The following is a 57,671-nucleotide window of genomic DNA, read 5'->3' as shown; positions in this document are numbered from 1 at the left end:
AACAAAATAAGTATTGTAATACACTCTACTCTTATATGCGAACAGAAAAGCTAATTTATTTTGAAATTTTTAAAAAAAGAATTCTCGAGTACCGTATATATAAAGTACAACAGGTAATTACTAAAATAAGATAGTAATTCTTATGCAGTAATTTCAACAGTAATTATGGTGGATTAGTCTATCGTAATTGTTTAGTAATTTTTTAGTTGGATGGATCCCCGGCAGTAATGCCGGGGTTCTTGCATTATATAGGTTCCTGTTTTATTACTCATTAAGCTTTTGCTGTAGTAAATCAAAGAATAAACCCACATGGTAGCCATCCATTAACCCATGGTGTACGTGTACCGAAACAGGCATTATTTTACATCCATTCTCTTCTATTACCTTACCTACCGATATTTTAGGACAACTATCCGGAAAAGTATAACTGCGCGCATGAGATAGCGATGTAAAGTGTACCCATGGCACTGCTGAAAAATGAATAAGGTTATCAATATCAAAACTTCTGGTAAAAAGCCCTGTAGTATTGCGCACTCTTTCCATTTCGGCTTTAGCACCTTCTGTAAACTCGGTAAAGCCTTCCTTATACTCTATTAAAGAAAAACCGAATGTATTATCTTCTCTGGTTAATGTAGCTGAAATATCTACCCTATCGTAAACAATTATATCATCATTTTTAATGCGGTAACGAAACTCTTCTATACTATTTACAACAGCTGCTATTTTATGTACATAATATAAAAAGAATGAACCGTTATTAGTTTTTGATGCAGCATAAGCTTTTGTAACATCTACATTTACTGTCATCCCGAAAAACGGCTCTTCAAACTTGCTGAAAAACTCAAAATGTTCTTTTCTTGACCAATTATTTATGTCTAGCTTTTTATACATAATTTTCATGTATGTTTTAAACAAAACAATCACACTAAAACTATAGTGTGATTGTTTCTAAAAATATATTTTATTAAGATTTAGCTTAGCTAATTACCTCACCATTACCCACACCATCAGTATCAGGATTCACAAAAACAAGTTTCCCTGTTTTATCCTCCGTCATTAATATCATACCTTGGCTTTCTATACCTCTTAGCTTTCTAGGCGCCAAGTTTACCAATACGGTAACTTGTTTACCAATCACATCTTCCGGTTTAAAGCTCTGTGCAATTCCACTCACTATAGTACGCACATCAATACCCGTATCAACTTTAAGTACTAATAACTTATTAGCCTTTGGCATTTTCTCTGCCTCTATAATAGTACCCGTACGAATGTCCAGCTTCGTGAAGTCATCAAAAGTAACAAGTTCTTTTTGAGGTTCTACTGCTTTATTTTCAGCTTCATTAGCTGTTTTTGTAGCTTCCAGCTTATCTATTTGTTGTTGAATAGCCTCATCCTCTATTTTAGTAAATAAAAGCTCAGCAGCCCCTATATGGTGTCCCGGAGATAATAAATCGGTTCTCTTGGTTACATCATCCCAACCTAAGTTTTGCGGAGATACACGAGCGTCATTATAACTCAGTGTTTCATCTACAATACCCATATCAATTAAAGAATCAGGTCTTGTATCCAGTTTTAGTATTCCTTTCAGCTTATTAGCTGTAAATGGCAGGAATGGTTCACTTAGTATTGCAAGAGCAGCCGCAATTTGCAATGCTACATACATTTGTGTTTGTACTCTTTCCGGGTTTTCCTTTACAACCTTCCAAGGCTCTTCATCTGCTAAATATTTATTACCTAATCGCGCTAAGTTCATTAACTCGCCTAACGCTTCTCTAAAGCGGTAACGTTCTACGGAGCTACCGATAACAGCAGGATATGCCTGCATTTCTGCCAGTGTAGCATTATCAACTTCAGTGAATTCAGTTGGTTCCGGTATCACACCATCATAATACTTATTAGTAAGCACTACAACACGGTTTATAAAGTTACCGAATATAGCTACCAGCTCGTTATTATTACGTGCCTGGAAATCTTTCCATGTAAAGTCATTATCCTTCGTTTCAGGCGCATTTGATGTTAACACATAACGCAATACATCCTGCTTTTCAGGGAAATCTTCTAAATATTCATGCAACCATACTGCCCAATTTTTAGAAGTAGAAAGTTTATTACCCTCTAAATTTAAAAACTCATTAGCTGGTACGTTATCCGGTAATATATAAGAACCTTCTGCTTTTAGCATAGCAGGGAATATTACACAGTGGAAAACAATATTATCTTTACCAATAAAGTGTACTAATTTTGTATCATCACTCTTCCAATAAGGCTCCCAGTCTTTTTCTTCACGCGCTGCCCATTCTTTTGTAGATGAGATATAGCCAATAGGCGCATCAAACCAAACATAAAGCACTTTACCCTCAGCACCCTCTACAGGCACAGGAATACCCCAGTCCAAATCACGGGTTACCGCACGAGCTTTCAGCCCGTCGTCCAGCCATGATTTTACCTGGCCGTATACATTGGGTTTCCAGTCGTTTTTATGACCTTCCAGTACCCATTCTCTTAAAAAAGCATCGTACTGGTCTAATGGTAAAAACCAGTGCTTTGTGCTTTTTAATATTGGTGTTGTTCCCGTTATGGTCGATTTAGGGTTTATTAAATCCGTAGCGTTAAGCGATGTTCCGCATTTTTCGCATTGGTCGCCATAAGCTTCTTCATTACCGCACTTCGGGCAGGTACCAATTACAAAACGGTCTGCTAAAAACTGCTCCGCTTTTTCATCGTAAAGCTGCTCGGTTACTTCCTCTGTAAACTTGCCATCATCATATAGCTTTTTAAAGAATTCTGATGCTGTTTCATGGTGTACTTTTGAAGAAGTACGCGAATAGTTATCAAACGAAATTCCAAAATCTTCAAACGATTTTTTAATGATACCGTTATACTTATCTATTACTTCCTGTGGTGTAATGCCTTCTTTTTTAGCTTTCATAGAAATAGCCACACCATGCTCATCGCTACCACATATAAATGCCACATCCTTTTGTTGTAACCTAAGGTAACGCGAATAAATATCTGCCGGCACATATACCCCTGCCAAATGCCCTATGTGTATAGGACCATTAGTATATGGTAATGCTGCCGTAATAGTATATCGTTTTGGATCTTGTATCATCAGAAAAAATTGAAATTTAAAAGCAAATGTACAACATAGTTGTAAAGTCGTAAAGTTGAAAGTTAGAAAGTTTGCGGTTTCATTACTATACAACAGCATTTAGCCGGTTTTTCGCTAAGTTTGTTGTACAAATAAGCAAAATGAAAATACCTCCATACCTACAAAAAGGCGATACTGTAGCCATAGTTGCCACAGCCAGAAAAACTACAGAAGATGAACTACAGGAAGCAGTCAGCTTATTGGAAAGCTGGGGGATTACTGTAATTATTGGCAACAGTATAGGTTTAGAGAACAATCAACTGGCAGGTAGTGATGAGGAACGTGCAGCAGATTTTGAGGCAATGACTAAAAATCCTGACGTAAAAGCTATTTGGTGTGCTCGCGGTGGCTACGGAACAGTGCGCATGGTTGATTTAGTTGATTTTTCAGCATTAAAGAAAAACCCTAAATGGGTAATTGGCTATAGCGATGTTACAGTATTACACAGCCATATTAACAACATGAATGCAGCTACTATACACAGCGTAATGGCTACAGGTGTAACAACTGCAACTGACGACACTAAAGAAACACTGCGCAAAGCGTTATTTGGAGAAACGCTACAATATACATTACCACCTCATACTTTTAATAAATATGGAAAAGCGAATGGACAACTTACCGGCGGAAACCTTTCTGTACTGTACAGCATTATAGGTTCGCGCTCTGAAATGGATTGCGAGGATAAAATATTATTTATAGAAGACCTTGATGAATACCTGTACCATATAGACCGTATGATGATGAACCTGAAACGCAATCATTATTTTGAGAAAATAAAAGGGTTAATCATTGGTGGTATGAATGATATGAATGATAATAAAACCCCTTGGGGACATACTGCTCTGGAAATTATAAAAGATATAACCAACGAATATAATATACCTATATGCTTTAACTTCCCGGCAGGACATACGCCTACCAATTGCGCTTTAGTATTGGGTAAGCAAATCACCCTTACAGTAAACGAAAACGGAACTCAAGTAACATTTAACTAATGGCAGAGCATAACGAACTGGGTAGACAGGGAGAACAATTTGCTGTTGACTATTTACAAAAACAAGGCTATAAAATACTGGAAACCAACTGGACTTTCCAGAAGGCGGAAATTGATATAATTGCCAAAAAAGAAAATACACTTGCCGTTATAGAAGTAAAAACACGCTCCTCAACAGCCTTTGGTTTACCACAGGATTTTGTAAAACCGAAAAAGATAAAATTACTGGTAAAAGCAATAGACGAATACATTACAAAAAATGATTTGGATGTAGATATAAGGTTTGATATTGTAGCCCTGCAAAAGCAGAACAATACTTTTAAAATTGAGCACCTGAAAGATGCTTTTTTTCACTTTTAGGCATTTTACCTCATAAATATCTCAATACAAAGACTTTACACCAAAAATAAAAACAATATTATTTTTAAAAAAATTAACAATAATATTGTAATTAGTTATAAAAAAATAAACATATATTAATTATTTTTAAAAATTTAGCCTAAATATTGATAATTTAATTTTATAAAACTTTTAAAATTGATTTTATTATTTTTAGATTGTTAAATATTTAACAGAATGTTTTAATTTGTATATTTGTTTATACTATTATCTACAACACAACTAACTCTCTAATTTATGAAAACAATTTCTTCTGTAGTGGAACACTACATTAAGACAAAACCATTCCTGCTTAGTGCGCTTTCGCAAGGTATTATTAACCTCACATCACTTGCAAGACACATGATGCCGGAACTGGAACAAGAATTGGGAAAAGACATTAAACAAGGCGCTGTAGTAATGTCGTTAAAACGACTTTCCGAAGACCTTGATTTCCGTATCAATCACAAAATAATAAAGGTTTTAAAAGGTATTGGCGAAATAACGGTTCGCTCTTCCCTTACTGATTATACTTTTGCTGTTTCGGACACGCTACTAAACAAACATGCCGAACTTATTTCCAGTATTACAGCTAACCCTGAAGTATTTTATACCTCATCGCGCGGAGTAAATGAAACCAATATTGTAGTAAGCTCATCGGTAAACCCAATGGTAGACCGCCTGTTTGCAGATGAAAAAATGATAGAAAAAACGGAGAACCTTGCTTCTATAACAGTAAAACTACCAAAAGACAATATTTCATCTCCGGGTATATATTATTACATATTCCAAAGACTGGCTTGGGAGGGTATTATTATAAACGAAGTAATTTCAACATCATACGAGTTTACTATACTAGTAAGTGAAGATGTAGTAGACCTAGCGTTTAAAGTAATTAAAGACCTTAAAAACTTATAGCATATAGATAAAAAACTATTTTTTACACCCTTCCAACATCAGGAAGGGTTTTTAATTACCAAAAATACTATATGAGAAAGTTTATTAAACGAATATTTATGACCATACTTATTATAATAGCTGTACTTGCCATAGGGACAGTTATATTTATACAACAACCAAAATTTGGTAAGCAACCAAGCGGAGAGCGGCTGGAAAGAATAAAACAATCGCCTAATTATAAAGACGGAAAATTTCAGAACCTGAGCAACACCCCTGATTTAGCAGAAGGAACGAGCTACTATACGGTTATGAAAGATTTCTTTTTTGGTAAAGACAAACGCAATACTCCACAAGACAGCATACCAACTAAAAAAGAGGATTTACACAACCTCTCTCCCGATGAAAATATAATAGTATGGTTCGGGCACTCATCCTACTTTATTCAGGTTGATGGTAAAACTATATTGGTAGATCCTGTATTTAGTGGCAGCGCATCTCCCGTTAGTTTTACTACTAAGGCATTTAAAGGTAGTGATGCGTATACCGTTGATGATTTACCCAAAATAGATTTCCTTTTTATAAGCCATGACCATTGGGATCATTTGGATTATAAAACCATATTGGCGCTGCAACCAAAAGTAAAAAAAGTAATTACCGGGCTGGGCACTGCCGAACATTTGGAATATTGGGGTTATGACACCGCCACTATTGAAGAAAAAGATTGGTATGATGAAGTAAACTTAAACGATGATTTTACCGTAACACTTACTCCGGCAAGGCATTTTTCAGGTAGAGGATTTAGCAGGAATAAAGCATTATGGACATCGTTTGTGTTACAAACCCCTACGATGAAGTTATTTTTAGGAGGAGACTCGGGGTATGATTATTTCTTTAAGGAAATAGGTGATACATATGGCCCTTTTGATTTAGCTATACTGGAATGTGGTCAGTATAACGAATACTGGAAATACATACACATGATGCCGCAACAAGTAGTAAAAGCGGCTACCGAGCTAAAAACCAAAAAGCTGATGCCGGTACACTGGGGAAAATTTTCACTGGCATTGCATGCTTGGGGTGAACCTATAAAAGAAATTACACAAGAAGCCAAAAAGCAAAACATGCCTTTGCTTACCCCAATGATAGGCGAAAAAACCAACCTTAACAACAACGAACCACAAAAAGAGTGGTGGAAAGAGGTGAATTAATTATTTGCTATTAATCTTTTATAATCAGTACCATAATATTCTTCAAAATGAGATATACTGGTATAAAAATTCAAACCTGCCATTCCTGTTCCATGTGGTGCAACCATGGTTTCTGTTATTATGTATCCGTTTTCAAGCTCTAGAAAACCTCTTGATTCAAAATCTACAAACATTATGAAATTTACAATTTTTTGATTTCGAAGATATTTAACCTTATTCTCAATATATTTCGTTTTAGTAATTTTAAATTTATTATTACTTCGAAGATTTAAACCTAAAAAATTTTGCAATTGTTTTATAAAGGAGGAGTTTCTATTGTTAGGAGCTATATGCACTATTGGAATATCACTCAAGTCTTCAAATAAACTTTCAGCCTTTATATTTAAATCACACTGAAGGTCTTCATCATCCATGCCCCAAGGTATTCGGATAATATCTCTATGATTTAATTCTATAAAAACTGATGCTGTATCAAGTCCGCCGAACTCTAGTTCAGACCAAACAAAAATATTTGTAATGATATTACCAATAAGATCTTTTGTGTTCATTCTAATTATAAAAATTAAGCATGTACCCTATAAATATAAGCAACCTTTTTTCGGTATTATCTCATAGAGTTAAGAAGTATCATTCATTATCAGCAAAATATGTGATAATTTCAACCTATTACTATAAACCAACACTCTACTCAAAAACCATTTCAAGTAAGTGTAATGCTTTAGGTAAGGTTTTTACATTCTCAAATGTTAGCAGTAAGCGTAATCCGCTTTTGGTTTGCTTTTCCTTCATACGGGTAAGCGCTGGGTTCTTTTGTACAAATTGCAATACCTTTTGGAATGTTCCTGACTGGTAATACCTGGATTGCTGGTCGCTTACAAAATAGCCAATCATTTTGTTTTGCTTTAGTACCAGTTTCTCTATACCCATTTTGGTTGCCAGCCATTTTATTTTAATACTGGTAAGTAGGGCCTGTGCGGGTTGTGGTATCGGCCCGAAACGATCAATTAACTTTTGCTCAAATTTAGCGAGCTCTTCCTCCGTTTTTATATTGCTAAGCTCATTATATAAATTCAGCCTTTCGGTTATGTTGTTTACATACTCATCCGGGAACAATATTTCAAAATCCGTATCAATCTGAATTTCTTTTACATATTCTTTTTCCTCCGGTTTTTCTTCGTCTTCATACAAGTCCTTAAACTCGTTTTCTTTCAGTTCCTCTATGGCTTCATTCATAATCTTTTGGTAGGTTTCAAAACCTATCTCATTAATAAAGCCACTTTGCTCTCCACCCAGTAAGTCTCCCGCACCACGAATTTCAAGATCTTTCATTGCAATATTAAACCCGCTGCCAAGTTCGCTAAACTGCTCCAATGCCTGTATACGCTTGCGGGCATCTTCGGTCATGGCGCTATACGGTGGTGTAATAAAGTAACAGAATGCTTTTTTGTTACTACGCCCCACACGCCCACGCATTTGGTGCAGGTCGCTCAACCCGAAGTTATTAGCGTTATTTATAAATATAGTGTTGGCATTAGGCACATCAAGACCACTTTCTATAATGGTTGTTGCTACCAAAACATCAAACTCGCCATCCATAAAGGCTAGCATTAGTTCTTCCAGTTTTTTACCTTCCATTTGCCCGTGGCCTACTCCTATTTTAGCGCCGGGTACCAGCCTTTGGAGCATACCCGCTACCTCTTTTATATTTTCTATGCGATTGTTAATAAAGAATACCTGCCCCCCTCTTTGTATCTCATAGGAAATCGCATCCCGGATAATTTCCTCATTAAACCCAATTACCTGTGTTTCTATAGGATAACGGTTTGGCGGTGGTGTGGTTATTACCGAAAGGTCTCTCGCTGCCATTAGCGAGAATTGTAGTGTTCTTGGTATTGGTGTTGCCGTAAGGGTAAGCGTATCTACGTTTGCAGCTATAGTTTTTAGCTTGTCTTTTACATTTACCCCAAACTTTTGTTCTTCATCTACTATAAGTAAGCCGAGGTCTTTAAACTTTACGTTTTTATTGGTTAGCTGGTGCGTACCGATAATAATATCCAGTTTCCCTTCGGCGAGTTCTTTTAATGTTTCTGACTTTTGTTTAGCCGTACGGAATCGGTTTATGTAACCAATAGTTACAGGCATATCTTTTAAACGCTCGCTAAATGTTTTGTAATGCTGAAACGCCAGTATAGTGGTAGGCACCAGTATAGCCACCTGTTTACCGTTATCCACTGCTTTAAAAGCAGCACGTATAGCTACTTCCGTTTTACCGAAACCAACATCACCACATACCAGCCTGTCCATTGGGCGTTCGTTCTCCATATCGGCTTTTACATCGCGGGTTGCGGTAACCTGGTCAGGCGTATCTTCATAAATAAATGAAGATTCGAGTTCTGCCTGCATGTAACTGTCAGGCGCATATTGAAAACCTTTTTCGAGCCTGCGCTTAGCATAAAGTTGAATAAGGTTAAAGGCGATATGCTTAACCCTTGCTTTGGTTTTATTTTTAAGGGTTTTCCAAGCATTACTACCCAGCTTATATATTTTTGGCGGAGCGCCATCTTTACCATTGTATTTTGATATTTTGTGCAGCGAGTGTATACTTACATACACAATATCATTATCGGCATATACCAGTTTAATGGCTTCTTGCTTTTTGCCTTCTACTTCTATTTTTTGAAGTCCGCCAAACTTACCTATACCATGGTCTATATGGGTTACATAATCCCCAACCGATAATGAGTTTAACTCTTTAAGCGTAATCGTCTGCTTTTTAGAGTACCCATTTTTAATACTGAAACGATGGTAACGCTCAAATATCTGGTGGTCGGTATAACAGGCTATTTGCTGTTCATCATCAACAAAACCTTGATATATAGGATAAACTATTGTCTTGTAGTTTTTGCGTATGTCCTGCTGATTTTTCTCGTCCAGACTTTCAAAAATATCGTGGAACCGTTTTGCCTGCGACTCGTTAGAGCAGAAAATATAGTTTTTATAGCCGTTTGCATGGTTTTGGTTCAGGTTTTCCAGCAGCAAATCAAACTGTTTATTAAACGATGGCTGCGGCTGCATGTGAAATTCAAAAAAACTATCCGCTTTTAGTAACGGCTGCGAGGCTAGCTCTACTATTGTAAAATCGAGTGCTTTTTTTATAAACGATTCCCTGTTAAGAAACAGTTCCTGAGGAGAGGCATGTTTTATGTCTTCCGAAAGTTTACTAAAAGCCTCAACTGCTTTACCAAAAAGTAAATCAAGCTGGCTTAACAGTCCTTCGGTATTTTCAATAATAAGTACTGTTTTCCTGTTTATGTACTCTAAAAAGCTTTCACGCGTTTCTTGTAAAAACTTGTTTTCTACATTTGGGATAACCGTTATTTTTTTCTGCTTATCCAGCGAAAGTTGTGTTTCTACATCAAACGTACGAATGCTGTCTACCTCATTACCAAAAAACTCAATACGGTAAGGATTATCGTTACTAAAAGAGAATACATCAACAATACCCCCGCGTACCGAAAATTCTCCGGGTTCCGTAACGAAATCTACCCTCCTGAATTCATACTCAAACAGTACTTCATTAATAAAGTCGATAGAAATCTGGTCACTTACTGCTACTTTCAGCGTGTTTTTGTCTAACTCTTTTCGGGTAACTACCTTCTCGAATAATGCTTCAGGATACGATACTATTACCGCAGGCTTCTTCCTTGAATTTATTCGGTTTAAAACCTCTGCACGCAATAGTACATTAGCATTATCGGTTTCCTCTATTTGGTAGGGTCTGCGATATGAACCGGGGTAAAACAGTACATCCTGTTCTCCTATCAGTTTTTCAAGGTCGTTTAGGTAATAGGCTGCCTCTTCCTTATCTTTAAAAATAAGGAGAAAAGGCATTTCTGCCTTACGAAATATAGGGTTCAACACGAATGATAATGATGAACCTATAAGCCCTTTTATGTGTAATTTGCTTCCGCTTTGTTGTAATGCGTCAGCTATCTGACTAATTTTTGTTGATTCGAAGTATTTATCTAAAACTTGAGGTTTCAATTCTTATTTTTTGTTTTAGTAGGAGTTAAAGGAAACTTTTTAGGTTTTACTCCGGATGAAACACTATCATTGCCCGAAGGAGGGTTTATACCCTTGGGGTTTAACTGTTTTTGTTCCTGTACTTTATCAGGGCTTGCCATACGTACTGTATCTAATGCCTTCAGCATTTCTGCTTCGCCTTCTTCTATCGGTATTTCACTAATACGTATCATTTCATCCATTTGGTTTTGAATGGAAATAGTTTCCTCTCTTATTTCTTTTATAAGCGCTGTTACTTTATCGCACTGTATAACATCAAGATTTATATAGTTATAAAGTGATTTTACCTTGGTATCGAGCACCAATATTCTACTTTTTATTTGTTGCTTATTATAAAAAGGCGGTATAGTAGTCTTTAAATCGTTTACCTTATTAATAAGGTTTTCTGTTTTTTGCCTGTAAGCTGTTATAGTCCCTGTAGGTTTATGAAAAAGCTCGTAGGTAAACAATTCCCATTCATTCCAGTCTTTAATACTTTCCGCAACTTTTGCAGTCGGTTTTGGTACATTAAAATTCCAGTGTTCATCTACCACTTTTAAGATAGAATCGTTTTGTTGTTCCATTTTTTTAGTAGCTGCAATACGTTCTGTTTCATCATCCTGACATGATATCAAGGTGAAAAATACTATAGCTGCAAGGATATAAAACTTTATATGTTTCATACTAGGTTTTTAGAGATGCAAATTTACAAACATTAAACCAATGTGTTGTTTTTTAAAAAAATTAAAATATACCTACACTATCACAGAAAGCTATAATGATATATTTTTTAACAATATAGCATTAATAAGCATGTAAAAATAACAATGCCTTAAAAAATTATTGGTTATAACCACTTAATCAATAGATTTCATAATGGAAAATAGTATCTTTGCACGAAGAAAAAACATAACTACATGGGTACTACTTTAATTATTGGCGCCTGCGGTCAGATTGGCACAGAACTAACAAAGCAATTAAGAAACATTTACGGAAGTGATACAATTATAGCTTCGGATGTACGAAAAGGGAACGATGAGCTTATGGCTTCGGGACCTTTTGAAGAAATAAATGCTCTTGATTTTGATAGGTTAGAGTCATTAATCGAACAGTATAATGTAGAAGAAGTTTACTTGATGGCTGCATTGCTTTCGGCAACTGCCGAGAAAAACCCAGCCTTTGCATGGGAGCTGAATATGAATTCGCTTTTTCATGTTTTAAATATTGCTAAAGCAGGTAAAATAAAAAAGATTTTCTGGCCTTCCAGCATAGCTGTTTTTGGTCCTACCACACCTAAAGAAAATACTCCGCAATATACCATAATGGAACCTACTACCGTATATGGTATTTCTAAACAGGCAGGGGAAAGATGGTGTGAGTATTACCACAAGACTTATGGTGTAGATGTACGAAGCATTCGCTATCCGGGCTTAATAAGCTGGTCTACACAACCTGGTGGCGGTACTACAGATTACGCTGTTGATATTTATCATAAAGCGGTTAAAGGCGAAACGTACAACTGCTTCTTAAAAGAAGATACGCGCTTACCTATGATGTATATGGATGATGCAGTACGTGCTACTATTGAAATTATGCAGGCTCCTGCCGAAAACATAAAAATACGTTCATCCTACAACCTTTCAGCAATGGATTTTACTCCTAAAGAAATTGCTGCTACTATTAAAGAACATATTAATAACTTCACTATTACGTATGAGCCTGATTTCAGGCAAAAGATTGCTGATAGCTGGCCACAAAGCATAGATGATAATAGGGCAAGACAAGACTGGAACTGGAAGCACGAATTTAACCTTAAAGGAATGACTAATGATATGCTGGAACACCTTAGCGATATGGTGTAACAGTAATTATACATACTATATAAAATTGTAATTTTGGGCTGCATTTAAAAAATATTTAAATTTGCAGCCTAAATTATTTTACAGCCCTGTAGTTCAACGGATAGAATGGGAGTTTCCTAAACTTTTGATCCAAGTTCGATTCTTGGCAGGGCTACAAGAAAAACTGTAATAATTACAAAACCGGAAAAGTGAACGCTATATTATTTCACTTCTCCGGTTTTTTGTTTTCTGCTATCGCAACTTAAACAGTTTATAAAAAACTCCAAAATAGTGCTATTACTTTCTTAATAAAGCATTGTAAGCCTTAAACTTAACTACTGATTAACACATTAGCTGCCTATATTTTTATTCCTTGCAAATAAAAATAAATAACATGAAAACACTTATTATAGGAGCACACGGAAAAATAGGACAAATGGTTTCCGAAAAAATGAGCCAATCAAACAATTTTGAACCTACAGCGTTTATAAGAAAAGAAGAGCAAAAGTCAGTTTTTGAAAAAATAAATGTTCCTACCGTAGTAGAAAGTCTTGAAAACACAACCGAAGAAATTGCTAAAAGCATTAAAGGGTTTGATGCAGTAGTTTTTACAGCAGGTTCGGGTGGCGAAACAGGACATGATAAAACTTTGGAAATAGACCTTGACGGCGCAGTAAAAGCTATGAATGCTGCAAAGCAAAATAATATTAAACGATTTGTTATTGTTAGTGCTGCTTTGACTGATGTTCCTGAAAAATGGGAGGAAACAGGAATAAAACCTTATTATGTTGCGAAACACTATGCAGATAATGAGCTTAAAAGAAGCGGTTTAGACTATACTATTATACGTCCTGTTATGTTAACAGATGATGAGGGAACAGGAAAAATTACAGCCAATAATACACCTGAAGGTTTAAATAAAGAGATAGCACGAGAGGATGTTGCTGAAACTATTATTGCTGCGCTGGATAATAACAGTACAATTGGTAAAATTATAGAAATAAGCCAAGGCAATACTAAAATAGAGGAAGCTGTAAAAAACATATAAGTTATAGTAAACTATTTACTATATACTTTGCAAAAGAGGCTGGCAGTTAACTGCCAGCCTCTTTTTATTATTTTAATAAAAATAATACATTTACTGCTTTACAATTATTTATGCAGCTCGATAAAAAAGTTATAGACTTCTACAATAAAAGTGATGAGGACTCCCGATTACAGTTGGGGCTAGGACCACTGGAGTTTGAACGTAATAAAGAACTCATTTCCCGATTTATTTCAAACAAGAGCAGCCATATTGCCGATGTAGGTGGAGGCACAGGGCACTATGCCTCATGGTTAAGTAATTTAGGGCATCAGGTAACATTAATAGACCCTGTAACTAAACATATAACTGCTGCTGAGAAAAAGGCTAGAAAATGTAAAAAACCATTTAAAGCTATAATAGGTGAAGCTGGTAAACTACCATTACAAGACAATAGTTTTGATGTAGTAATACTTCATGGTCCATTGTACCATTTACAAAAGGAAAGCGACCGTATACAGGCTTTAAAGGAAGCCTACAGGGTGTGCAAACCAAACGGAATTGTTGTAGGGTTTGCTATAAACTATACAGCCTCTACCCTTGCTGCTTTACAAAGCGGTATGCTGCATAACCCTGAGATATTCAGTATGTGCAGCGAAGAAATTTCTACAGGAATGCATAATCCGCCCGTAAAGTTTCCCGGCATGTTAGGCCCTGCTTATTTTCACCGTCCCGAAATACTTAAGCAGGAAGTTGAAGAATCAGGTTTTACGGTTAAAGGTATTTTTGCCGTAGAAGGTATGGGCTGGTTAGATAAAAACTTTTTTGAAAGCTGGTTTTCTCCTAAAAAGAAGCAGAACTTGCTTGAACTGATTCAAAAAACGGAATCAAATCCCGATATATTATCTTTAAGCCCGCACATGATGATTGCCGGGCAAAAAGAATAAAAAAGTCTGCTTAAAGCTAGTTTTCAGTATAATCTCATACTATTTCCGAACCCTTTTTATAGAGCTTACTTTAGATTCTACTGTATTACTCTGACTATATCCTGCCTTTATTACAGGTATTTTACAAGCTAGGGTATAGCTACTAAAATTAATCCATAAAAATGGTATTGCTAATTACCTTGGGGTTACTTTAAGAAGCCTGACCAGAACAATTAGCAATTTAAGCTCTCAGAGAGTATTACCCACTATAGCCACACAAAAACCAAAATTAAAAGAATAATAAAAAAGCTCCCTGCAAGACCATAAAAGCCCTTCTTTTCAGAAATATACCCCTGGGAGATATTATCCTTTGAAAAAGGTTTGTAAATAGTATAAAGTATATTTATAAGCCGTTTCATAGTATTATAATTATATAAAAATAAGAAAGATGCGCTCTTGGGATTGAGCACATCTTCTTGTCGCAACTTTTACTAAAAAGGCATTTTCGGGGGGACGAAAATCTATGATGCAAATATATATCTAACTATTACATATCGCTGTAAAGAATTTTTAATACCCTTGTAGAATTATTACTACAACACATTTTTAATATCTATATTTTGCATATTTTCGTTTCAAACATCTATAACAACCTTCCATAAAAACTATAATGAGGAGTTCTCAATATATTTTTATAGTATTCTTGTTATTTACAGTATTCTGTAAAGGGCAGGAGGCATACCACACCCAGTGGTACTCAGCTGACAATAATTACCTACCCCAAAACAGTGTTAAATCTATAACACCTGACAAGTATGGTTTTATTTGGCTTTCTACAGAAAGTGGTATTATACGGTTTGACGGTAAAAATTTTAAAATATTCAACAGTTCAAATATTAACAACCTCGTTTCAGACAGGATGTATGTGTTTGGAGGTTCTGTTAGTAATGATAGTATTACTATCCTAAACGGCTCTCATCAGTTTTTAGTTATACGCGAAAGAACTGTAAACATAGATACCCCAAGAGTCTCTCCACCTATTAAAGTTAATAAGGGGCAATTTAAATGGAATGTTGAATTCCGTTTAGGTTTACATTATGCACAAAAAGGTCATGTTTTCAGACTCGCTTCAGGTAACAATACTACTTACATTATTGGGAATGACTCTATTCGCCAATATGACCTTGAATATAATCTTAAAAGCAAGTATGCTTACATACCCCCCGCCGATAGTTTACAGTTTTTCGGTATATCAGGCAAACTATACTTAAAGGGAAAAAACAACAATTATATACATTTAACTAAAAACGGAAGCACTACTAATACTTTTAGAAATCTCCCCTTAAAAGACTATAAGGTCTACACTAATGAAACTTCCGAACAGGTATTTTTAGTTTCCGGTAAAAATCTATACATAGTTAAAGAAAAAGATAACCTGCTACATACTGAACTTATTTATACTGATTTTGACTCCACACACAATATCACTTCTATCTATTATAATGAAAATAATAAAAACCTATACTTAGGCAGTAGTAACAAAGGATTTCTTGTTGTAAAAAAAAGAGAGTTTATAACTACAGGTTCCCCTTTTAAAATGGAAAGAGGAGTCGACGGGGTTTATTATGGGCTTGTTGATTTTAAAGAAGGTAAAGTTTTGGCCTCAACAGGCAGCATTTTTAAAAATGGAAAATATATTGGCAGTATCCCCATTGGGGAGTATAACGACAAGTACTGTATAATTATAGATGATAATGAAGATATATGGGTAAAAAGTTTTATAAACCTATATCATTTCAAAAAAAAATCAGGATATAAAGATTACAACCACTGGAAGTTAGACAGCTATATCTCTACCCTTTCTAAAAGCTATGATGGAAAAATTTGGGTAGCCACAGTAAACTCTGTTAATGAGGAAAGGAACGGATCGCTGTATGTGATTAACACTAAGGAAAAAAATGTTAAACCTAAACTATATAAAAAGCTTAAAAATGGTGCTTCAGCTATTTATAGTGCAAATAACAAGGAGTTATGGGTAGGCTCACGCAATGGTTTAGTAAAAATGAATCTTAAAAATAATACTGTAGAGGAAATACCCGGTTTTGAAAATGCTCATATAAGGGATGTTATTTTTGATGATAATAATTATATATGGCTGGCTACCTACACAAAAGGATTGTTTTTATATAAAGATGGCAAGATTACTAATTTTCCTCTTGACAAAAACAAATACTTGCTATCCTCTCACTGTATTATTGAAGATAAAAACGGTTTTTTCTGGATATCTACAAACAGAGGGCTTTTCAGAGTAAAAAAGAAACAACTGGTTGAGTATGCCTCAGGAAAAAAGAATAGTATTTACTACTATTATTACAATAAAGACTCCGGTTTTAATACTAATGAGTTTAATGGTGGCTGTAAACCTTGCGGATTATATATAAATGATTTTATATACTTACCCTCCATGGACGGATTAGTATATTTTAATCCTGACGAGGTTCCTATTGAAAAACCGGATAATGAGATTTTTATTGATAATGTTGAAGTTGATGACAGCATTATAAAAGTAAACGCCCTGCAACTAAACCGTAAATTTGGGAGAGCTAAGTTTTTTGTTACCAGTCCCTTTTACGGAAATCATTATAATCAGGATATAGAAACTCAACTAACCGGACCTGTATCGCAAAACTGGGCATCTCTAACCAATAATTATGTAGCTTTTTCTACCCTGCCACCCGGCAATTATACACTTACAGCCCGAAAGCTGACAGGTTTTGAATCTAACTACATGTATAAAAGCATAAACTTTACTGTGGTGCCGGCTTTTTGGCAAACGCTATGGTTTAAAGTTTTAGTTGCCATAACAGGAAGTATTATTTTACTAATACTTTTTAAAATGAGATTACGCTATATACAATATCGTAATATAATGCTGGAAAGAAAAGTAACATTGCAAACTGCACAACTGCGTAACACTATAACTACCCTGCGAAAAACTAAAAACAATCTTTCTGCACAAAACGAAAGTCACAAAAAATTAATTAAAACCATAACACACGACATAAAGACACCACTAAAGTTTATGGCTATAACAGGACGTTATGTATACAACAATATGGATGGTAAAGATAGCGCCCTTAAAGAAGATGTAGAGTCTATATATACCTCATCTTCTCAACTATATGCTTTTGTTGATGAATTTTTAGAATATAGTAAGCAAATTGATAAAAATATAGCCAGCGTTCCGTTTTGCTTAAAAGAACTGGTTAACGAAAAAATTAACTTCTTCCAAACGCTCGCTTCTCATAAAGAAGTTGAACTTATAAATAACATAAGTAGTGATATTACTGTAAATGTTAACAGGCACTTACTATCTATAGTAATACACAACCTAATGGATAATGCGTTAAAAAACACCTACCACCACGATAAAATTATATTTAGTGCTGTTGAAAATAAGGCAGAAACCATTCTATCAATAAAAGACACCGGAAGGGGTATGAGTAAGGAGCAAACAGAACTTTATAATGAAATGATTGCAGAAACGTCTGACAGTAATAACAAAAACCAAACAATGCAAAGCGGTATGGGATTACAAATTATTGCTGAACTTTTAATTATAATGGATGCTAAAATGGTTATAAACTCTATAGAAGATGCAGGTACAGAAGTGAAGATAACATTAAAGTAAAACTATTCGCTATACAACTTATACTTCTCCACCAAAGAAACTAAATTATTTACATTAAGTTTTTCAAAAATACGGTGTTTGTATGTGCTAACTGTAGACATTTGAATATTCAGCTTGTTTGCTATTTCCAGATTCCCGTCGCCGTTAGCTAATAAAGCTGCAACTTCCATCTCTCTGTCTGATAACGTTTCTAAAGGATTGTGCGGAGTATTATTAAGTGTATTTTCAAATATTTTATTTTTTACTTTTTCACTTATATACTTTTCTCCCTCCAAAATGGTTATTGCTGCTTCAGTAATTTTTTCTTCTGCCGAAAGTTTATTAAGATAACCGTCTGCACCCGCATGTATATATCGTAATGCAAACTGCTCTTCGTCAAATGCAGAAAATATAAGTACTTTTAAAGAAGGCTGAATTGCTTTTACTCTTTCAACCATAAGTACAGTATTCCCTCCTGGTAAATTTATATCCAACACTAATAAATCTATTTCAGTAGTTTTTAGTTTAGATATAACTCCGGGAAAATCTGCAGCATGATGTATCTCAATATCCGAAAGTGATTCTTTCAAAATCAGAGCTACACCGCGTCTTACAACACTATGATCGTCAGCCAGTAATATTTTATGTTTCCCAAACACAATCCTTCTCTTTTGCGTGGGTAAAATTATTACATATTGGCTATATATTCAACTTTTAATTAACTTATTCTTTTTGCTTCAACACATTAGCTACTGCATGTATGCATTTATGCACATCTTCGGGTTTCGTAACCTTCACACTGGTACTTCTATTTCCGTACGGTTCATACACTTCTGTATCAGTACATGAGAACAAACCTATGGTAGGAGCCTGAGAGGCACTTGCTAAATGCATCATTCCGCTATCAGCACCCACAAATACTTTTGAGTTAGCTATTACCGAAGCTATTTCTCGAACATCTTTACTATAAAAGGAAGGGGCTTCAAAATCTATCTGAGATACATTTTCTACAGGTAAAATCTCTAATATATTATACTCACTAAAATTTGCTTTTAGTTGTTTATAGCATTCTTTCCACCACTGAGTTTCATAACATTTAGCCCCTGTTGCATAGGTAAATATGCAAATTGTTTCTTTAGTAGTGTCTACCAGTTCATCCAGTTTTTTCTTTCCGTTTGTTCTCTCCTGTTCACTAAGTTTTAAGTTTAGACTTGGTATAGGAGCATCTAAAGTATCATGAATACCCAATTTTGAAACAAAATATCTGAAATTGTAAACCGGATATTTTGCTATATGCTTGTAGTCTTTATATTTTGATTTAAACTCTTTATCTACATCTCCAAAGAATTTTAAATCTGCTCTTGCAGCTTTTGTTGAGAGTCTTCCTGATGAAGATTTTGCATTTACATTAATTGCAATATCATACTTTTTAGTTTTTAGCCCTACCCAACGCGATATATATTGTGGTAATTGACTAAAATGCTTTTTAGGAAGCCGTATTATTTTATCTATAGTAGTGTAGTTCTCAAAAATAGGTATTGCTGCTCCACCCTTTACAAAAACATCTATTGTACAGTTAGGAAAAGTAGCTTCAACTTCCTGTACTAAAGGTGTGATGAGTAGCATATTACCTAACCTGTGGTTAGGTCTGCATATCAAGACACGCTTAACGTCATTTCTTTCAATATTAATTCCTTTTTCAAATGCTGATTTACCAACATTTTTAGTTAGGCCAAGCATTATTTTCTTTCTTAGCCTATTTACATGTTTAGACATTCTTCCCCGTTTCTTTTAAAAACCTTAATTTCCTCTGGTAGCAAATATAGGATTCCAATAAAAACATTCAATAAAAAAATAATTAAAATTTTACAAAAAAATCAATTAATAAACAAAAAAAGTATTATTAGTTAACAAAAAAGGAGATACCGCAGCATCTCCTTTTTTTATTATTGTAAAATATATTTCTATTTCTGTGGTTCTGCTTCAAACACTTCAGGACCTTCTTCCCTGTCAGGGTCAAACTCCCCTTCCCATTTAGCAATAAATGCAGAAGCCAAGCAATTCCCTATTACATTTATAGAAGTACGTGCCATATCCATAAGTTCATCAATGCCCAATATCGCCATAATAGGCCATATAGGCAAGTTAAATGACGCTGCTGTACCCATAAGTATAACCAGCGAAGCACGTGGTATTCCCGCTACTCCTTTACTGGTAACCATTAAGGTAAACACCATAATAAGCTGTTCTCCCAAGCTTAAATCTATACCTGCTGCCTGTGCTACAAATATGCTGGCGAGCGAAAGGTAAAGTGTAGTACCATCAAGGTTAAAACTGTACCCCATAGGCATTACAAACGATACTACTTTTCGAGGTACACCTATACTCTCCATAGCCTCCATAGCACGTGGCAAAGCTGCCTCACTACTTGTAGTGGCAAATGCTATAGATACAGGTTGTTTTATAGCCTTTAAGAATGATATAATAGGTATTTTTGCCAATAGAGCTATAGGTAAAAGTACCGCCAAAGCAAACACTATAAGGGAACCATATAAAAGGAACAGTAACCCAAATAAGTTTTCTAATATAGAGAGTCCCATATGTCCTACCGTATATGCCATTGCAGCACCTACACCTATAGGGGCAAAGTACATTACTATATTAGTAAACTTAAACATTACTTCCGAAAGACTTTGTGTAAAATCAACCATTGGCTTACGTTTCTTTTCAGGAACCATAATAAGCCCAAGACCAAAAATTACACTAAAAACTACTATTTGCAGTACCTCGCCTTCCGCCATAGATTTCGCTATATTCTCCGGGAAAATATGAAGTATTATCTGTTGCCAAGTTTGCGGCTCCGCGGCTTGAATATTGTCATGCATTGCGGCTGGTGCTATAATACCCTCACCGACAGGGAAAAGGTTAATAGCAGCTACTCCTATAAATAATGCTATGGTGGTTACTACTTCAAAGTACAACAGGGACTTCCACCCCATTCTCCCCACTTGTTTTATATCGCTATGCCCTGCAATACCATATACCAGCGTAGCAAAAATAAGCGGACCAACTATTGTTTTAATCAGCTTTAAAAATATCTTACTAAGTACACGCAAGTTTACTGCGACATCAGGAAAATCATACCCAACACATGCTCCAATTATCAAGCATACCAGTATCCAAGTGGTAAGGCTTTTCTTTTTAACAGCATATAATGTTATTCCAAATACCGAAGCCCATCTGAAAAAAGTAGAAACTCCTTCCGGCACGGCATCAAATAAATAGTCTACAGCATAGATTACCGCCGTAAGCGAAACAATAATAAGCGCAAGAAAGTTTATATAGCGAGATTTAAACATAAAGTGTGTTTGTTTTATCCTTTGAGAATATTTTTATAAAAAAAGCATTATTGCGGGGTAAAAATAAAGGAAAAATAGTTTTTAGGCTAAAAAAGCTAAAGAAAACACTTTTATAACTTTTCTACATTAATTTTTATCACTTCATTTTTTATAATTCCGTAAATTTTATCATTTTCACCGGGCTGCATAATATATGTCCCTGTAAACGCACCAAATGCAGGAAGTATCATTTGTTTTTCACTCCTGAAAAAACAAGGCAACTTCATTCGCTGCCTGCCCATTCCCTGTAATTGTACAGCCGGATGTATATGCCCAGACATAGTAAAAAACCCTTCACGCTCTTCAGGGTGGTGTACCAATAAAAACCCGTTAAGCACCCACTCACTACAAATATTTATCCTTAATGCTTCAAATTTTTTAACGGGGATTATATCATGGTTACCTGCTACCAATACTATTGGTTTTTGAATGCGGTGTACCCACTCTTCAAACAGTTCCCATTCTGTATTTAAACTACTATGAAAAAGGTCTCCCAAAAAACAAATTTTTTCAGGATTGAAGTACTCTACTACCTCATCCAGCTTTCGGAAGTTTTTATACTTGGCAATATCCGGTATGGCTGCCCCATGCTTACGGAAGTGCGACACCTTCCCCAGGTGCACGTCACTAATAAGCAACATACTTTGTTCTGCCCAGTACATAGCCCCTGAGTAGTGTAGTATAAAATGGTTATGGTTAATGGTAATTTCTAATGTCATAAGTAGTAATGCAAAAATACACAATAACAAAAAAGTTATAAAGGCTAATTATTAATTAACAGGCTAGTAGAAATACGTGCAAAAACTACTTTTCAATTCATTTTCATAAATTTGCATATCATCAATCAAATCAACCGAATAGTATGAGATATGTAATAGCCTTCTTTTTCCCTTGGCTGTCATTAATTTTACAGGGGAAATTACTCAGCGGAATAATTTGCCTTATATTACAAATAACCTTAATAGGCTGGATTCCTGCTTTTATATGGGCTGCAACTTCCTTAAACCGTATGTATGCCGACCGCAGAAACAGAGCTGTAATAAGAGCGATGAGAAGAGCTTAGTTAAGCAAATTACTTCATATAGTTAGCGGTCATTCGTTTAATGCGTTCTGCCAGGGTTTCACTGGATAACCTTTCCCTTAATCGGTCAGTTATTATAGGGAAACTAAACGGTGTGGGCTTTTCGCACTGTTTCCAAACTATTTGTTGGTGTTCAATGCGCTCTAAAGCCAGTAACAAACGTCCCTCTTCCAGTTGATGCTCAAAAGTTTCTCTGTAGGCTTGCTGAAATAATAAGTTATCAGGTTCATAATCTCTGAATACCTCAAATATTAGCTGACTACTACTTTGCAGGTGTTTTGTTTTTACCACCTTACCGGGATAGCCTGTAAAAACCAGTCCTGCTATTACCGCAATATCACGGAACTTACGCCGTGCCATTTCCGTAGCATTCAGGCTGCGCTGTAAATCACTGTGCAAATGTTCAGGGGTAAATAAATTATTATCCAAAACCTGCTGCATATCTATTTCTTTGTCCGATAGTAATTCGAAACCATAATCGTTATACGCCAGTGAAAAGGTAATTGGTGATAATAAACTAATACGAAAAGCTAAAAGGCTGGCTAATGCTTCGTGTACATAACGTCCTTCAAACGGATAAAATATAGCATGATAGCCTTCACGTGTTTTAAATGTTTCTATTAAAAATTCATCCTCATCCGGCACTATGGATTCTTTCCTTTGCCTTTCAAAAACCGGGTAAAGTGCTTTCAATTCATTTGACATATCATCAGTATTGGCAGCATACATTTCCTCCCGCAACAACTCACTCATTTGCGCCGAGAGTGTGAGCCTGCCCCCCATCCAGCTGGCATGGGTTGCTTTCGCTTTCGGGTCTGCCCGTTTCACCAGGACTTCCATATTTTTTACCCTGTACAACTCCAGCTTTCGCCCTGCGAAAATAAATACGTCTCCGGGGTTCAGTTTGGAAATAAACCATTCCTCAATAGTACCAATATACCCTCCGCTGAAATATTTCACTTTCATTACCGCATCGCCAACTATAGTACCTATTTGCATACGGTGGCGTAACGCTATTGACCTGCTGTTGACTTTAAACTTGCCGTCGTCTTCAATCTCCACTTTTTTATATTCGTCATAAGCCTGCAGGCTTTGGCTACCTTTAGTGATGAAATTCAGGCAGAACTGCCAATCCTCTTCCGTTATCGCTTGGTAGCAGAATGTACTCTTTACTTCTTTAAATATTTCATCAGGATAAAACCCGTCAGATACTGCTAGTGTAACGAGGTACTGCACCAGCACATCCCAACTATTCAGGTACGGAATACGGTCTTCCACCACTGTTTCGGCTACCGCCCTGCGTAAGGCAGAGGCTTCTACCAATTCAATAGCATGGGTAGCGAGGAAATAAATATTACTTTCCTGCCCCGGTCGGTGTCCGCTACGTCCGGCACGTTGTAAAAATCGCGCTACGCCTTTCGGGCCACCTATTTGTACTACGGTTTCTACAGGAGCAAAATCAACCCCTAAATCAAGGCTTGAGGTACAAACCACTGCTTTTAGTTGTTCATCGCGTATTGCCTGCTCTACCCACTGCCTTGTCTCCCTGTTTATACTGCCATGGTGCATTGCCATTTCTCCTGCAAACTCAGGGTATTTTTCCAACAGTGCCTGATACCAAATTTCGCAAGCACTGCGCACATTGGTAAATATCAAGGTCGTTTTACTTTTTTTAATGATTTCCGCTACCTCATCTACCAAATGTAAACCCATATGTCCCCTCCAGGGGTAAGCGTCCATTTTTTCAGGGAGTACCGACAGCACATTTATTTTTTTATTGAGGTGCGCTTTAATCATTACCGAATTTTGCAATGCTTCCGATTCAGCACCGAGTAACACCTCCATCGCCTGTTGCAAATTCCCTATAGTTGCCGATACTCCCCAAATACGCATTTTGGGTGCAACCGTTTTTAATCGGGACAGTGCCAGTTCGGTTTGTACGCCTCGTTTTGTGCCTAGTAGTTCGTGCCACTCATCAATAATAATAGCCGTACAGCTTTTAAATATTTTGGGGTAGTCTTTACTTGCCAGCATTAGCTGCATACTTTCAGGGGTGGTAACCAGTAAATCAGGCATTTTCTTTTTTTGCCTGCTGCGTTCGGCGGTAGTAGTATCGCCTGTACGGATGCCGACCGTTAGTTGTGTGTCCAGTTCATTGGCTACCCGTTCCGCAGCTTGTTTTATTTCCACCGATAGCGCACGCAATGGCGTTATCCATATTGCTTTTAATCCGGGCTTGTGCTTGGTTTTATAATCAGGATTTTTTTTGATGTAGTCCAGCACTACAGGTATCCATAGCGCATAGGTTTTCCCGCTGCCTGTAGGCGCATTCAGCAAACCGTTTTTACCCTGCAGAAAAGCTGTCCACGTTTGTGTTTGAAACGGAAAAGGCTGCCATCCCTGCCCTTCAAACCATGTGTTGGCTATATCAAAAAGTTCTTTACGGTTCATGCTTCTTGTTTTGGGTTACGGGTTAAGGGTTTTGCGTTATGTGTTTCGGGTTATGTGTTTCGGGTTACGTCATTGCGAGCGGAGCGCGGCAATCTATATAAGTATTAGATTGCTTCGTCGTACCTCCTCGCAATGACGAATGTTTTTATATTTTCTTACTTTACGACTTTCGACATTAGACTTTATGACTGTTAAAAACTACTTCGGTATCAATGCTTTTAAATCCTCAATAGTGTTGGCATCTTCAATTGCTTTATCAGTACGCCAGCGCAATATTCTCGGGAAACGGGTAGCCACACCACTTTTATGCCTACCGGATAAGGCTATTCCTTCAAACCCAATTTCAAAAACCAGTTTTGGCGTAACACTACGCACCGGTCCAAAACGTTCCAGCGTGTTCTTTTTTATATAATCATCTACCATCCTGAATTCCTTATCCGTTAAACCGGAATAGGCTTTTGCAAACGTAACGAGTTCCCGTTCGCCGTCTTCTTTTTCCTGCCATAAAGCGAATGTATAATCGGTAAACAGGTTGCTACGCCTGCCGTGTCCCCGCATGGCATAGGTAAGTACTGCGTCAATACTATACGGGTCGAGTTTCCATTTCCACCAGTCGCCTTTTTTACGTCCGACTAAATAAGGCGAATCTTTCCGTTTAAACATTAACCCTTCGCTGCGGACTTCCCTTGCTCTTTCTTTTTCTCTTACTGCTTCTTCCCAGTTATTAAATGTTACCTGTTCGGATATTTGCAGAGGTAAATCGAGTTCTTTTACCCCTTCATACATTAATTCCAGTAATCGCCTGCGTTCTTTATAGGGTAAGTCCCTTATATCTTTGCCTTGCCATTCTAATAAATCATATGCTTTAATAATTACCGGTACTTTTTTAAGTATGGCTGCCGATACAATTTTACGCCCTATACGGGTTTGTAAATCATTAAAACTGCCTATGCTATTATTTACCCACGGGAGTATCTCGCCATCTATCACCGTACCATCAGGCAGAGTATCAATAAAACACTGGAATTCGGGGTATTTATCCGTAACCAGTTCTTCTCCCCTGCTCCATACAAACAACTCACCATTCCTGATTATAGTCTGCGAACGGATACCATCCCATTTATGTTCTGCTGCCCACTCGTCGGGATTTCCTAACTCTTCCACCTCATCTTCCAAAGCATACGCTAAGTAAAACGGATACGGTTTAGAAAGCATATCTTCAGGCTTTTCATCCAGCACCAGTTTTTGGAAACTAACCGTTTGCGGATTCCAGTCGCCCATTAATTTATGTGCCAGTATATCTTCATCCATTTCAGTTACACGAGCTAATGCTCTTGTCATTAGTTTTTGGCTTACCCCGATACGGAAACTGCCTGTAATGAGCTTGGTAAACACAAAACGCTCGTAATAGTTTAAAGCCAGCCAGTTTTGATGGAGGTATTTCTTTTTCTCATCTTCCGGTTTCTTTTTAAGGGTAATCATCTCCTCCACAAATTCCGAAAGGCTTTTATCACTTTGATTTTTTGTGGTGGGTATTACCAGAGCAATAGTTTCAGCTAGGTCGCCTACTATATGGTAACTTTCCTCAAAAAGCCATAAAGGTATGTTTGCCAGCTCACTGGCCCACAACCTCAACAGCGTAGTATTTACAGGACGTGGCGGTCGGCGATGCGACAATATAGCAATTGTCCATACCTTGTCCTTATCATTCGCATGGCGAAAATATTCGGTTAGCGCTTCTACTTTTGTGTTGGTTTTATTGGTACTGTCAAGCGTTTTTATGAGTTGCGCAAAATTCTTCATGATTCGCCTCCTTCCTTTTCACGCTGGTCTTTTTGTTCTGTTTCACCTTCATCCGTCTCACCTTCATATTGCGTATGTTCCGTACGGGCATCATAGCCTTGTTCCCGTAAATATTTCGAGAAAATTTCGCTGTACCCGTGTGTGGAAATTACCTTTTCGCAGCCTGTGGCTTTAATACTCTCCAACAGACTTTGCCAGTCGCAATGGTCGCTTAATACAAAGCCCCTGTCAATAGCCCTGCGCCTGCGTGCTCCGCGAAATGCCATCCATCCGCTTGCTGCACCTGTTACATAGGGTGTCATTTTCCTGATCCATGGGGTACCGTGAGCACTGGGCGGAGCAATAACCATATTACCTGCTATTTCTTCTTTTTTAGTATCACGGGTAATGAGTGTAGTGGGCGGAAGGTCGACCATTGGGCGGATTACCTCTGTCATGTTTTCTACCGCTCCATGCGTGTATATTTTACCGATATCGGTATCTAAATGTTTTAACAGCCGTTGTGCTTTACCCAGTGTATAACCAAACAGCACCGATGTTTTGCCTTCGGCTTTGTTTTGCGCCCACCAAGTATTAATATCGTTAAAAACTTCCTGTTGCGGTAACCATTTAAAGGCAGGAAGCCCAAAAGTACATTCCGTTATAAAAGTATCGCATTTTACCACTTCGTATGGTGTGGCTAGCCCGTCGTCTTCTGTTTTATAATCGCCTGTAAACACCCAAACTTCACCTTTATATTCTACCCTTACCTGAGCGCTGCCTACTATATGCCCCGCAGGGTGCAATGAAAAAGTAACACCGTTAACACTAAAGGTTTCGCCCCAGTCTTTGCCTGTTACATTAATATCGCCTAAACGGTGTTTTATAATGGGGACATTGAGATGATGGGTAATGTAATTTTTATGCCCCGAACGGGAGTGGTCGCTGTGCCCGTGGGTAATAATAGCATTAGTAACCGGCCGCCACGGGTCTAAATATACATTGGCTTGGGCGCAGTAGATACCTTTATCGTTAAATGCCAGCAAGGGCTGTTTCATACTGAGAAGTTTTACAACTCCTAAAGTTACAACCTGTACCTATTTTTTAAAAGCAGCTTGAGGGAAGTTTAACGTTTGTTGAAAAATAAGCAGTCCTCGCCTACAATTGTAGGCGGGTCAATTGTAGGCATGGCAATAATTTTAAAACCTTATGGATATCAAAGAAAAATTTGGATTAAAAGTTAAAAAACTACGGGAAATCAAGGAGTTATCAATTGAGCACCTTGCTAACATATCCGATGTAGACCGCAATTATATTTCCGATATAGAAAAAGGAAAGCGAAATGTTTCAATAATAATTATTGAAAAGATTATCCATGCACTCGATACCGATTTAGCTACTTTTTTTAATGATAAAAGTTTTAAGAAATAATGAAGGAGAGCCTTTCAATAGCCGAATTTGATGGCAAGAAGTATAAGATACGCTTAGTAGATTCTGACAGTGACAATAAAGCTGTTATCACTCACTATTTACATAATGTAGAAAATGGTGTTGCTAAATATTATGAAAAAGATGCTAAAGAATATATAGCTGATTTTTTAAACTATAAGTATGGAGAAGAACAACCCAAAACGGTTAAAGAAACAGCTATACAAGAGCTTTTATTTGAAGTAAATAACGTTCCCTTCCCTACCCCTAAAAATTACACTTTTAAATTCATAGACCTTTTTGCAGGTATAGGAGGGTTTAGAATGGCTATGCAAAATTTAGGTGGAAAATGTGTCTACACTTCTGAATGGGATGAACAAGCGCAAAAAACATACAGAGCTAATTACGGAGAAATACCTTTTGGAGATATAACAAAAGAAAGAAACAAAGCATATATCCCCGATGACTTTGATGTATTATGTGCAGGGTTTCCTTGCCAAGCTTTTTCTATTGCAGGAAAAAGAGGAGGGTTTGAAGATACAAGAGGTACTTTATTCTTTGATGTCGCTGAAATTATAAAGAGAAAAAAACCAAAAGCAATATTTCTTGAAAATGTAAAAGGTCTTCGTAATCATAATGGCGGTAAAACATTAGCTACAATTTTAAATGTTTTAAGAAATGATTTAGGGTATTTCGTACCTGAACCACAAATTATAAATGCAAAAGACTTTGGAGTCCCTCAAAATCGAGAAAGAATATTTATTGTAGGCTTCAGAAAAGATTTAAAAATAGAGGAATTTAAGTATCCTAAGCCACTTGATGCAGATGTTTCTTTTGAAAAAGTTAAAGAAGAGAATGTTGTTCCAACAAAATACTATTTATCAACTCAATACCTGCAAACATTAAAAAATCATAAAGCCAGACATGAGAGTAAAGGAAACGGATTTGGTTACAACATCATTCCTGATAGTGGTATTGCAAATGCAATAGTTGTAGGCGGAATGGGACGTGAACGTAATTTAGTTTATGATGACAGAATTATCGATTTCACACCAACAACAAAGATAAAAGGAGAAGTAAACAGAGAGGGAATAAGAAAAATGACTCCCAGAGAATGGGCTAGACTTCAAGGCTTCCCTGACAGTTTTATAATCCCTGTAGCCGATGCATCTGCTTATAAACAATTTGGCAACTCTGTAGCGGTCCCCGCAATACAAGCTACTGCTGAAAAAATTTTAGAAACTGCTAAAATCAAACATCATGCTAAAAGGAAATAAAGGAGAGTGGAGTGAACTATATGTATTCACTAAGATATTAGCTGAAGGAAAACTATACCAATCAGATATTAATTTAGAAAAAAATGATGAAAAGTTTTATGAAGTTTTAAAAGCATACAGAGATGAAACTAATTGTGAAATCGAATACATCCGAGAAAAAGAAGTAGAGATATATGATAAATCTATTAGTTCATTGCCTGTTGATAAAGTCAAGCTAGAATATTTAGAAAAAAATGCAATAAAATTGTTAAATGGTATTATAAAAGGAAAAGGAAAAAGTTTTGCTATTGAGAATGTAAATGATTTTATAGAAAAACTTAAAATTGGGAAACTAAAAGCTCCCTCAACAAACAAATCTGACCTTAAACTAAGGATATATGATCATCGATTGGCTACCGAGACTGATTTAGGATTTAGTATAAAGTCACTGCTTGGTAAAAACTCAACACTTCTAAATACAGGTCCTGGAAATAATTTCATTTATAGCATCCAAAACCCAACACATATTGATATAAACTCTTTCAATAAAGAAACTTACAAAACATCTAACAAAACATCTAAAATTACGTTCCGTTTACAAAAATTATTAAATAATAACTGTGATATAAAATTTAAAGAAATCCAATCAAAACAGTTTTGGAGGAATTTAAAAATGGTTGATGGAGATTTACCTGAACTATTATCTCAATTACTCTTATATAGATATATATATTCAGAAAAAAGTATTCTAAAATTAGTAGACTTATTAGAAAAAAAAGATCCCTTAAATTTTTATGATGATGAAACAAGCGGACAAAGGCTTTATGAATACAAAATAAAACGTTTATTAGCTGAATGTGCAATGGGTATGACTTCTGAAAAAATATGGAAGGGTGTTTACGATACAACTGGAGGTGTTATAGTGGCAAAAAAAAATGGAGATGTTGTATGTTTCCATATCTATGACTTCAACTTATTTAGAGATTACCTTATCAATAATACAGTATTAGAACAACCCTCAACTGGTGAAGATGAAATGAATCCTGGTAACGAAAGAACGAAGAAGGGAACAAAAAAATACTATTATGGATGGTTGTATAGCCAAAATGATTCTTTAGAATTTAAGATTAATCTACAAATCCGTTTTAAATAATATATGGATCGCCACACTCCTGAACAACGCTCAAAAAATATGGCTGCTGTAAAAAGCACAGGCAGTAAAGAAGAGGTTGCTTTAGGTAAAGCAATGTGGAGAAAAGGACTACGGTACAGAAAAAATGATAAAACTGTTTTTGGCAAACCTGATTTTACTTTTAAAAAATATAAAGTTGCAGTATTTGTAGACAGTGAATTTTTTCATGGTAAAGATTGGGAAACACGAAAAAAGCCAGCCACAAATGCTGAGTTTTGGGAAAAGAAAATAACCCGTAATATAGAACGTGACAAAGAAGTAAATGAAAACCTTTTAACTAATGGCTGGAAGGTGCTTCGCTTTTGGAGCAATGATGTAAAGAAAAATCTTGACGAGTGCGTTAAAAAAGTTTTAGAAGTCACAAATAGTATAAAATAAAAACACACCCCTATATTTTTAAACAAAAATCCTAAATAAAAATAATTTTTATATTTTTAACCCTATAAAAATAGGGGTTATGAATAAAAAAATAGAAAAAAGATGGATTGTCGCCTTTTTAATTACAGCGGCAGTATGCTTAACAGGTTTATTTTGGCAACACGCCACAGTAAATGTTTCCGACCAATTTAACAGCACCGATACTATTGTACCCGCCGATGTAGCCTGGCTGCTTACAGCTTCGTGCCTGGTACTGCTTATGACACCCGGGCTATCGTTTTTCTATGGCGGTATGGTAGGGAAAAAGAACGTTATTTCTACCATGCTTAAAAGTTTTATCTGCCTTGGGGTAATTAGTATGCTGTGGGTAGTGGTAGGTTTTAGCCTGTCGTTTGGCAGCCCTATTGGTATTACTATAGATGGTACCCATTACGGCATAATAGGCAATCCTTTTGATTTTGCTTTTTTCGACTATGTAGACGAGCACCCTCATGCTGCTATGGCAAGCACCATTCCGTTTATATTGTTTGCCCTCTTTCAGATGAAATTTGCTGTTATTACACCTGCAATTATTACAGGAGCACTCGCCGAGCGTATTCGTTTTATATCATTCCTGTTATTTATCTGTCTGTTTTCTATTGTAATATACGCTCCGCTTTGCCATATGGTATGGCACCCCAGCGGACTGCTTGGTGCATACTTCGGTATTAAAGATTTTGCCGGTGGTACTGTAGTACACATGAGTGCGGGTTTTGCTGCTATTGCAGGTGTTCTTGTACTTGGTAAACGCAAAAATTTAGAGTACATCCCTACTAACATTCCGTTTGTACTACTGGGTACAGGTATGCTTTGGTTTGGGTGGTTTGGTTTTAATGCGGGTTCGGCACTTGCTGCTAATCATACCAGTGCTATGGCTTTTGCTACTACTACTATTGCTTCGGCTGCCGCTATGCTTACTTGGGCTTTCTTTGACAGGCTTAACGGTCGTAAGGTTTCGGCTTTAGGTTGTTGTATTGGGGCTGTGGTAGGGCTTGTAGCTATTACTCCCGCTGCAGGCTTTGTTTCTATCCCGAAGAGTATGTTTTTTGGTTTTGCTGCTGCTATAGTGAGTAATATTATGGTACACTGGAAAAGCCTTAAACGTATTGATGATACTTTGGATGTCTTCGCTTGCCATGGTGTAGGTGGCATTATGGGTATGATTCTTACCGCAATTTTTGCAGAGGGCGAAAATGCCAGCCTGCTACATGGCGGTTGGGGTGTGTTCGGGCACCATATGCTGGCGCTTATATTAGTGGCTGTTTTCTCTTTCTTCGGGGCAATGTTGTTGTATAAGTTTACTAATTTGTTTATTCCGCTTCGTGTAAGTGAAGATGCTGAACAGCAAGGTTTGGATTTATCCCAACATAATGAATCTATAGGATAAAAAAAGGCTGCCAATTGGCAGCCTTTTAAATTATTAAATGTAAAAAACTAGTTCTTTATTAGTTTTTGGGTGTAAAAATTTCCTTTTTGAGTCTGTATAGTCAATATATATACACCTTTTGATAAATTACTAATATCTAGTGTGTATAAGTTTTTAGACGATACATTTCTCTCAATTACTTTCTTACCTTCAGTAGTTAAAATTATAAGATTTTGTATTAAATCTGATTTTATCCTTACATCAACTGTAGAAGTTGCTGGATTCGGATAAATGTACAATTCCTTACCCCCTTCACTTTCAGCAAACTCGTATTCTATGATGTCTGTTGGCTCTATTTGCTGTTCAAAATAGCCTTGCCTTTCAGATGTGGACTGAGGTACAAAATCACATATTGTATTATCTAGTTTCAGAGTAACGTCAGAATTACCAACTATTGATGTAGTTCTCATAACTATTGACTCTTTTGCTATAAATTTTCTCTCTACATCACCCATTTCTAAAGACTCAAAATAATTAACTCCTGAAATAGAGATATTTTTTGAATATGTCGTATATTTTTCAGGAACTTTTCGAATTGATTTATTATAAAAAGTTGAATTGTCTATAAAAGATTGGTTATGTCCCATTGCATCTAATACATCAGCCATATCATATATTCTTATCTCTGGGTGAAAACCAACAAAAAGAAGATTACCAAAAAACTCAAAATCATCATTATTTTGACCACTCCCATTCTTACAGGTTATTCTAGTCGAACTTGCCTGCCAGTTAGGGTACTGAGATGTTGGATAATTTGTATTATAAAAAACATGTAAAGAATGACTAGCTAAATTATCTATAAATAAGAACTCGTTATTAATTACTTTCATCTGTGAGTCTCCCGATACACGGTTTGTAAAATTATATACCTCCTGTTTAGTATGACCCGACGAAAACTGAGAAGTACTATTTTCATTTACTCTAAAAGAATAAGTATACAGCTTGTCGTACGCTGACCCCGAATGACCTGTTTGTTGTTTTGTAAGCACATGAATATGACTATCTGTTATATCCATATCAACAAACCGTTCTGAACTTAACATATCCGGAACCTGATATTCTGCTACTTTATTCCACAAGTTATTACTTTGTAGCCCATACATTGCTATTTCATTAGAACCAGATTTTAATAAAATTTCAGGAGGGTCATATGTTCCTACAAAAGAACTTGAATTTATATTTACAGCACTTTTTAGAAGGTTTACTGCCAAAATACCTGTATTAAGCACTGGCACTACATCATCTACTATGGTTTGATGGTAATTATAATATCCGTTACTATTTTTATAATATACCCTCATCTGTCCTCCTCCTTGAGTTATGAAAAGAAATCTTCCCACACAGTAAGAGCTTATAGCGACATCATACTCATTACTCAAGTGTGTTATAATTTGGCTTATCCCCCACTCTTCAGAGTCTTCATCAAACTGATAAATATATGCTGAATCGTGCAGATATGAGCATACAATTATTTCATCATCATTTAAAATTAAGCCAAAATCATTAATAGTACTATTTGTATAATTCAAATCTAATTGAATACTCTGTAAAAAAGCAAATTGACAACCTTCTCTTTTATAAATATGTACATAATCAGGAACGTATGGAGGCGGATTTTCAGGAGTTCCGAATTCTGTTTGGGCATCTGTTACAACCAGCCATTTATCATTAACTTCTAAACGCGAACCAAAATTACGTTTTGTAAAATATGAGTGGGGTGCATTTTTAACTTGTACTGGTAAATCAGTGTTAACACTACAATCTGTTCCTCCTAAGCCTAAGCTTGCACTACAGGTTGTATAATCAAATCCAGAATATGGACGTCCCTGCATATATATACTTCCACGATAACTTGACAAAATATCTCTCATACGCTCTTTTTGACCTTGAGTAAATATTGTCATACAATTGTCATCATTATAGTTCATATAATTCTTAACAACATCTGTAACTTGATTTGCACAATTTTTACCCTCACAAGGACCTCCATAATTATCAAGATAAGCAGGTCCTGAAACTTTATCTGTATCGCATATCATATCTCCTTCAAATAAACAGTCATTTTCCTCACATAAACACTGTAAGTAAGCAAGCTCTTCAGCGGGTAGGGGATTAGGACCTGGCTTCTCACAAGTATGTTGAAAGACATGGAAGAGCCCTAGCCAGTGTCCAACCTCATGTACTGCTGTTATACCTGAAGAACCATTAGAAGAGTTTGACCCTATATACTTATAGTCAATAACAACACCATCTAAAACATTATTCTCATTATAGGTAGCAAAATCAACATAGAAAGGAAACGAAGAATATCCTAATATTGTATCTTCTCCACATGTTTTTATATCTGCTATCCATATATTCAAGAAAAGTGAAGAAGGGAAAGCTGGATCTCTAAATGATTTTAAGGTATAATCTGTATCAAGATTAATATCACATTCATCAGTACCATTACCATCAGCATCTTGTAATATCCCTACATCATAACTAGTCGCTCCCATATATCTGTTCACACCACTAGTTTCTCTACTATATGCATCTTTTGAGGCTATACAAAATCTTATTTCGGTATCTACACCTCCATATTCACCTCCATATGCCTCATTAAGAATATCAATTTGTTCTTCTAGTTTACTTAAAGCAACATTCCTACCTGTTCCTTCAGGCTCACCATTATGTATAACGTTGAAAACAACAGGAATATATACTATTCCTTCATTAGCACTTGTGCTTTTTGTAGTATTATCAGAAGTATAACTCTTAATTACACTCTTAATTTTAGACTCGAGCTTAGGGTCTCTCTCCTTAAAAGCTTTAAGATATTCATCAGCAAAACACCTTTGAGAGTAACTAAACCAAGTTGCACTAAAAAAAACAACTATTATAAAAATATTTTTCATCAAATATTAATTTTAGTTATTTATAAGTATTTCAACTTTTTTCTTAAGTTCTTCAATCTCTTTCCCTTGTTCAGAAAGCTGCTTATCTTGCTGTTCTATTTTTTTATTTTGTTCTATCAAATAAAGAGTTAGTTCTTCTATTTTTTCTTGTTGAATTTTTGCCATTTCACCAACATTTATACCTTCTTCTTTAATTTCTTCAGCTGAAGGCACATTCGGTAAGTGACCATTTTTATTTATAAAACTTTCAACTTCTTGTAAAGATTTTAGTTTATAATCTTCAGAAAAAACATAATCTGCCCAAGTTGAATCATAACTAACACGCACCTCTTCTGTAAGTATACCTCCTTTTACAAATAAAGTATAATAACTAATATTTGAGTTTCCAGACATAGTAGGAAAACTATTAAAACCTCCTATACCTATTTTATTTTCTGCAAAATCTCCATATATAAGAGGTAATGTATTAGCAACATCAGAACTACTAATATATAGTTTATTACTATCTGTTTCGTCCATTCCGGCTCCATTTCCAATAAACACATTATTGGTTCCTGTAGCATTAGTTCCTGCTAAAAAGCCTAGATACACATTCTTACTACCATTAATATTATTCAAACCCGCACCGTGACCAATAAAAACATTTCCATTTCCTATAGTGGTAGAAGTGGCTGCTTGATCTCCTATATATATATTCCAGCTTCCAGTAGTATTATTCTGTCCTGCATAATGACCCAGAAAAACATTTGAAGTTCCTGTTGTATTGTCATACCCTGAATGATCTCCTGTAAAAACATTAGCTTGACCCGTAGTGTTATTAGCACCTGAATAAGCACCTAAAAAAGCATTTCCTTCACCTGTAGAAACACCATTTGTTCCCTGACCAGCTTGATAGCCTACAAATAAGTTTGAAGCTCCAGTATTATACCTCCCTGAATAACTCCCTATATAAGTACTTTGAGGTGCGCCATAATATCCTGAATAATACCCTATTGCCGTAACATAACTGTCGTTAACATTATAGCCTGCATAATAACCAGCTAATACCGAGTAGGATGAATTACTATTATATCCTGCCCTATACCCTGTAAATGTATTATGGTTTCCGCTAGTTGTTCCTCCAGACCTATAACCCGTATATGTATTACCTGTTCCTGATGCATTTTGACCGCTTAAAGCTCCAAAAAACGTATTATAATTCCCGGATGTAATATTCGAACCAGATTGATGACCCACCATGGTATTAAAGCTTCCTGAAGTAGCATTACCAGACTGATATCCTATATATACAGTACCGGAAGTTGTATTCAAAGCTGCACCATTATCTACACCTAACCCTGTTTCGGTAGTACTTTGTACTTCTTGTCCAGTGGACATAAAAATCGAGCCTAGCAACATTGTTACTGCAAATAGTTTTTTTGTTTTCATGATTAAATTTTTTTAATTGAAATGGTTATTAATTAATTTGGCTCAATATACTACAATAATACATTCCTTGAGATTAAACCTACATTTCAAATATGAAAAAAACATTAATTTTATTTTCTATCGCTGGTATACTGGCAACAGTATACAACAACGTACCTATTTCTTTCGATACTACTGAACAAAAAGAAATTATCAACTCCTTTTTAGATGATTGGCATAACGCTGCTGCTACTGCTGACTATGAAGGTTACTTTGATAAAATAGCGGAAGACGGCAGGTATATTGGTACTGATGCTATGGAAAACTGGGACAAAAAGGCTTTTGCTACCTTCTCTAAACCTTATTTTGATAAAGGTAAAGCATGGAATTTTAAGGCTGTACAGCGCAACATCTATTTTAGTAAAGATGGTACTGTTGCTTGGTTTGATGAATTACTGGATACTTGGATGAAAGGTTGTCGTGGTTCGGGAGTACTGGAAAAAGAAAACGGTGAATGGAAAATAAAACATTATGTACTTTCTATGACTGTACCTAACGAAGTAACTAAAGAGGTTATACCCTTAAAAGCTAAGTATGAAGACTACATTATTGCCAAGCTTAAAGAAAAGCAATAGGTATATAAAAAAAGAACCTGCCAATTTGGGGCTTGGCAGGTCTTGCTAGCAAAAGCAAAGTTCCCAGGGGCTTCCCATTACCCCTGGAGGTATAGTTGTGTTGACTTTTCTAATTATTTATTTTTTTTATACTGTAAATTTAGCACGAAATTCTTACAGTTTTGGTTTTATTCGTTTAGATAAATTTATAGGAAGGTGAAAAGCATGTATGTTTCGACGAATTGTAATACCCTTTAAATGAAATATTAAATCAAAAAAAAGCGCTCCGGCATTTACTACCGGAACGCATATCCACCTAACCAATAAAAATTAAATCCATGAAAAAATTTAGTCCTCTAATAAATCTCTTCCTTGGATATCTGATGTAAAATTATACTGTAATTAAATATTTTATTTAAAATATCGATAAGTGGTAGTTTACTGTAGTTGAATGGAACTATAACGCCGTTAAAAGAATACGAATTACAATGTATGTTGGGTATAATTTTAGAAATTATTCATAATCACAACAACTGTTTCTTATTATATTAACAAATACACTTAACTTTATTTAAAAACAATAAGAAATCTACTACTGGTAACTTACTTACCAAAACCATTTCCTGATTAAATTTGTTTAACATACCAGTTATGTAACATTTGTTACTGCACAACACGCTGTATATTAATAATTTTACACTTAGAAAAGATAAATTAAAACACACTACTATGTATTTTCAACATGTTTACGATAAATCATTGGCGCAAGCCAGCTACTTTATAGGATGTCAGGCAAAAGGAGAAGCTATTGTTATCGACGCTAAGCGGGATATTGATACCTATCTTGATATTGCCAAGCAAAACAATATGACTATCACACATATTGCCGAAACACATATCCATGCTGATTTTCTATCAGGTTCAAGAGAGTTAGCTGCCGTAACAGGTGCTAAAATGTATCTGTCTGATGAAGGCGGGGCAGACTGGCAGTATGAATTTAACCATATTGGCTTAAAAAATGGCGATGTAATAAAAGTAGGAAACCTGTCCCTTGAAGTCTTACATACTCCGGGGCATACCCCTGAAAGTATCAGCTTTTTACTTACAGATCATCCTGCTACCGATGAACCTGTTATGATATTTACAGGTGATTTTGTATTTGTTGGTGATATTGGTCGTCCTGACTTGTTAGAAAAAGCAGCAGGTTTAAAAGGTACTCAGGATGCAGGAGCTAAGCAAATGTATCAGTCATTAGAAAAATTTGCTTCGCTACCACCATACATTCAGGTATGGCCGGCACATGGTGCAGGTTCTGCCTGTGGTAAAGCGCTGGGCGCTGTACCAAGTTCAACAGTAGGATATGAAAAAATAAGAAACTGGGCTTTTCAGTATACTAATAACGAAAAAGAGTTTAAAGACTATTTACTAGCTGACCAGCCTGAACCGCCTAAATACTTTGCTATGATGAAGAAACTTAACAAAGTAAATCGTCCTTTACTTGTTGAAGTACCTAAACACGCCAAGTTAAGCAAAGAGGAGTTTCTTAATGCTTATAACAAAGGAATTAAGGTAATAGATACCCGTAATAAGTTTGATTTTGCAAAAGCACACCTTCCAAACACTATAAATATACAAGGCAATAATTCGTTTGCCACATGGTGCGGATGGGTGCTTAACTATGAGGAACAATTTATACTGATAGCTGATGATGACCAAATGGATGACATTACCCGTAAATTAATGCGTATAGGTCTTGATAACATCTACGGATATATATCAGATATACAATCAACAGGTATTGCTCCCGAACAAAGCGAAATAATAGATGCTGACACTTTAAAAAGCTACATAGGTAACGAAAACGTACAGATTATAGATGTGCGTGGTGCTTCGGAATATAACGCGGCTCATATTAAGGGTGCTGAGAACATTTTTGTGGGTACACTGGCTGACAACTTAGACAAGATTGATAAAAATAAAGAGGTAGTAATACACTGCCAGAGTGGCGACAGGGCTGCCATAGCACAATCAATTTTAGCCCGAAACGGATTTAAAAACATGAAGAACTATTCAGCAGGAATGGCAGAATGGAAAAAACTAAATAATAAGGTAGTTTCTGAAAACTAAAAACAAGAAGACTATGAAAAAAACACTTTTGCAAGAAGACTGGAAAGAGCTACTTTTTAAGACGCCTAATGCTGTAGTACTTGATGTGAGAACAGAGGATGAATGTGCTGACGGAGTTATTGAAAATGCCGTTTGTCTGGACTTTTTCCAAAAAGAAAAAGTCTTACAGGAGATAGAGAAAATGGATAAGGACAAAGAGTATTTTGTATATTGTCGCAGCGGTAACCGCAGCGGAATGATGTGTGAGTTGCTGAACAGTAAGGGTTTTAAAAACACATACAACCTTAAAGGTGGTATTATGCAATGGAATGGTAAACTGGTTTAATAGCTATGAATACTATTTTAAAGAAAATAAATATTTATAAAATTATAAGGCTGATTATAGGGGCACTACTTTTATGGCAAGCTATAGAACAAGATTCTTTGCCCCTTATCATTTTTGCAGGACTCCTTACTATAGCTCCATTATTTAATGTTGGTTGTACAGCAAACAGTTCATGCAGAATTCCTGAAAGAAAGTCACGCAGAAGAAAGTAATATAAATACTATAATCAAGAAATATTTTTTTTTTTGGCAAGGGGGTAAGTATGCTATACTTACCCCCTTTTTCGTTTTTAACTTTTACACTTGTTACAAATAAAACTTACTACTTCACATTCAGCCAATCTATAACAATTTTAGAGAAAAAAATTATTTATAAGCGAGTAAGTACTCTTTATTTTCACTTAAAAACAGTTGTTAAAAAAATAATTTTATCTTTATAGTCGCCATAAAAAAGTCATTATAACTTACTGATAAACAATATAAATAAACCCCTCTACTACTTCATTAATCGAAAGGTAGAAAAAAACAGTAATTATATATTAAGCTATAAATACACAAAATCTATTATCCACTAAAATGAAAACCAATAAACCTATCATCTATGAAAAAAAAATTCCTCTCAACATTAGCACTAATGGTTGGGCTTTTGTTTTTAACCGAAAGTAGGGCGCAATTAATACCCTCGTATGCAGGGGATGCCTACTCTACCGGAAACGGTTGCTATGTTATTACTCCAAACCTTCAGCAGCAGGCAGGTGCTGCCTGGTATGACAACCCAATAGACCTTAACGAAGATTTTGATATTGTTTACAATGGCTTTTTTGGCTCGAACAACGGGGGAGCAGACGGAATGACCTTTGTATTAAAAACTACTCCTGATGCTGTTATAGGTTTGCCGGGAGGAGGGCTTGGTTATCAGGACTTACCCGGAACAAACTCTCTTGCAGTAGAATTTGATACGTATCAAAATTCAGGAGGAACTGTTAACGACCCTTATTATGACCACATTTCTTTACAAAAAAACGGTAATACAAACCATATATCTCCTAACAGTCTTACAAGCTATGTACAGGCTTCAGCTACCTCCGCTAATATTGAAGACAATACAGATCATGAAGTAAAAATAAAATGGCGCGCAGCAGAGCAAAGACTTATCGTAATTTTTGATTGTCAGGAGCGTATAAACTATAACGCAGATATTATAAATACTGTTTTTGGAGGAGAATCAACAGTATACTTTGGTTTTACAGCCTCAACAGGAGACTTAACAAACCAGCAATCTGTTTGCTTCCAATACTTGTCATTTTTAGAGTCGCCTTTAGAAAACAAAACTATCTGCTCAGGAGGAGCGGTAACAGATATAGACGGCACATTACCGGGAGCTTCAAACTATCAATGGTCACCTGCAACAGGAGTAAGCAATACAGCAACTCCTAACCCTGTTTTTACACCAACCACAACTACAACTTATACTCTTACTACTACAGATAACTGTGGAGAAGTAACAGAAGAGAGCTTTACTGTAAACGTAATACCTGAACCTGAGGTCAATGTTACAGTAGCTACCTCTCCTATATGTAGCGGAGAAGATGCTGTTTTCAATTTAAACGGTACTCCTGACAGCGAAGTAACATACAGCATTAATAATGGTAATCAAGAAGTAATTACTCTTGATGCCACAGGAACGGCAACAGTAACAGTTGTAGTTTCTACAAACGCACAAGAAACATTACAACTTATAAATATAGCATTTGAAAACCCTCCGTTTTGCGAAGCAGTTATAACCGGAAGTGCTTCTGTTGATATAGAAGTTATAGATACTTCTTTCTTTATGACGCCCGATTGTGAAGGAGCTACAGCAACTGTAACCGGAGATACAGGAGGTACTTTTGCTTTTAATCCTGCACCGGCAGACGGAGCTGCAATCGACAGTGCTACAGGAACAATTAGCAACGCAACACCGGGAGAAACCTATTTTGTAGAATATACAGTAGTAAGCACTTGTACTGCAACAGGTAACGGGCAGGTTACTATATACCCTGCTATAACCTATAATACACCTTCAACCCTAACTGTATGTGACACGGATGAAAATAACGGGTTTGCCGAATTTAACCTTAGTACAACTGCTAATGAAATAGGCGGAGGTAACACCGATTTAGTAATCACATTTTATGAAAATGAAACCGAAGCTGAAAATGGTAATGCTACAGACCAATTACCTTTAAACTATACTAATACTTCTGCTATAAGCCAAACTATATGGGTAAGAATTGAAGATGTAAATACCGGATGCTACGCAATTATAACTCAGGATTTACAAGTTAACCCTACTCCTGTAGTCAGCAGTCTTACCGACATTACTTCTTGTGATGTTGATGATGACGGTATTATTGATTTTGACCTTACTCCGGCAATAAATGAAATATTAACGACTTACCCTAATGCCTCAGTAACTTTTTATGAAAATGAAGCTCAGGCAGAAAGTGGTAATACGGCAGACCAACTACCTACTTTATACGCAACAACATCTGATGAAGAAGAGCTATGGGTACGTATTCAAAATACAACAGGATGTTACAGTACAGTAGTGCTACAGTTAACATCTGAACCATTACCTGAACTTACAGAAGTTGACAATATTGAAGTTTGTGATGACAATAATGATGGTATTACTACAATTGATTTGACTGTAGTTGAAAGCCAAATTACAGCTAACAACCCTGACATAGTTATTACGTATGCATATGAAAGGAATGGTATAATTACAGAAATTGCTACACCTTCTGCTTTTGAAAACACAATAGCTGACACGCAGACTATTAGGGCTATTGCCGAAAACAGTTTAGGCTGCAGTACTTCAATAAATTTTGATATTATTGTGAACAATTGTTTTATACAGAGAGGTATTTCACCTAACAGTGATGGCGACAATGATTATTTTGATTTAACGGGATTAAATGTATCAGAATTAGAAATATTTAACCGTTACGGTTTAAAAGTGTATTCTTTTTCAAATTACACTAATCAGTGGCACGGGCAATCAAATGACGGCGATGAACTCCCGACAGGAACCTATTTTTACAGCATGAGTTATGCAGGTAGTAACCAAACTAACGCAGAACAAAAAACTGGCTGGATATATATAAACAGAGAGTTAAACTAATAGCAAATAAAAAAGCCTTACATTTCTGTAAGGCTTTTTTTAAAGCTCCCCCTCTTGGGCTCGAACCAAGGACCCTCTGATTAACAGTCAGATGCTCTAACCAACTGAGCTAAGGAGGAAACTGTATATTATAAATAAAAAGATTTTACTCTTTTTAAAGGTTGTTTCAGTATGTAGTGGCAACGCTTAATGTGTTACCTTTATTGCGGTGCAAATATAAAACCATTTTTCATTTCCGCAAACAAAACAAGGAAAAAATTAACCTAAATTTTTCATTATTATTTCGTAAATATCTTTACCGAAAACTAACACCATAAGCGTCAGCAATATAATCATACCTATGGTTTGCACCACTCCGGCAGCTTTATCTCCCAATCTGCGACCTGTAATCATCTCTGCAATAGTAAATATAGCATGACCACCATCAAGACCTGGTATTGGTAGTAAGTTCATAAAAGCCAAACCTATTGAGAAAAGTGCCGTAAACTTCCAGAAAAACTCCCAGTCCCATGCAGTAGGCATAAGCGTAGCAATACCCACCGGGCTTTTTACATGCTTATAAGCTCCTGTACTAGGGCGCAGGATTAGCTTAAACTGCTTTACATTATATACTAAAAGAAAATACGACTCTTCTACAGCTTTTGGTATAGCCGTAAAAAAGTTATAATGCTCGGTAATTAAACCTGTAGCTCTGTGCCTGAATCCTAAAGTTCCTTCTTCAGAAACTACTGCCTTTAAGTCTATAGGTTTATTATTCCTTTCTATGTTTAATGTTACGGTATCATTTTTAAAACCACTTAAATCAATACCTGCTTCCATCTCGGCATAAGGAACTCCGTTTACCCCTTTTATTATATCTTCTTCCTGTAGCCCTGCTTTTTCAGCATTAGAACCCGGCACTACTTGTTCTACAGTAGTACTGGTAACTTTTAAGGGTTGTACAAAGCCTTTACCCTCTTTATCCAGTATAGCTTTCTTATCTTCATCTGTTAAGGTTATTTCTACCTTTTCGCCGTTACGATCTACAACTACCTTATCCCCTAAAAGAATATCAAGTATCATACGGTCAAAACGCTTTTGGAATTTTCCGTCAACACTTAAAATTTTATCTCCATCCTGAAAACCTACACTTTTACCGGTTTCACCAAAAGCAAGACCTTCTTTTTGTATTAACTCTGTAGATACATATTTTTTACCGTAAGTAGCATATACCGCTGTATATATAAACCATGCCAGTACAATATTCACAATAATACCTCCCAGCATTATAATAAGGCGTTGCCAGGCTGGTTTAGAGCGGAACTCCCATGGTTGTGGCGGGCTTTTCATTTGCTCTTTATCCATACTTTCATCAATCATTCCTGAAAGCTTTACATAACCTCCTAACGGAAGCCAGCCTATACCCCACTCGGTTTCTCCTATTTTCTTCTTAAAAAGTGAAAATCCGGCATCCATAAAAAGGTAGAATTTTTCTACCCTAACCTTAAATATTTTTGCCGCTATATAATGCCCGAACTCATGCAGTATTACTAGTATTGAAAGCATAAGTACTAACTGGGCAATTTGTGTAAGTGTATCCATTGGTAATAGTAAAGTTCTTAATCATTAAACGCACAAAAATAGTGTTTTCTGATTACTTACCGCATTTTTAAACTACAACGGTTTAGATTTTAAAACTTTGTTAATACCCGCAGTCAATAACAGTACTTAAAATATTGTAAGTAAATTTACATATAAAACCTTTTCAGTAGCTATGCTAAACTGATGAGGGAAAAATACCTAAAACAACAGCTATGCTAAAACCCACACCCTATTTTATAGCCCGTTTATTTATCGGGATGAGCTTTTTCGGGCACGGTCTGGTAAGAATGCCTAAACTTGAAATGTTTAGTGGCTGGATGGTAAAATCATTTGAAAATTCATTACTGCCCACAGCAATAGTACAACCGTTTAGCTATATATTACCTTTCGCCGAATTGTTTACAGGAGTACTTTTATTATTCGGATTATTTACCCGCCAGGCAGCAATAGCCGGAAGCTGTATTATCCTTTCATTAATATTAGGTTCAGCATTAATAGAACAATGGGACGCACTTCCAACACAGTTTTTACACGGGCTGTTTTTACTAATAGTCCTCAATTTTATAGAAGCAAACAAAATCTCTTTAGATAATAAACTAAAAAAATAACCCTATATGGCATCGCAATTATTTTCAATATTACAGATAAAAAGCATTATACTAAAAAACCGCATTGTAGTTTCTCCAATGTGCCAATATTCGGCTAAAGATGGTTTTGCCAATAACTGGCATTTGGTTCATTTAGGAGCCAGAGCTATTGGCGGAGCAGGTTTAATTATTCAGGAAGCTACTGCCGTATCTCCCGAAGGAAGAATATCTCCCGAAGATTTAGGTATCTGGAGTGATGAGCACATCGAAAAGTACAAAGAAATTAACGAGTTTATATTACAGGAAAATGCATTCCCGGGAATACAACTTGCACATGCAGGGCGTAAAGCCAGTACTTCGCCGCCATGGGAAGAAAGAAGAAAACTAACCGAGCAGGAAAACGGCTGGCAAACCGTTGCACCAAGCCCTATCCGTTACAGTGACCACGAAGCAGAACCTCCTTTAGAGCTTAACAAAGAAGGCATACAAAAAGTAATAAACGATTTTAAGGAGGGGGCACGCCGTGCCAACGAAGCCTGTTTTAAAGTCCTGGAAATACACGCAGCACACGGCTATCTGTTACACCAGTTTTTATCACCGTTATGTAACGAACGGACGGACGAATATGGTGGGAGTTTTGAAAACCGTACCAGACTACTATTGGATGTAATAGATGCAGTAAAAGAAGAATGGCCGGACAACCTTCCGTTATTTGTGCGTATATCAGGTACTGACTGGGCTGAAGGTGGCTGGAATGTAGATGAATCGGTTAAACTGACTGAAATACTAAAAGAAAAAGGTGTTGATGTAATAGACTGCTCATCAGCAGGAGCTGTAGAGTGGCAAAAAATTCCTGTTGAAGATGGTTTCCAAGTACCAATTGCAGAAAGAATTAAAAAAGAAACAGGGGTACACACAGGGGCTGTAGGTTTAATAACAGATGCGCAACAGGCAGAAGATATTATTGCAAGCGGAAAAGCCGATTTAATTTTCTTTGGCAGGGAGTCGCTACGCGACCCTAACCTTGGGTTAACTTTTGCTCACCAATTAAAAGCAGATATTACCTGGCCAAAACAATATGAAAGAGCCAAACCGAAATATTAATTATTATGCAAAAAATAAAAACAGCATTACTGTCCTACGGTACATCGGGTAAAATATTTCATGCCCCATTTTTAGACTTGCATGAAGGGTTTGAGCTGACAGGAGCTTGGGAGCGCAGTAAAAAAAATATACAAAACGATTACAGTGGAGTAAAAAGCTATGATACGCTGGAAGAACTTCTTGCAGATGACAGCGAACTGGCAATAGTAAATACACCAGTAGATACGCACTATGAATATGCTAAAAAATGTCTTGAAGCAGGCAAGCATGTATTGGTTGAAAAAGCATTTACCACCAATGCTTCCGAAGCAGAAGAACTACACGAACTGGCAAAAACTAAAGGTTTAAAACTATGCGTATACCAAAACCGCCGTTGGGACAGCGACTTTAAAACCGTACAAAAAGTATTAAACAGTAAAGCTCTTGGTGATATTGTAGAAGTCGAAATATATTTTGACCGTTATAACCCGCAACTAAGCCCTAAAACACATAAGGAAACAGGAGAACCCGGAGCAGGAATACTGTGGGATTTAGGCTCTCATATTTTAGACCAGGCTTTGCAGCTATTCGGTTACCCACAGGCAGTATTCGGAGATATTCGTAAAACAAGGAATGGCTCTAAAATAGGCGACTGGTTCGACATCATTCTTTACTATGAAGATAAAAGAGTACGTGCCAAAGCAGGATTTTTTATGCGAGAGCCTGTACCATCGTATATTTTGCACGGTAAAAAGGGCAGTTTTTTAAAAGAGCGTGGCGATGTACAAGAAGATGAACTGAAAGAAGGTAAAAAGCCGGGCACGGAAGGCTGGGGAATAGAGCCTATTGAGAAATCAGGGTTTTTACATACTGAAATGAACGGAGAAGAAATCAAAAAAACAATTACTACCGAACAGGGTAATTATTACGAGTTATTTGATTTACTCCACCAATCCATAATACACGATAAACCAGAACCCGTAACCGCTGAAGAAGGTATAAAGGTTATGAAAGTAATAGATGCTGCCCTAAACAGTAACAAACTAAAACAGGTAATACAACTATAAAATTTCGCTACAAACAACATGGAAAAAAGACAATTAGGAAATACCGATTTACACGTTTATCCTATTAGTTTCGGAGGAAATGTTTTCGGTTGGACAATAGATGAAAAAACATCATTTGAATTATTAGATGCTTATACAAGTGCTGGCTTCAATTTTATTGATACTGCCGATATGTATTCCCGTTGGGCTGATGGCAACCAGGGAGGAGAATCAGAAACAATTATAGGCAACTGGCTAACTAAAAACAAAAACCGTAATGATGTTGTTATCGCTACAAAAGTAGGTAGCGACATGGGCGACGGCAAAAAAGGGTTAAGTAAAAAATATATTCTACAAGCTGCGGAAGACTCTTTAAAAAGGCTACAAACGAATCATATAGACCTGTACCAAACGCACTTTGATGATGAGAACACCCCTATTGAAGAAACGCTTGATGCTTACGCACAATTAATCAAAGAAGGTAAAGTACGCTATATCGGTGCTTCTAATCTTTCGCCTGAACGACTTACAAAATCACTTGAAATAGCAAAGGCTAACAACCTGCCTGTTTACGAAACCTTTCAACCGCATTATAATCTGTATGAACGTGAAGTTTTTGAAAAAGAACTGGAAGATATATGTGTAAAGAACACCTTAGGCGTTATTAGTTACTTTTCCTTAGCCAGCGGCTTCCTTACCGGGAAGTACCGCAGTAAAGATGATTTTGACAAAAGCCCCCGTGGTGGCGGTATGGGTAAATATCTTGATGACAGAGGGCTTAAAATACTCGACGCGCTTGATGAAGTAGCTAAAAAACTCGGTACTACTCAGGCAACAGTAGCATTGGCATGGCTTATTCACCGCCCGTCGGTTACCGCACCTATAGTAAGTGCAACAAGCCTAAACCAACTGGACAGTATTATTAATGCTCCTAAACTGGATATTTCACAAGAAGATATTGAACTACTTACTAAAGCAAGCGCATGGTAATTTTTTCTGCTCATAAATAGTAACCCCTAAATTTTGATATATGCAAACGGAACAATACAGCTTTGAAGATGACGGAAAAATCCCCAACAGTGTTTTCCCTGCAATACTCTATAAAAAAGCATTTGACAATAACAGTGAAATTGCGGACAATATAGAGGAAAAGTTTATTGGGAATAACTGGAAAAACAGTTGGCGCAATGGAGTATATGATTATCACCATTACCATAGCACAGCACATGAGGTATTGGGCGTATATAGCGGTTCAGCAGAAATACAATTAGGGGGCGAAAAAGGCAAGAGATTTTCTGTGTCGGCAGGTGATGTTATGGTTTTACCCGCAGGTACAGGGCATAAAAAAATTTCAGCGTCGGATGATTTTGGAGTGGTGGGCGCTTATCCTGACGGGATGGACTATGACATTTGTACCGGAAAGGAAGGCGAACGACCTGAAGCGGATAATAATATTGCTAAATTACCTTTCCCGGACTGCGACCCTGTGCAGGGTAAAAATGGGGGAATATTAGAATTCTGGAAATAAAAACTTAATACAGAAAAAAGATACTATGGATTTACAACTTAAAAATAAAACAGCTCTGATAACCGGTTCTACCGAAGGTATTGGTTATGCCATTGCCAAAGGGTTACTTGCCGAAGGTGCAACAGTATATATAAACGGAAGGAAACAGAAAACTATTGATGAATCAGTTAAAAAACTGAAAGAGGAAGTTTCGAGTGCGGATGCGCATGGTATTGCGGCCGACTTTTCTAAAGTAGAGGAAATAGATAATCTGATACAGCAATTACCGGAAGTAGACATTTTAATTAATAACGTAGGCGTATTCGGTCCAAAACCATTTGAAGAAATTACGGATGAGGATTGGTTTAATTTCTTCGAAATTAATGTGATGAGCGGCGTAAGGCTTTCCCGCCATTATTTACCGAAAATGAAAGAAAAAAACTGGGGGCGCATACTGTTTACATCCAGTGAAAGCGGGGTAAATATCCCTGAAGATATGATTCATTACGGCTTTACCAAAACAGCATTACTTTCCATAAGCAGGGGGCTGGCGCAGCTTTGCAAGGCTACAAATGTTACCGTAAATGCGGTATTACCCGGCCCTACCATGTCTGAAGGAGTAAAAGAAATGACAGGTATCGATGAAGGTAAAGACCCTGATGAAGTAGCAAAAGACTTTTTTGAAAATGAAAGACCAACCAGTATTATACAACGTTTTGCCAGCCCAGAAGAGGTAGCCAACCTGTTTGTATACCTTTCCAGCCCGTTATCTGCTGCTACTAATGGCGCACCTATGCGGGTAGATGGTGGTGTTATACGTTCCGCATTCTAAAACTAATAAACATACGCATCTATGAAAAAAATCGCATTGCTATTCATCACACTATTAACCGTTTTTTCAGCAAAAGCCCAAAAGGATAAAGTAAAAGAACTTGGGCTGATGCTGGAAAATTACGAGTATCCTTTTAAGGTTGACTACATATCGCTGGATATACAAGGGCAGGAACTTAAAATGGCGTATATGGATGTACAACCTGAAAAGCCCAACGGAAAAACCATAATGCTCCTGCATGGTAAAAACTTTAACGGAGCGTATTGGGAACAAACCGCTAAAGACCTCTCTAAAGAAGGCTACCGTATAATAATTCCCGACCAAATTGGTTTCGGTAAATCATCCAAGCCAACTGATATTCAGTACAGCTTCCAGATGCTTGCGGAGAATACCAAAGCTGTTTTAGATAAAATAGGTGTAAAAAAGTTAAGCGTACTGGGGCACTCTATGGGTGGTATGCTGGCAACCCGTTTTGCTTTAATGTATCCGGAAATGACGGAGAAACTTATTTTAGCCAACCCTATAGGGCTGGAGGACTGGAAACTATGGGTTCCCTACCAAAGTATAGAGGATTGGTACCAAAGCGAGCTGAAAAAAGATTACGAGTCCATTAAAAACTATCAGCTTAAATTTTATTACGATAATAAATGGAAACCGGAATATAATGAATGGGTAAACCTGTTGGCAGGGTGGACATTGAATGACCAATATCCCATAATTGCTAAAAACGCAGCACTTACCTACGATATGATTTTTACCCAGCCGGTAGTATATGAATTCAGCGAGCTAAAAATGCCTACCCTTTTAATAATCGGGCAACGTGACCGTACCGCTTTGGGTAAAAACAAAGCTCCTAAAAAATTTCAGGATGATATGGGTAACTACCCGAAACTGGGCAAGGAAACCAAACAGAAAATTAAAGATGCTACTTTGGTAGAACTTGATGATGTAGGGCATTTACCGCATATTGAAGTGTATGACAGGTTTATAAAACCATTAAAAGAGTTTTTAGAAAAGTAATATAACCTTAAACCCGCTAATATATGTCGGGAGAAACAACAGCAGGAGTAAGTTACCGCAAGGCATATCGTGATGTAAAAGCATCACACCTCAACCGCATACGCTGGGCAGTAGGATTGTATTATTTTACCATGGGATTATGCTTTGCCACATGGGCAAGCCGAATACCCGATATTAAAACCAAACTCAGCCTTACCGAAGCTGACCTTGGTACGGTGCTTTTTGCCATACCGGTAGGACAATTGGTAATTATGCCCTTCTCCGGTATACTGGCTACTAAATATGGCAGTCATAAAACCGCCTTATTAGGGTTAAGCTGCTATTTATTAAGTTTAATAACTATAGGCTTTGCAGAGGAGCAATGGCAACTTTTGCTCTCGTTATTCTTGTTTGGTATGTGTAGTAACCTTACTAATATATCTATAAACACACAGGGCATCTATACCGAAGGGCTTTTCAGGCGACCAATAATGTCTGCCTTTCATGGGGCATGGAGTATTGCAGGGTTTACAGGAGCGTTAATAGGGCTTGGTATGATTGCGCTAAACTTAATACCACTATACCATTTCGCTATTGTTGCAGTGTTATTATTAATCGTTTTATTTACTAATTATAAGTACTTAATAAGAGCTAAAAAACAGGAACTTACACCTAAAAAGAATGTATTTAAAAAACCCGATACTGTATTAGTATGGCTAGGAATAATGGCGTTTGGCTGTATGATGAGCGAGGGTATAATGTTCGACTGGAGCGGAGTGTACTTTAAAGAGGTTGTAAAAGCCCCGGGCGCACTGGTGGTATTAGGTTATGCCTCTTTTATGATAATGATGGCAGCAGGGCGTTTCTTCGGAGACCGAATTATAAAAAAAGCAGGAAGAAAAAGAGTATTACAAATTAGCGGTTGCTTAATTTCTGTAGGGCTGATTACCGCTGTTTTTCTCCCTTACCTTATCCCTTCTACTCTCGCGTTTATGTTGGTTGGCTTGGGTGTTTCTACCATAATACCCACTATATACAGCATTGCAGGGCGCAGACCGGGAATACCTCCGGGTATTGCTTTGCAAACGGTTTCCAGTGTTAGTTTTTTGGGGTTTATGTTAGGACCTCCGGTAATAGGTTATGTTGCACAGGCAACCAGTTTAAAAGTATCGTTTGCTATAATAGCTACGCTTGGTTTTGGCATTACCATTTTGGTAAGCAAGGTTAAAGCCATTACAGAATCATAATAACTAATAAAAATTGAAAAACATGGAATACAGAAAAATAGGAAATTCAGATTTAGAACTATCCGCTATTACATTCGGAGCATGGGCTGCCGGAGGTTGGATGTGGGGTGGCACAGAACGTAAAGATGCTATTGATGCCATCAAAAAATCGTATGATGAGGGTGTTACCTCTATAGACACCGCCCCTATATACGGGCAGGGTGAAAGTGAAGAAATTGTAGCCGAAGCCATACAGGGTATGGGACGTGATAAAGTACAAATACTTACTAAGTATGGTATGCGCTGGGATTTGGCAAAAGGTGATTTTGCTATGAAAAGCAAAAACAATCAAGGTCAGGATATAGATGTCTATAAATATGCAGGCAAAGAAAGTATTATTAAAGAATGTGAAGACAGCCTTCGCCGATTGAAAACGGATTATATTGATTTATATCAAATTCACTGGCCGGATAGTACTACTCCTATTCAGGAAAGTATGGAAGCAGTAGCACAACTGATTAAAGAAGGTAAAGTACGTTACGCAGGCGTATGTAATTACAGTGCCGAACAGGTTAAAGAAGCCTCTAACTATATTGATATTGTTTCTGACCAAGTTCCTTACAGCATGGTGAAGCGTGAAATTGAAAAAGAGCTTGTGCCTTATAGCATTGAAAACAGCAAATCAATTATTGCGTACAGTCCGTTAGAACGCGGATTACTAACCGGTAAAATGAAACCGGGACACGAATTTGCCGAAGGTGACCACAGGGCAGGCTTATATTTTTTTAAAGATGAAAACCTGAAAAGAGTAGATGCCTTTTTAAATAAAATAAAGCCACTGGCGGAAGATAAAAATGCTACACTGGCACAACTGGTGCTACGCTGGACTATTGACCAACCGGGTATAACCGTAGCTTTGGCAGGGGCTCGAAATGCTGAACAATCAGTACAAAATGCGAACGCTATACATATAAAACTTTCGCAGGAAGAAATTGATTTTATTTCTACTGAGCTTAATAAATTAGAGCTTGTAAAATAAGCTCCGCTTTTAATTACAAATAGATAACCCCGCTGATAGCGGGGTTATTTTATTTTGCAGTAAATAGTTATTTACTCTTTTATAAACTTAAGTTGTTTTGTGCCTTTATTTGTTTTTAAAGTAATAAAGTAAGCTCCGTTATCCAGTTTGGCAATATTCCAGTCTGCTTTTTCAGCTATTGTCATAACCTGTTGCCCTAAACTGTTATAAAAAACTGCTTCTTTTACTGCTACCCCATCAGGCAGGCGTACCGAGAGTACCTCTGTAGCGGGATTAGGGTATAAGCTTAATGTACTTAATCTTTCTATTTGAGTTGTGTTAAGCATTTCCTGATTATCTTTAGAAATAATATTTCGTTCAGGGTCAAACTCAAAACTTGTCACTGTAAAAGGCACTGCTATTACAAATTCCTGCCCGTTTGATGTATTATCTAAAACCACATCTTGCTGAGCATCACCATCGCCATACAAGCGTATGGGTACAGGCATTTCAAAATAGGATACTGAATTATGTGATTGGGCTTGGTTAATAGTTACTTTAACCTGCCCTTCGCCATAATGTTGTACTGTAATAGTGTAAGAAGGATAACCTTCTCCGTAAATCCAGTCATTAAAAAACTCCGTCAAGTCAGTTCCTGAAGCAGTCTCAAGATGTTCTTTCAAATCAGGTGTTTTAGCATAATCAAAAGCTAAATCTTCATCTGCCAAATAGTTTTTAATCCCTTGGTAAAAATCAGTATCACCCAGTTTAAAACGCAGCATATGTGTTACCATTGCTCCTTTGTTGTAGCTTAACCTGCTACTAAACACTCTCCCAACACTTGTAGTATCAGCAGCGGGAACATATACACTCCCCTCCGGTGCTGCTGTAATATTTGTAATTCTTCCTTCTTTCCAATCTGTAAAAGCATCATTACCATCCATATCCTCTATTACCAAACCTGAAAGATATGTAGCAAAACCTTCATTTAACCAAATGTCCTGCCATGAGCCACAGGTTATTTTATCTCCAAACCATTGGTGTGCTAACTCATGCGCTACAAGCTCACGATAAAAACCATTCATAAAGGAAATAGTAGTATGTTCCATACCTCCACCTATACCACATTGTGCATGCCCGTATTTTTCTTCATGAAAAGGATATGTTTCAAATAAATCTTCAAACAAATCCATTATATCAACGGTTAAAGGTATTTGCTCCGGCACTACAAAATCGTATGCTTCAGGATATACATAGTTTATTATAGGAAAAGTATTGGGTGCTGTACCTGCTGTTTGTTCAAATATTAAATATTCTGTTACCGCAATAGCAATAAGGTATGCGGGTATTGGGTAATTATGCTGAAAGTGGGTAGTGGTTGTACCGTTACCATTATCAACCTCATTTAATACTACTCCGTTTGACACTCTTTCGTATTCGGAAGGCGAGGTAATATATACATCTATATTGTTAATCTTATCGTTAAGATCTTGCTTACAAGGCCACCAGTCTTTTGCGCCGTATGGTTGCGAAAGTGTCCATATTTCAGGAATACCGTTGTGCGTACCTGTATTAAAACCGTCAGAACTTAAAGGTGGCTGTCCCGAATAGTTTACTACCACAGTAGCTTCGGAGTCTTCTACTATAACCGACGGGAATGTAATTACCAGTTCATCATCTGTATTTTGGGTAAAATTAAGTGCATTCCCCTCCATAGTAACAGAACTTACTGTTAGCGCATCAGTCAAATCGAATGTTATGGTTTCCATATCATCTTTAGCAATAAAAGTAGTGGTAACCGTACCTGTTATAAAATGTTCGGCAGGATCTACTTCAAAATCCAGCCTGTGGTATTGTATATCGTAATTTCCTGTATTAAGGTTAGCTGTAAAATTACTTACCTGATAAGCCGATTTCATTTCTGCCTCGACTAAGCTATTAAAAACAGTATCATCTTGCTGAGCATAAGTAAACGTTAGTACCCAAAAGACACAAAGCAGCAGTATGTTTCTTCTCATAATTTATTTTTTGAAAAACAGGTAATTCTATTACAAGGTTAAAAATATAAAAAATTAAAGATAAGACTTTTATAAGTTTAATGCTTTACCATAAATTATTAAAACAAATGATTAAATTTGCTCACTTCATAAAACACATAAATAACCTATGTTACAAACAGCATTTATCAGAGAAAACAGAGAAAAGGTAATTAAAGCACTGGAAAAAAGAAGTCTTGATGTTACAGCACTTATCGATGAAGTTATTGCACTGGATGAAAAAAGAAGAAGCACCCAGGCAGAACTTGATTCTGTTTTATCCGAATCAAATAAAATGTCTAAAAGCATAGGCGAACTGATGAAAGCAGGCAAAAAGGAAGAGGCCTTAAGCATCCGCGAACAAACATCAGAACTTAAAGAAAAAAGTAAAGAACTTACCGAGGTACTAAACACTACGTCGGAAGAACTTACACAGGCATTATACAAAATACCTAACGTTCCCGCTGATAGTGTACCCGCAGGAAAATCAGAGGAAGATAATGAAGAGGTGTATCGTGAAGGAGATATTCCTGAGTTACACGGTGAAGCATTACCACACTGGGAACTTGCCAAAAAGTATGACATTATAGACTTTGAACTGGGTACTAAAATAACAGGGGCAGGTTTCCCTGTATATAAAGGCAAAGGAGCGCGATTACAGCGCGCTTTAATCAGCTATTTTCTTGATAAAAACACTGAAGCAGGATATAACGAATACCAGGTACCACACCTAATAAACGAAGCATCGGGTTACGGAACAGGACAGTTACCGGACAAAGAAGGGCAAATGTACCACGTAGGTATAGATGACCTTTACCTTATACCAACTGCTGAAGTACCTGTTACCAATATGTTCCGTGATGTAATTATAGAGGAAAAAGATTTACCTGTGCTTTGTACAGGCTATACACCTTGTTTCCGTAGAGAGGCAGGTTCATACGGGGCGCACGTTCGCGGGCTTAACCGTTTACACCAGTTTGACAAAGTAGAAATAGTACGTGTAGAAAAACCTGAAAATTCATACGATGCCCTAGATCGTATGGTAGAACACGTAAAAGGTTTACTAAAAGAACTTGGTTTACCTTACAGAATTTTACGCCTTTGCGGTGGGGATATGGGCTTTACCGCAGCACTTACGTATGATTTTGAGGTATTCTCTACCGCTCAGGACAGATGGTTAGAGATAAGTTCTGTTTCTAACTTTGAAACATTTCAGGCAAACAGGTTAAAACTTCGTTACCGCGATAAAGACGGTAAAAACCAATTGGCACATACCCTAAACGGTAGCTCTTTGGCATTACCAAGAGTTCTTGCAGGACTACTTGAAAACTGCCAAACTCCCGAAGGTATTGTAATCCCGGAAGTTTTACGCCCTTATACAGGATTTGACATTATAAATTAGTAAATTTGTTTATATAGCCTAACGCTAAAGGAGTTCCCTTTAGCGTTAGTTTATTAATTTACTAAGCATGAGGCACGTATTCACTATTTTTATAACCTGTTTTTATTTTTCCTTTTGTTTCGGGCAAAACAAACAATTAGAGCATTTTGTTCCAAAGGGTTGGAAGGCATTAACAATTGTAAAAGGAGACCTTAATGCTGACGGGCTGGAAGATGCTGTAATGGTTATAGAAGAGGATAACCCGGATAACATTATAAAAAACGCTACAGAAACACCGCGAGCCAAAGAGTTAAGCCTAAATTCAAGACAACTTTTAGTCCTGTTTAAAAATGAATCTGATGAGGTTTACACCCTTAAAGTTCAGAATGGTGTTTTTATTCCTGCTGAAAATTCTAAAGAATTTCCATGCCTTGAAGACCCTTACCATAATGATGGTGTAATTATTGAAGACGGTAAGTTTATAATAAACTTTTATTATTTTCACAACTGTGGCAACTGGAATGTAACCAACGAAACCTACAGGTTCCGGTTTCAGGAAAACAGCCTTGTCCTGAAGGAATATGACATCATAAATTATCATAGGGCAAGTGGCTTTGCAACAGAAATAAGCGTAAATTTAGTAACAAATAAAAAGTATATAATAACAGGTAATAATATATATGATATAGACGATGACACTGCTCCTGTACCTGTTAAAACATGGAGCGATATACAATTAACCGAACCTATAACCCTGCAAAGCCTTGGCGAGGCTAACTGTTATTATTACGAAAACTGGCTATGAAAAAGAAATTGATTATTTACCTACTGTTACTTTTGCCGATTTTAGCCATAGCCCAAAGCGAGCAACTGGCAGATAACTATTTTGAAAAGGGTGAGTTTGAAAAGGCACTGGTTATTTACGAAAGCCTTGATGAGAAAAGCCCGGGCAATATATCATACGCCCAGCAAATGGTTGCCTGCTACCAGCAGTTAGAGCAGTACGACAAGGCTGAAAAAATACTTAAAGAAAAAATAGAACGAACCAAACAGCCTATGCTAACAGTAGAGTTAGGGTATAACTATCAACTGCAAAACGATACTGTACAGGCAAAAAAGTATTACACTAAGGCACTGGAGTCTATAAAAGAAAAGCCTGCTTATGTGTACACCATCGCAAAATCATTCGAGAAGAAAGTTTTAATAGAAGAAGCATTACAGGCATACGAAATTGCCCGTACCGAAAATACTA

Annotated in this window: 47 protein-coding genes and 2 tRNA genes (1 of these 49 cut by a window edge); 32 read left to right on the top strand and 17 right to left on the bottom strand. The window is 36.6% G+C overall.

The window, feature by feature from the left end; all coding sequences use genetic code 11:
- Nucleotides 1-264: 264 nt before the first annotated feature.
- Entirely contained in the window at nt 265-891 is a 627-nt protein-coding gene (locus IEW45_RS09625) for a chloramphenicol acetyltransferase (RefSeq protein ID WP_188621034.1), read from the bottom strand.
- Between the two features lie 85 nt (nt 892-976).
- Complete coding sequence (metG, locus tag IEW45_RS09620) at nt 977-3,112, bottom strand: methionine--tRNA ligase (RefSeq protein ID WP_188621033.1); 2,136 nt, start codon at nt 3,110-3,112, stop codon at nt 977-979.
- A gap of 140 nt (nt 3,113-3,252) precedes the next feature.
- Between metG and IEW45_RS09615 the strand changes: the two genes are divergently transcribed.
- From IEW45_RS09615 to IEW45_RS09600, 4 genes are all read left to right on the top strand, one after another.
- On the top strand, nt 3,253-4,149 hold the full coding sequence (locus tag IEW45_RS09615; protein WP_188621032.1) for a S66 peptidase family protein: 897 nt from the start codon (nt 3,253-3,255) through the stop codon (nt 4,147-4,149).
- A complete protein-coding gene (locus IEW45_RS09610; protein WP_188621031.1) occupies nt 4,149-4,508 on the top strand; it encodes a YraN family protein in 360 nt (119 codons plus the stop codon). The genes IEW45_RS09615 and IEW45_RS09610 overlap by 1 nt, the downstream gene beginning before the upstream one ends.
- A 276-nt stretch (nt 4,509-4,784) precedes the next feature.
- Nucleotides 4,785-5,444 (top strand): aspartate kinase, encoded by a 660-nt coding sequence (locus IEW45_RS09605; RefSeq protein ID WP_188621030.1) that lies wholly within the window; start codon nt 4,785-4,787, stop codon nt 5,442-5,444.
- A 71-nt stretch (nt 5,445-5,515) separates the two neighbouring features.
- Nucleotides 5,516-6,634 (top strand): MBL fold metallo-hydrolase, encoded by a 1,119-nt coding sequence (locus tag IEW45_RS09600; protein WP_229665929.1) that lies wholly within the window; start codon nt 5,516-5,518, stop codon nt 6,632-6,634.
- Here the strand turns inward: IEW45_RS09600 and IEW45_RS09595 are convergent.
- The 3 genes from IEW45_RS09595 to IEW45_RS09585 form a co-directional block, all read right to left on the bottom strand.
- Nucleotides 6,631-7,182 carry a hypothetical protein gene (locus IEW45_RS09595; protein ID WP_188621029.1) on the bottom strand — a complete coding sequence of 184 codons (552 nt, stop codon included), beginning with the start codon at nt 7,180-7,182 and terminating at the stop codon, nt 6,631-6,633. The genes IEW45_RS09600 and IEW45_RS09595 overlap by 4 nt on opposite strands.
- Nucleotides 7,183-7,318: 136 nt before the next feature.
- Entirely contained in the window at nt 7,319-10,678 is a 3,360-nt protein-coding gene (gene mfd, locus IEW45_RS09590) for a transcription-repair coupling factor (RefSeq protein ID WP_188621028.1), read from the bottom strand.
- On the bottom strand, nt 10,675-11,379 hold the full coding sequence (locus IEW45_RS09585; protein WP_188621027.1) for a hypothetical protein: 705 nt from the start codon (nt 11,377-11,379) through the stop codon (nt 10,675-10,677). The genes mfd and IEW45_RS09585 overlap by 4 nt, the downstream gene beginning before the upstream one ends.
- A gap of 234 nt (nt 11,380-11,613) precedes the next feature.
- Between IEW45_RS09585 and IEW45_RS09580 the strand changes: the two genes are divergently transcribed.
- The 5 genes from IEW45_RS09580 to IEW45_RS09560 all read left to right on the top strand — a co-directional run bounded on the left by IEW45_RS09580 (nt 11,614) and on the right by IEW45_RS09560 (nt 18,178).
- Nucleotides 11,614-12,558 (top strand): NAD-dependent epimerase/dehydratase family protein, encoded by a 945-nt coding sequence (locus IEW45_RS09580; protein WP_188621026.1) that lies wholly within the window; start codon nt 11,614-11,616, stop codon nt 12,556-12,558.
- Between the two features lie 82 nt (nt 12,559-12,640).
- Nucleotides 12,641-12,712, top strand: a tRNA-Arg gene (locus IEW45_RS09575).
- A 219-nt stretch (nt 12,713-12,931) separates the two neighbouring features.
- The gene (locus tag IEW45_RS09570) at nt 12,932-13,585 is read left to right on the top strand and encodes an SDR family oxidoreductase (RefSeq protein WP_188621025.1); all 654 of its coding nucleotides are present in this window, start codon (nt 12,932-12,934) and stop codon (nt 13,583-13,585) included.
- Between the two features lie 110 nt (nt 13,586-13,695).
- Complete coding sequence (locus tag IEW45_RS09565; protein WP_188621024.1) at nt 13,696-14,508, top strand: class I SAM-dependent methyltransferase; 813 nt, start codon at nt 13,696-13,698, stop codon at nt 14,506-14,508.
- 649 nt (nt 14,509-15,157) lie between these two features.
- Nucleotides 15,158-18,178 (top strand): sensor histidine kinase, encoded by a 3,021-nt coding sequence (locus IEW45_RS09560; protein ID WP_188621023.1) that lies wholly within the window; start codon nt 15,158-15,160, stop codon nt 18,176-18,178.
- Between the two features lie 2 nt (nt 18,179-18,180).
- Here the strand turns inward: IEW45_RS09560 and IEW45_RS09555 are convergent, their stop codons facing one another.
- From IEW45_RS09555 to pdeM, 4 genes are all read right to left on the bottom strand, one after another.
- A complete protein-coding gene (locus tag IEW45_RS09555; protein ID WP_188621022.1) occupies nt 18,181-18,816 on the bottom strand; it encodes a response regulator in 636 nt (211 codons plus the stop codon).
- A gap of 64 nt (nt 18,817-18,880) precedes the next feature.
- Nucleotides 18,881-19,933 carry a glycosyltransferase family 9 protein gene (locus IEW45_RS09550; protein ID WP_188621021.1) on the bottom strand — a complete coding sequence of 351 codons (1,053 nt, stop codon included), beginning with the start codon at nt 19,931-19,933 and terminating at the stop codon, nt 18,881-18,883.
- Nucleotides 19,934-20,121: 188 nt separating this feature from the next.
- Complete coding sequence (locus tag IEW45_RS09545; RefSeq protein ID WP_188621020.1) at nt 20,122-21,516, bottom strand: dicarboxylate/amino acid:cation symporter; 1,395 nt, start codon at nt 21,514-21,516, stop codon at nt 20,122-20,124.
- A gap of 110 nt (nt 21,517-21,626) precedes the next feature.
- Nucleotides 21,627-22,274: a ligase-associated DNA damage response endonuclease PdeM gene (pdeM, locus tag IEW45_RS09540; protein WP_188621019.1), complete on the bottom strand. Its 648-nt coding sequence runs from the start codon at nt 22,272-22,274 to the stop codon at nt 21,627-21,629.
- A gap of 143 nt (nt 22,275-22,417) precedes the next feature.
- Here pdeM and IEW45_RS09535 point away from each other — a divergent pair, with 143 nt between their 5' ends.
- Nucleotides 22,418-22,618, top strand: coding sequence for a YqaE/Pmp3 family membrane protein (locus IEW45_RS09535; RefSeq protein WP_188621018.1), 201 nt, complete (start codon nt 22,418-22,420; stop codon nt 22,616-22,618).
- Between the two features lie 9 nt (nt 22,619-22,627).
- Here the strand turns inward: IEW45_RS09535 and IEW45_RS09530 are convergent, their stop codons facing one another.
- The 3 genes from IEW45_RS09530 to IEW45_RS09520 form a co-directional block, all read right to left on the bottom strand.
- Nucleotides 22,628-25,087 (bottom strand): ligase-associated DNA damage response DEXH box helicase, encoded by a 2,460-nt coding sequence (locus IEW45_RS09530; RefSeq protein WP_188621017.1) that lies wholly within the window; start codon nt 25,085-25,087, stop codon nt 22,628-22,630.
- 198 nt (nt 25,088-25,285) lie between these two features.
- On the bottom strand, nt 25,286-26,890 hold the full coding sequence (locus IEW45_RS09525) for an ATP-dependent DNA ligase (RefSeq protein WP_188621016.1): 1,605 nt from the start codon (nt 26,888-26,890) through the stop codon (nt 25,286-25,288).
- Nucleotides 26,887-27,927 carry a ligase-associated DNA damage response exonuclease gene (locus tag IEW45_RS09520; protein ID WP_188621015.1) on the bottom strand — a complete coding sequence of 347 codons (1,041 nt, stop codon included), beginning with the start codon at nt 27,925-27,927 and terminating at the stop codon, nt 26,887-26,889. The genes IEW45_RS09525 and IEW45_RS09520 overlap by 4 nt, the downstream gene beginning before the upstream one ends.
- A gap of 151 nt (nt 27,928-28,078) precedes the next feature.
- On the opposite strand from IEW45_RS09520, the gene IEW45_RS09515 reads away from it, so the two are divergent.
- From IEW45_RS09515 to IEW45_RS09495, 5 genes are all read left to right on the top strand, one after another.
- Nucleotides 28,079-28,300 (top strand): helix-turn-helix domain-containing protein, encoded by a 222-nt coding sequence (locus tag IEW45_RS09515; protein ID WP_188621014.1) that lies wholly within the window; start codon nt 28,079-28,081, stop codon nt 28,298-28,300.
- On the top strand, nt 28,300-29,574 hold the full coding sequence (locus tag IEW45_RS09510; protein WP_188621013.1) for a DNA cytosine methyltransferase: 1,275 nt from the start codon (nt 28,300-28,302) through the stop codon (nt 29,572-29,574). Before IEW45_RS09515 ends, IEW45_RS09510 begins: the two co-directional genes overlap by 1 nt.
- Complete coding sequence (locus tag IEW45_RS09505) at nt 29,558-30,706, top strand: HpaII family restriction endonuclease (protein WP_188621012.1); 1,149 nt, start codon at nt 29,558-29,560, stop codon at nt 30,704-30,706. The genes IEW45_RS09510 and IEW45_RS09505 overlap by 17 nt, the downstream gene beginning before the upstream one ends.
- Before the next feature lie 3 nt (nt 30,707-30,709).
- On the top strand, nt 30,710-31,123 hold the full coding sequence (locus tag IEW45_RS09500; RefSeq protein WP_188621011.1) for a very short patch repair endonuclease: 414 nt from the start codon (nt 30,710-30,712) through the stop codon (nt 31,121-31,123).
- 79 nt (nt 31,124-31,202) lie between these two features.
- Nucleotides 31,203-32,549 (top strand): ammonium transporter, encoded by a 1,347-nt coding sequence (locus IEW45_RS09495; protein WP_188621010.1) that lies wholly within the window; start codon nt 31,203-31,205, stop codon nt 32,547-32,549.
- A gap of 47 nt (nt 32,550-32,596) precedes the next feature.
- On the opposite strand, the gene IEW45_RS09490 is transcribed toward IEW45_RS09495, so the two are convergent.
- Both IEW45_RS09490 and IEW45_RS09485 read right to left on the bottom strand, forming a co-directional pair.
- Complete coding sequence (locus tag IEW45_RS09490; RefSeq protein ID WP_188621009.1) at nt 32,597-35,485, bottom strand: zinc-dependent metalloprotease; 2,889 nt, start codon at nt 35,483-35,485, stop codon at nt 32,597-32,599.
- Between the two features lie 12 nt (nt 35,486-35,497).
- Nucleotides 35,498-36,913 (bottom strand): hypothetical protein, encoded by a 1,416-nt coding sequence (locus IEW45_RS09485; RefSeq protein ID WP_188621008.1) that lies wholly within the window; start codon nt 36,911-36,913, stop codon nt 35,498-35,500.
- 92 nt (nt 36,914-37,005) lie between these two features.
- On the opposite strand from IEW45_RS09485, the gene IEW45_RS09480 reads away from it, so the two are divergent.
- The 5 genes from IEW45_RS09480 to IEW45_RS09460 all read left to right on the top strand — a co-directional run bounded on the left by IEW45_RS09480 (nt 37,006) and on the right by IEW45_RS09460 (nt 43,123).
- Nucleotides 37,006-37,527 carry a nuclear transport factor 2 family protein gene (locus IEW45_RS09480; protein WP_188621007.1) on the top strand — a complete coding sequence of 174 codons (522 nt, stop codon included), beginning with the start codon at nt 37,006-37,008 and terminating at the stop codon, nt 37,525-37,527.
- A gap of 708 nt (nt 37,528-38,235) precedes the next feature.
- On the top strand, nt 38,236-39,633 hold the full coding sequence (locus IEW45_RS09475) for an MBL fold metallo-hydrolase (RefSeq protein ID WP_188621006.1): 1,398 nt from the start codon (nt 38,236-38,238) through the stop codon (nt 39,631-39,633).
- A 13-nt stretch (nt 39,634-39,646) separates the two neighbouring features.
- On the top strand, nt 39,647-39,958 hold the full coding sequence (locus tag IEW45_RS09470; protein ID WP_188621005.1) for a rhodanese-like domain-containing protein: 312 nt from the start codon (nt 39,647-39,649) through the stop codon (nt 39,956-39,958).
- 5 nt (nt 39,959-39,963) lie between these two features.
- Nucleotides 39,964-40,170, top strand: a complete 207-nt coding sequence (locus tag IEW45_RS09465) for a hypothetical protein (RefSeq protein WP_188621004.1) — start codon at nt 39,964-39,966, stop codon at nt 40,168-40,170.
- A 388-nt stretch (nt 40,171-40,558) separates the two neighbouring features.
- Entirely contained in the window at nt 40,559-43,123 is a 2,565-nt protein-coding gene (locus IEW45_RS09460) for an FIDD domain-containing protein (protein ID WP_188621003.1), read from the top strand.
- A 45-nt stretch (nt 43,124-43,168) separates the two neighbouring features.
- Here IEW45_RS09460 and IEW45_RS09455 read toward each other — a convergent pair.
- Nucleotides 43,169-43,242: transfer RNA gene (locus IEW45_RS09455), tRNA-Asn, on the bottom strand.
- A 139-nt stretch (nt 43,243-43,381) separates the two neighbouring features.
- Nucleotides 43,382-44,704 (bottom strand): RIP metalloprotease RseP, encoded by a 1,323-nt coding sequence (gene rseP / locus IEW45_RS09450; protein ID WP_188621002.1) that lies wholly within the window; start codon nt 44,702-44,704, stop codon nt 43,382-43,384.
- 212 nt (nt 44,705-44,916) lie between these two features.
- Between rseP and IEW45_RS09445 the strand changes: the two genes are divergently transcribed.
- From IEW45_RS09445 to IEW45_RS09405, 9 genes are read left to right on the top strand one after another with little or no spacing between them, the layout of a single operon-like run.
- The gene (locus IEW45_RS09445; RefSeq protein ID WP_188621001.1) at nt 44,917-45,312 is read left to right on the top strand and encodes a DoxX family protein; all 396 of its coding nucleotides are present in this window, start codon (nt 44,917-44,919) and stop codon (nt 45,310-45,312) included.
- A 6-nt stretch (nt 45,313-45,318) separates the two neighbouring features.
- Nucleotides 45,319-46,395, top strand: a complete 1,077-nt coding sequence (locus IEW45_RS09440) for an NADH:flavin oxidoreductase/NADH oxidase (protein WP_188621000.1) — start codon at nt 45,319-45,321, stop codon at nt 46,393-46,395.
- A gap of 5 nt (nt 46,396-46,400) precedes the next feature.
- Nucleotides 46,401-47,441 (top strand): Gfo/Idh/MocA family oxidoreductase, encoded by a 1,041-nt coding sequence (locus IEW45_RS09435; protein ID WP_188620999.1) that lies wholly within the window; start codon nt 46,401-46,403, stop codon nt 47,439-47,441.
- An 18-nt stretch (nt 47,442-47,459) separates the two neighbouring features.
- Entirely contained in the window at nt 47,460-48,410 is a 951-nt protein-coding gene (locus tag IEW45_RS09430; RefSeq protein ID WP_188620998.1) for an aldo/keto reductase, read from the top strand.
- 40 nt (nt 48,411-48,450) lie between these two features.
- The gene (locus IEW45_RS09425; protein WP_188620997.1) at nt 48,451-48,948 is read left to right on the top strand and encodes a cupin domain-containing protein; all 498 of its coding nucleotides are present in this window, start codon (nt 48,451-48,453) and stop codon (nt 48,946-48,948) included.
- A 25-nt stretch (nt 48,949-48,973) separates the two neighbouring features.
- On the top strand, nt 48,974-49,759 hold the full coding sequence (locus IEW45_RS09420; protein WP_188620996.1) for an SDR family NAD(P)-dependent oxidoreductase: 786 nt from the start codon (nt 48,974-48,976) through the stop codon (nt 49,757-49,759).
- A 21-nt stretch (nt 49,760-49,780) separates the two neighbouring features.
- Nucleotides 49,781-50,779 carry an alpha/beta fold hydrolase gene (locus IEW45_RS09415; protein ID WP_188620995.1) on the top strand — a complete coding sequence of 333 codons (999 nt, stop codon included), beginning with the start codon at nt 49,781-49,783 and terminating at the stop codon, nt 50,777-50,779.
- Nucleotides 50,780-50,802: 23 nt separating this feature from the next.
- On the top strand, nt 50,803-52,005 hold the full coding sequence (locus tag IEW45_RS09410) for an MFS transporter (protein ID WP_188620994.1): 1,203 nt from the start codon (nt 50,803-50,805) through the stop codon (nt 52,003-52,005).
- Nucleotides 52,006-52,027: 22 nt separating this feature from the next.
- Nucleotides 52,028-53,023, top strand: a complete 996-nt coding sequence (locus IEW45_RS09405; protein WP_188620993.1) for an aldo/keto reductase — start codon at nt 52,028-52,030, stop codon at nt 53,021-53,023.
- 71 nt (nt 53,024-53,094) lie between these two features.
- Here the strand turns inward: IEW45_RS09405 and IEW45_RS09400 are convergent, their stop codons facing one another.
- Nucleotides 53,095-55,020 (bottom strand): M1 family metallopeptidase, encoded by a 1,926-nt coding sequence (locus tag IEW45_RS09400; RefSeq protein WP_188620992.1) that lies wholly within the window; start codon nt 55,018-55,020, stop codon nt 53,095-53,097.
- A gap of 148 nt (nt 55,021-55,168) precedes the next feature.
- Between IEW45_RS09400 and serS the strand changes: the two genes are divergently transcribed.
- The 3 genes from serS to IEW45_RS09385 all read left to right on the top strand — a co-directional run.
- On the top strand, nt 55,169-56,440 hold the full coding sequence (gene serS, locus IEW45_RS09395) for a serine--tRNA ligase (protein WP_188620991.1): 1,272 nt from the start codon (nt 55,169-55,171) through the stop codon (nt 56,438-56,440).
- A gap of 67 nt (nt 56,441-56,507) precedes the next feature.
- Nucleotides 56,508-57,224 (top strand): hypothetical protein, encoded by a 717-nt coding sequence (locus IEW45_RS09390; protein WP_188620990.1) that lies wholly within the window; start codon nt 56,508-56,510, stop codon nt 57,222-57,224.
- A protein-coding gene (locus tag IEW45_RS09385) for a tetratricopeptide repeat protein (RefSeq protein ID WP_188620989.1) crosses the window boundary here: on the top strand, nt 57,221-57,671 show its beginning. Its footprint extends 1,334 nt past the window's final position; only the first 451 of its 1,785 coding nucleotides appear in the window; the start codon lies at nt 57,221-57,223; the stop codon falls past the right edge of the window. Before IEW45_RS09390 ends, IEW45_RS09385 begins: the two co-directional genes overlap by 4 nt.

Source organism: Flavobacterium suaedae (assembly GCF_014642915.1).
In the GTDB taxonomy this organism is placed as follows: domain Bacteria; phylum Bacteroidota; class Bacteroidia; order Flavobacteriales; family Flavobacteriaceae; genus Flavobacterium; species Flavobacterium suaedae.
This window is presented reverse-complemented; position numbering and strand designations above follow the sequence as displayed.

Bases quoted from the DNA above. Each gene is read 5' to 3' on its own strand.
- IEW45_RS09535 (WP_188621018.1), top strand. From the start codon at position 22,418: ATGAGATATGTAATAGCCTTCTTTTTCCCTTGGCTGTCATTAATTTTA.
- IEW45_RS09465 (WP_188621004.1), top strand. From the start codon at position 39,964: ATGAATACTATTTTAAAGAAAATAAATATTTATAAAATTATAAGGCTG.
- IEW45_RS09485 (WP_188621008.1), bottom strand. From the start codon at position 36,913: ATGAAAACAAAAAAACTATTTGCAGTAACAATGTTGCTAGGCTCGATT.
- IEW45_RS09625 (WP_188621034.1), bottom strand. From the start codon at position 891: ATGTATAAAAAGCTAGACATAAATAATTGGTCAAGAAAAGAACATTTT.
- IEW45_RS09530 (WP_188621017.1), bottom strand. From the start codon at position 25,087: ATGAACCGTAAAGAACTTTTTGATATAGCCAACACATGGTTTGAAGGG.
- rseP (WP_188621002.1), bottom strand. From the start codon at position 44,704: ATGGATACACTTACACAAATTGCCCAGTTAGTACTTATGCTTTCAATA.
- IEW45_RS09500 (WP_188621011.1), top strand. From the start codon at position 30,710: ATGGATCGCCACACTCCTGAACAACGCTCAAAAAATATGGCTGCTGTA.
- IEW45_RS09510 (WP_188621013.1), top strand. From the start codon at position 28,300: ATGAAGGAGAGCCTTTCAATAGCCGAATTTGATGGCAAGAAGTATAAG.
- IEW45_RS09560 (WP_188621023.1), top strand. From the start codon at position 15,158: ATGAGGAGTTCTCAATATATTTTTATAGTATTCTTGTTATTTACAGTA.
- IEW45_RS09595 (WP_188621029.1), bottom strand. From the start codon at position 7,182: ATGAACACAAAAGATCTTATTGGTAATATCATTACAAATATTTTTGTT.
- IEW45_RS09430 (WP_188620998.1), top strand. From the start codon at position 47,460: ATGGAAAAAAGACAATTAGGAAATACCGATTTACACGTTTATCCTATT.
- IEW45_RS09605 (WP_188621030.1), top strand. From the start codon at position 4,785: ATGAAAACAATTTCTTCTGTAGTGGAACACTACATTAAGACAAAACCA.
- IEW45_RS09470 (WP_188621005.1), top strand. From the start codon at position 39,647: ATGAAAAAAACACTTTTGCAAGAAGACTGGAAAGAGCTACTTTTTAAG.
- IEW45_RS09570 (WP_188621025.1), top strand. From the start codon at position 12,932: ATGAAAACACTTATTATAGGAGCACACGGAAAAATAGGACAAATGGTT.
- IEW45_RS09435 (WP_188620999.1), top strand. From the start codon at position 46,401: ATGCAAAAAATAAAAACAGCATTACTGTCCTACGGTACATCGGGTAAA.
- IEW45_RS09580 (WP_188621026.1), top strand. From the start codon at position 11,614: ATGGGTACTACTTTAATTATTGGCGCCTGCGGTCAGATTGGCACAGAA.
- IEW45_RS09390 (WP_188620990.1), top strand. From the start codon at position 56,508: ATGAGGCACGTATTCACTATTTTTATAACCTGTTTTTATTTTTCCTTT.
- IEW45_RS09585 (WP_188621027.1), bottom strand. From the start codon at position 11,379: ATGAAACATATAAAGTTTTATATCCTTGCAGCTATAGTATTTTTCACC.
- IEW45_RS09545 (WP_188621020.1), bottom strand. From the start codon at position 21,516: ATGTTTAAATCTCGCTATATAAACTTTCTTGCGCTTATTATTGTTTCG.
- IEW45_RS09420 (WP_188620996.1), top strand. From the start codon at position 48,974: ATGGATTTACAACTTAAAAATAAAACAGCTCTGATAACCGGTTCTACC.
- IEW45_RS09615 (WP_188621032.1), top strand. From the start codon at position 3,253: ATGAAAATACCTCCATACCTACAAAAAGGCGATACTGTAGCCATAGTT.
- IEW45_RS09495 (WP_188621010.1), top strand. From the start codon at position 31,203: ATGAATAAAAAAATAGAAAAAAGATGGATTGTCGCCTTTTTAATTACA.
- IEW45_RS09425 (WP_188620997.1), top strand. From the start codon at position 48,451: ATGCAAACGGAACAATACAGCTTTGAAGATGACGGAAAAATCCCCAAC.
- pdeM (WP_188621019.1), bottom strand. From the start codon at position 22,274: ATGACATTAGAAATTACCATTAACCATAACCATTTTATACTACACTAC.
- IEW45_RS09400 (WP_188620992.1), bottom strand. From the start codon at position 55,020: ATGAGAAGAAACATACTGCTGCTTTGTGTCTTTTGGGTACTAACGTTT.
- IEW45_RS09600 (WP_229665929.1), top strand. From the start codon at position 5,516: ATGAGAAAGTTTATTAAACGAATATTTATGACCATACTTATTATAATA.
- IEW45_RS09550 (WP_188621021.1), bottom strand. From the start codon at position 19,933: ATGTCTAAACATGTAAATAGGCTAAGAAAGAAAATAATGCTTGGCCTA.
- IEW45_RS09410 (WP_188620994.1), top strand. From the start codon at position 50,803: ATGTCGGGAGAAACAACAGCAGGAGTAAGTTACCGCAAGGCATATCGT.
- IEW45_RS09405 (WP_188620993.1), top strand. From the start codon at position 52,028: ATGGAATACAGAAAAATAGGAAATTCAGATTTAGAACTATCCGCTATT.
- IEW45_RS09440 (WP_188621000.1), top strand. From the start codon at position 45,319: ATGGCATCGCAATTATTTTCAATATTACAGATAAAAAGCATTATACTA.
- IEW45_RS09565 (WP_188621024.1), top strand. From the start codon at position 13,696: ATGCAGCTCGATAAAAAAGTTATAGACTTCTACAATAAAAGTGATGAG.
- IEW45_RS09490 (WP_188621009.1), bottom strand. From the start codon at position 35,485: ATGAAAAATATTTTTATAATAGTTGTTTTTTTTAGTGCAACTTGGTTT.
- IEW45_RS09515 (WP_188621014.1), top strand. From the start codon at position 28,079: ATGGATATCAAAGAAAAATTTGGATTAAAAGTTAAAAAACTACGGGAA.
- IEW45_RS09460 (WP_188621003.1), top strand. From the start codon at position 40,559: ATGAAAAAAAAATTCCTCTCAACATTAGCACTAATGGTTGGGCTTTTG.
- IEW45_RS09610 (WP_188621031.1), top strand. From the start codon at position 4,149: ATGGCAGAGCATAACGAACTGGGTAGACAGGGAGAACAATTTGCTGTT.
- IEW45_RS09475 (WP_188621006.1), top strand. From the start codon at position 38,236: ATGTATTTTCAACATGTTTACGATAAATCATTGGCGCAAGCCAGCTAC.
- IEW45_RS09445 (WP_188621001.1), top strand. From the start codon at position 44,917: ATGCTAAAACCCACACCCTATTTTATAGCCCGTTTATTTATCGGGATG.
- IEW45_RS09415 (WP_188620995.1), top strand. From the start codon at position 49,781: ATGAAAAAAATCGCATTGCTATTCATCACACTATTAACCGTTTTTTCA.
- serS (WP_188620991.1), top strand. From the start codon at position 55,169: ATGTTACAAACAGCATTTATCAGAGAAAACAGAGAAAAGGTAATTAAA.
- IEW45_RS09525 (WP_188621016.1), bottom strand. From the start codon at position 26,890: ATGAAGAATTTTGCGCAACTCATAAAAACGCTTGACAGTACCAATAAA.
- IEW45_RS09480 (WP_188621007.1), top strand. From the start codon at position 37,006: ATGAAAAAAACATTAATTTTATTTTCTATCGCTGGTATACTGGCAACA.
- IEW45_RS09505 (WP_188621012.1), top strand. From the start codon at position 29,558: ATGCTAAAAGGAAATAAAGGAGAGTGGAGTGAACTATATGTATTCACT.
- metG (WP_188621033.1), bottom strand. From the start codon at position 3,112: ATGATACAAGATCCAAAACGATATACTATTACGGCAGCATTACCATAT.
- IEW45_RS09520 (WP_188621015.1), bottom strand. From the start codon at position 27,927: ATGAAACAGCCCTTGCTGGCATTTAACGATAAAGGTATCTACTGCGCC.